The following is a 57,671-nucleotide window of genomic DNA, read 5'->3' as shown; positions in this document are numbered from 1 at the left end:
TACCTGCAACATGCGCATCTGGCACTGCTTTCAGATCTTCGGCATTTTTTGGAACCCATTGAATTGCTCCAGCTGGACTTTTAGTTTGTACCCAATCAAAGTTGAAGAGGTTGTCCAAATACTGTGTTGTCCATGCCGTCGGATTGAATGTCCAAGCACCTTCAAGACCACTTGTAACAGTGTCTTCGCTATGACCTTTACCGCATTTATTTTTCCAACCAAAGCCTTGCTCTTCAATTCCTGCAGCAGCTGGCTCTTTACCAACACATTCTTCAGGTTTGTGTGCGCCGTGCGCTTTACCAAATGTGTGACCTCCAGCAATTAACGCAACCGTTTCTTCATCATTCATTGCCATACGCGCAAACGTATCACGAATATCTTTAGCGGCTAATAGTGGGTCTGGATTGCCGTTTGGGCCTTCTGGATTAACGTAAATCAAACCCATTTGCACCGCAGCTAATGGCTTAGCAAGCTCTCTGTCGCCAGAATATCTTTTATCTGCTAAAAACTCTTTTTCTGGACCCCAATTGACAATTTCAGCTTCCCAGTCATCGACACGACCGCCAGCAAAACCAAAGGTCTTAAAGCCCATCGACTCAAGTGCTACGTTTCCAGTAAGCGTCATCAAGTCACCCCAAGACAAACTATCACCGTACTTTTGTTTTACAGGCCATAGTAATCTACGTGCTTTGTCTAAGTTTACGTTATCAGGCCAACTGTTAAGTGCCTCAAATCGCTGTTGACCACCTGCTGAACCACCACGACCATCGAATACGCGATACACACCAGCACTATGCCAAGCCATACGGATAAAGAATGGTGCATAAGTACCATAATCTGCAGGCCACCAGGCTTGTGATGTCTTCATGACTTTTTCAATGTCTTTTTTAACTTCTTTAATATCTAACTTTAAAAATGCTTCACTGTATTTAAAGTTATTATCTAAGGGATTGTTTTCAGCGCCATTTTGACGTAATGGGCGCAAATCAAGTTGCTCTGGCCACCAGAACTGATTATTAGCATCTTTCATCGCATACGCAGGTGTTGTCGTCAGTGACGAGGCCACTGCAATAGCAATTGTTGACATCAAGAATGTTTTTTTTAGTTTATTCATTTCTTCTCCTTTAACTTTGCCACTAAGGCATTTTAAATTTTAAACGCTGGTTAGATCTCTAAATTCATGACTAACTCTGAACTAAAAAAGACCACAAATTGGGATTAGCAACCTGTGGCCATATTTTGTATGCATTTATTTATATCGACATGAGTGGTGTCATCTAGTTATAGCTACTTGAAATCATGTATAAATACATGCTAAAAACACCACTCAAATATCATTAAATTGCTTAATGCCTAGTAAGCAGTAGGTGTTTTTTGTAAACTTGATTGAAGGTTTTTTGTTTGTTTACCTGCATATACATTTTGACTTGCAATGCTGTCGATAAAGCTGTTTTTAGCTACATTTGGATTAGAAGAACGATTTAAGTCAACTTCTGTTACACGTTCAAATTTGGCTAAAATTGTATTTGCACCAATCGCAAGTGATTTATCTACACTTAATGGCTCATTAGATTTAACTTCTGTTACACGCTCGAATTTAGCTAAGATGGTATTTGCGCCAATTGCTAAGTTGCTGTCAGCAGTAACTGGACCTGCAAATGCTGATGTTGATAAACCTGCTAATACTGCTGCTGCGATAATTGATTTCATTTTAAAGCTCCTGTTTGTTTGTTAAAAAATAGCTCTCTGCTATGGATGCTATTAAACAGGCGTGGCTTAACTGTGTGAAATTGCTAGTCTGAATGATCAGATAGATAAACTGAATAGAACTTTGAAAAGTAAAAATAACATTAGGAGTTTTTTTGATTTAGTGACAAGCATTTAGTTATGTTGCATTGCTATGTCCGCTTTGCGGATTTTGCAGTCGTTAACAAATAAAAATAGTGGCTTATGTAAAATAATTTTAGATGGCGCATTCGCGTTGTAATCTGTGGTGCATATCCTGCAATATTTGGTGGCACCTGTTAGCAAGAATACTCACTGTTAGGGCCGTACATAAATCCTTGATTTATATAAAAACGAGAATGCTGCTTTTGAGCTAGCCCACACATGATCTGACAGATAGCATATTTTTGGAGTGCTTGTCAGGTGAGCTGGTGACTTTTTATATGTCTGCGTTGAAGTTAAATTTTGGATTTATGGCCCAAAGACCTTCTTTGGTTGAATCTGGTGAGTGATGCCTTTCAATAACGCCATCTCGACATAAATTTTTTAATCTATTGCCAATACTGCCTCTAATTTGTGCATTGGAAATTTGTTCGGCATCATAATGAAAGTGCCTAGCTATTACGAAATCAACAATAGTTGATTTTGATACAGGCGATGTTTTTCCGTAAAGTCTGATACAAGTTAGTATGGATTTTGTGAGTTCACCATGTGGAATTTTTAGGCGGTAATAATTTGATGATATTGGCTTGATCAGACCAATATCAATCTGTATATCATGCAATTGTAGCGTGGTATCAATTGCGTTCAATTTGATTTCTAGATCTTTAAGTTCATCAATTAATGATTGAGCTTGTTTTAGGGATCGCCTAGTTTTTTCAACTTCTCCAGAAATGCGCGCACGTTTATCAATTAACCAATTAAGGGAGGGTGGAATTCTGTTTGACATAACAGTATTCCACCATATTAATTGGGTCTGCTAAAGTGCAACTGGGGAATCAAGGCGTAGTCAATAAAAAAGCCTTAGTGTTTCCACTAAGGCTTTTTTAGATTATATAGTTGATTGGACTTAAATTTAACTAGTCATTTAACAAGCTAAATATTAGCTATGTAATCCGCTGGAAAATTGCATTAAGCAAAGTTTGCTGATGCGAAATCCCAGTTAGCTAAAGAAGCTAGGAATACTTCTACGAATTTAGCGCGTGCGTTACGGTAGTCGATGTAGTATGCGTGTTCCCATACGTCAATCGTTAGCAATGCTGTGTCGCCTGTCGTCAATGGAGTGCCTGCAGCGCCCATGTTCACGATATCTACAGAGCCGTCTGCTTTTTTAACTAACCATGTCCAGCCAGAGCCGAAGTTGCCAACTGCAGAAGCTTGGAATGCTTTTTTGAATTCGTCGAATGAACCCCATTTTGCATTGATTGCATCAGCCAATGCACCAGCAGGAGCGCCGCCGCCATTTGGTTTCATGCCATTCCAGAAGAATGTATGGTTCCAGATTTGCGCTGAGTTGTTGTAAATGCCGCCTGAAGATTTTTTGATGATTTCTTCAAGGCTTAAGTTTTCAAACTCGGTACCTTTGATTAGGTTGTTCAAGTTTGTCACGTAAGTTTGGTGATGTTTGCCGTAGTGATATTCGATAGTTTCCACTGAGATATGTGGTACTAGCGCATCTTTTGCATATGGTAAAGCTGGTAGTTGATGTTCCATGATCGTCCCTTGTTCTTAAGTTATAGTCTAAACCGTTATTTTGCCATAATAACACTGTAAATTAGTAGGGTATTGTCGAAATTGACTATTTTTTCTTGGCTCTAGGGTGGGCGTTGTCGTAGATTTTAGCGAGGTGCTGAAAGTCTAAATGCGTGTATACCTGAGTAGTGCTAATGTTGGCGTGACCTAACATTTCCTGCACTGCGCGCAAATCTTGGCTTGATTGTAATACATGACTGGCGAAGCTATGGCGGAGTAGATGCGGGTGCATATTAGAGTTCACGCCTTGTTTAATCGCCCATGATTTGACTCTGTATTGTACGGCGCGGGGTGTTATTCGGCGGCCTTGTTGGGTGATAAATACTGCTTGTGCATCTTTTTCATCTATCGTGATCAGTGCACGTGATTGTAGCCACTTTTGCATGGATGCTGCGGCATGGCTCCCTAACGGAATGATGCGTGTTTTATTACCTTTGCCGGTGACCTCTATCGTCCCCTCGCTAAAGTCTAAGCTATTGATGTTTAGATTAACCAGTTCGGCAAGGCGTAATCCTGACGAGTAAAACAATTCCAGAATGGCGTGATCTCGAATATCTAAAACACTGTCGCCTTTAATATCAACAAATTTAACAGCTTGGTCCACAGATAGTGCTTGCGGTAAAGTTTTAGCGGCTTTGGGCGCACGTAACCCAACAACTGGGTTTTGTGTAAATCCATGGTGATGGATTAAATAATCATAAAACCCTCTCCACGCAGAGAGCGCACGCGCAATGCTTTTACTACTTAAGTCTCGTGCATGCATTTTGGCAATAAAGCGCCTGACTTGTGCATGATTAAGTTCGTTTAGACTGGTACCCTCAGCGAGAGATTCTAAAAGAAGAATGTCACGTGTGTAATTTTTACAGGTGAGCTGGCTGAGGCCGCGTTCAAAAGTGAGGTGCTGAATATATTGATCTAAGTGAAGCACGGTTGAATGCAGTTAACGCTTATAAGTTTAAGGCAAATAAGTGATTAAGCAGCGTGGCTGCGACAAGCTCACCAATGTGTTCTAGGTAAAGCGTTCCCATGCCAGCCTTGAAGCGATCTTTGTCTTCTGCACCTAGGATAAGTACACCAAACGGGCGCTGGTCGGCTGCTTTTTTGCCTAATGGGATAATGGCAAATGATTGCAATTTGCTATCAAGCAAGTCACCAAGTATTTCAGGTTTAGTGCCGCAGTAAGGTTGGGTTAAAGACATTACCCATTCGTTAAATGCTTCGCTAACATGAGTAAATGTCGGGTCCTGTACAATCGCACTGTTACTTGGCTTAACCCAGATGCGGATTAGTGATTCGGTCACGGCGAAATCAAGTTTTAAGGTTTCTGCAATGAGATGTTGCGATGCAGTGTAGCTTTGTTGATTCAGTAACTTGACACTAAACTGATGCACTTTTGCACTAGTAGCATCATTCTCTTCGGCATGCACAATCATCTGTGCCATCATCGCTTCAATCACACGAATTTTATCGCGCTGCGCTAATTGCTGGCGTTCTGTCAGCGAGATGACACCATTACCGTGAGGGTTTGGCAATGTAATCTCAGTGAGTAATGTGGCATTCTTTTCAAAAAAGTTTGGATGATTGCGCAGGTAATCTTTCACTTGTTCCGCAGAAGTTGTCTCATGTAGATTGCTTGTCATTGTCGGACTTTCTTTAAGTAGTATTAATTAGATAGCGTCTAAATCTATTTCGCCTGTAAATACAGTGACGGCAGGGCCGGTCATCATCACTGGTGCATCTGCACCTTGCCACGCAATGCTCAGCTCACCGCCACGGGCAGATACGCTAACGGGAGAGGTTAAGTGGCCCAGTTGCATACCCGCTACAGCAGCGGCACAAGCGCCCGTGCCACATGCGAGGGTTTCACCAGAGCCGCGCTCAAACACTCTTAATTTAATATGATGCTCATCAATGATTTGCATAAAACCCACATTGACACGTTCAGGGAAGCGCGGGTGGTGCTCAATCGTGCTTCCTAAAGGTAATACAGGTGCCGTTTCTACATCATCAACAACCAATACCGCGTGTGGATTGCCCATGGATACTGCAGAAATGTCTAGTGCCTGATTGTTCACTTCAAGTGTATAGCTATTTGCCACAGACTCTGCAACAAAAGGGATTGTATTCGGGTTAAATCTTGGCGCACCCATGTTCACAGTGACTAGGCCATGTTCTTCTAGTTTAGGGGTGATAATGCCACTGGCGGTTTCAACGCTTATTTCATGTTGATTGGTCAGGCCTTGATCAACCACAAATCGCACAAAGCAGCGAGCACCGTTTCCACATTGTGAAACTTCGCTGCCATCTGCGTTAAAAATACGGTATTTAAAATCCGCAATCATTGAAGACTCAACCAGCAAAAGCTGATCAAACCCAATACCAAATTGGCGGTGTGCTAGTTTTTTAATCATATCGGTAGCAAGCGCAACCGATTGTGTGACGCCATCGATGACCATGAAGTCATTGCCAGCGCCTTGCATTTTTGTAAATTTAATTATGTTAGCCATGTGTTTATTGTAATAAGAATGTATATCTAGAGGTGAAAAATTAGCAGTTTTTATTAAGTCTAGTCAGCATTGAGGTTTGATTTTGTATTAATTTAATTGATCAGATTTCTAGGTATTTTGAGTTGCTTTGGCTGTAATTCAGCATGTGAGTTAAGTTAGGAGCATCAAGTTTAATGAAGCAATTGTTTTTATAGGCGTCACCAACACATTGGTAATGTATTGATAATAAGTAATTTTTTTTCATGCGAATACTAATTCAGGTACAATTCACCTCCCTTAATACTTGCTTCAGCCTTTAGTAAGTATCTTATAAACCTTTTTCTTTCCAAGGCAGATGAATGAACGAATATCTTTTTACTTCAGAATCAGTATCTGAAGGCCATCCTGACAAAGTAGCAGACCAGATTTCCGATGCGATAGTCGATGCTATTTTAGCCCAAGACAACCACTCCCGTATTGCAGCAGAAACTTTATGCAATACTGGCCTAGTAGTGTTAGCCGGTGAAATCACCACCAATGCGAATGTTGATTACATTCAAGTAGCACGCGATACGATTAAACGTATTGGCTACGACAACACAGAGTACGGCATTGATTACAAAGGTTGTGCAGTATTAGTCGCGTATGACAAGCAAAGCCCAGATATTGCTCAAGGCGTGAATAAAGCCTACGACGACAGTCTAGATCAAGGTGCTGGTGACCAAGGTTTGATGTTTGGCTATGCGGTTGATGAAACGCCGCAATTGATGCCACTACCAATCTGGTTGTCACATCGCATTATGGAGCGCCAAGCACAATTGCGTAAAGATGGTCGTTTGCCATGGTTGCGTCCTGATGCTAAATCACAAGTAACTGTGCAATATGTAGATGGTAAGCCATACAAAATCGACACGGTATTAGTATCGACTCAGCATGCGCCAGAAATGTCACTGGAGTCTATCCGTGAAGCGGTGATTGAAGACATCATTAAGCCTATGCTGCCTCAAGAGCTCATCAAAGGCGAGATTAAGTTCTTAGTCAACCCAACAGGTCGCTTTGTTGTGGGTGGCCCGCAAGGCGATTGCGGTTTAACCGGTCGTAAAATCATTGTAGACACCTATGGTGGTGCTGCCCCTCACGGCGGCGGTGCATTCTCAGGTAAAGACCCTTCTAAAGTAGACCGTAGCGCTGCCTATGCAGGTCGCTATGTTGCTAAGAACATCGTTGCTGCCGGTTTGGCGTCACGTTGTCTAGTGCAAGTAAGTTATGCCATTGGTGTGGCGAAGCCAACCAGTGTTATGGTGGAGACTTATGGTACTGGTAAGGTATCCAACGAAGTGTTGACTCAGTTGGTGCTGGACCATTTTGACTTGCGTCCCAAAGGCATTGTGAAGATGCTTGATTTGTTGCGTCCGATCTACACGAAGACAGCCGCTTATGGCCATTTTGGCCGTGATGAGCCTGAGTTTACGTGGGAAGCGACAGACAAAGCCGCTGCATTGCGAGCTGCTGCTGGATTTTAACTGGCTGTTGGTTTTTTGAATCACTGAAAAAAGCCCTGTCATGCATCAAGCATGGTGGGGCTTTTATCTAGGTGATGACAGCCTCTTTACCTTTTGTTTAAAACTTAATCAGTGGCCGCTATCTTAAAGTACTTAATTTACTCTAGTGATGTGGCTTTACTATACGGCAGTCAAGCATGTTAAAAATCGTTTCTACAAAACAAGTGCGTTTGGGTATGTTTATTCATGAGCTTAAAGGGCCGTGGATAGACCATCCTTTTTGGAAAAGGGCATTTAAGTTAGAAGATTTCGCAGATTTGAAGAAGTTGCAAACTAGCGTTGTTAAAGAGGTTGTTATTGACACCTCTAAAGGTTTGGATGTCATTCAGATTGAAGATGATGTTCAGGATGTGGATCCTGTTGTTGCGTTGCCAGCGGATGATAAGCTACCTAAAGTTAAGCAAGTTACTTCAGCAGAAGAACGCAGTAAGGCCAAACAAGTCATTTCTGCTTCAAAAAAAGCCGTTACCTCCATGTTTAATGATGCTCGTATGGGTAAAGCAATTAAAGCTGAAGCCGCGATGCAGTTTGTCAATGATATTGCAGATTCGATAGCACGTAATCAAGGAGCACTCATCAGTCTAGCTAGGCTCAAGACAAAAGATGACTATACCTATATGCATTCAGTGGCCGTCTGTGCGCTGATGGTGGCGCTGGCTAAAGAATTGGGCATGTCGGAGCAGGAGGTTAAGCAAGCTGGATTGGCTGGCCTGCTACACGACATTGGTAAAGCGGCCATTCCTATGGATGTCCTGAATAAGCCAGGTGCGCTGACCGAGGATGAGTTTGCTTTAGTCAAGTTGCATCCTGAACGTGGGCATGAGTTATTAATGCAGGCACATATTACCGACTCTGTGGCATTGGATGTGTGTTTGCATCACCATGAAAAAGTGGATGGCATGGGCTATCCGCATCGCTTGCAAGGGGATGCGATTAGCTTGTTTGCGAAAATGGGTGCAGTATGTGACGTCTATGACGCGGTCACCTCCAATCGGCCTTATAAAGATGGCTGGGAGCCCGGTGTCTCGTTGCAGCGCATGTCGCAGTGGGCGGGACATTTTGATGACGTTGTGTTTAAAGCATTCGTTAAAAGCGTCGGTATTTATCCTATCGGGTCTATGGTCAAATTAAAGTCAGGGCGCTTGGCGGTGGTGGTTGATCAAAGTCCAAAGTCTTTATTAAAACCTATCGTCAAAGTGTTTTTTTCCACAAAATCTAACACAAGGCTCATGGTCGAAACTCTAGATTTATCTAGAGGCGGCGTAAACGACGAAATTGTTGGACATGAAGACCCTGTGCTTTGGGGTGTGCATGATGTCGATAAGTTGTGGGCAGAGTAAGTTGGTGATAGTAATTTAGATATAAAACAAAAGCTTGGCATGCTGTATTTGTGCTAAAGGCAATATCAAGTATAATAAACCCTACTTCTGAGGGGCGTTGCGAGGCGTGTTAATCATACAGGCTCCCAGGCTCAGAAAAATGCAGTAAACGACGCTCACCAATATTAACCGTGCCGGGCACGGGATATGGGTGAGATAGATGTATCTTCAATAAACACCCCTTCCCCCCGGTCACACATTCAAGGAAAACATATGAATACTGTGACTGAATTTAAAGATTACGTAATTGCCGATATTAATTTAGCGACTTTTGGTCGCAAAGAAATTGCGATTGCTGAAACAGAAATGCCAGGTTTGATGGCGATTCGTGAAGAGTTTGCTAAAGCACAACCACTTAAAGGTGCTCGTATTACGGGTAGCTTACACATGACGATTCAAACAGCGGTGCTGATTGAAACCTTAAAAGACCTAGGTGCGGATGTACGTTGGGCATCTTGTAATATTTACTCTACTCAAGATCACGCCGCAGCAGCGATTGCTGCAGGTGGCACACCAGTGTTTGCAATTAAAGGTGAAACGCTGACTGAGTATTGGGATTACACGCATCGTATTTTTGAGTGGACTGACGGCGGTTACAGCAACATGATTCTGGATGACGGCGGCGATGCAACGTTGCTGTTACATCTTGGTACGCGCGCAGAAAAAGATTTATCAGTGATTGCAAACCCTACGTCAGAAGAAGAAACGTGTTTGTTTGCTGCGATTAAAGATAAGCTGGCGACAGACCCAACATGGTACTCAACACGTTTAGCACAAATTAAAGGTGTGACTGAAGAAACAACTACTGGTGTACATCGTTTGTATCAAATGCATAAAGAGGGTAAGTTGGCTTTCCCTGCCATTAACGTGAACGACTCTGTGACTAAATCAAAATTTGATAACTTATATGGCTGTCGTGAGTCTTTGGTAGACGCAATCAAACGCGCTACGGATGTGATGATCGCTGGTAAGATTGCAATCGTTGCTGGTTATGGCGATGTGGGTAAGGGCTCTGCACAAGCATTGCGTGCGTTATCAGCCCAAGTTTGGGTAACTGAAATTGACCCAATTTGTGCATTGCAAGCAGCGATGGAAGGTTACCGCGTGGTAACGATGGATTACGCAGCAGAGCATGGCGACATTTTCGTGACGGCGACTGGTAACTATCATGTGATTACACATGACCACATGGCGAAAATGAAAGATCAAGCAATTGTTTGTAACATTGGTCACTTTGATAATGAAATTGATGTTGCTTCACTTGAAAAATACGAGTGGGATGAAATTAAGCCACAAGTTGACCATGTGATTTTCCCGGATGGTAAAAAGATCATTCTGTTGGCACAAGGCCGTTTGGTTAACTTGGGTTGTGGTACAGGTCACCCAAGCTATGTGATGAGCTCTTCATTTGCCAATCAAACGATTGCACAAATCGAGTTGTTTACGCAAACAAGTAAATACCCAGTAGGCGTATATACTTTACCTAAACATCTAGATGAAAAAGTAGCTGTATTACAATTGAAAAAGCTGAATGCACAATTGTCGACACTCACCGATGAGCAAGCGGCTTATATCGGTGTGCAAAAACAAGGTCCATTTAAGCCCGACACTTATCGTTATTAATAAAAACTGCTTAGTAGCTTAAGCATATATAAGGAGCTGCCACATGAAGCTGTTATTGGTTTGGATATTAAATGCATTAGCCTTATTAGCTGTCGCATATTTGTTGCCCAATATTCATGTGGCAAGTTTTTTGACTGCCTTGCTGGCGGCCTTCGTGATAGGGTTAGTCAATGTTCTGATTAGACCATTGCTCGTCATATTAACCTTGCCGATTACTGTCCTAACATTAGGGCTATTTATTTTAGTGATCAATGGGGTCTTGTTCTATCTTGTAGGACAATGGCTGCAAGGTTTTCATGTTGATACCTTAGGGGCAGGCATCTTAGGCGCTGTACTTTATAGTGTGCTGTCATGGCTACTGACTGCAATATTGATTGATGATAAATAATTACTAAAAAGAAATAGAAATGAAACCGACTGCTAAAAAGTTCGACCTTAGTTTTGAGTTTTTTCCACCTAAAACAACAGAGGGTATGGATAAACTGCGTGAAGCACGTGCCAAGTTAGCGAAATTTAATCCAGAATTTTTTTCCGTCACCTTTGGTGCTGGTGGTTCTACGCGAGATAGAACTATGGATACAGTGCTAGAAATTCAGCGTGAAGGATTTCAGTCCGCACCGCATATTTCCTGCATATCATCTAGCAAGTCAGAAATTCGTGATTTGTTGCTAGCTTATCAGGCACAAGGCATTAAGCGCTTAGTTGCTTTAAGGGGCGATATCCCATCGGGTGAAGTAAGTGCTGGTGATTTTAAATACGCTTCGGAGTTGGTCGCATTTATTCGCGAAGAAACTGGCGATCACTTTAGTATTGAAGTGGCGGCGTACCCAGAGTTTCATCCTGAGGCGCGTACACCAGCGGCTGACTTGTTAAATTTGAAGCGAAAAGTGGATGCGGGTGCTAACTCAGCGATTACGCAGTATTTCTATAATGCGGATGCTTATTTCCGCTTTGTTGATCAATGTGACGCATTAGGCATCAATGTACCTATCGTGCCTGGCATTATGCCGATATATAACATCACGCAGTTAGCGCGCTTCTCTAGTGTTTGCGGTGCTGAAATCCCACGTTGGCTAAAAATGCGCTTGGAAGAGTATGGAGATGATATGGTATCGTTGCGTGCTTTTGGTGTTGATGTGGTCAGTGAATTGTGTGAAACCTTGTTAGCTTGGGGAGTGCCGAGTTTGCATTTCTATACATTGAACCAATCAAATATCATTAGTAATATCATTGAGAATGTTCAAGACTAGAGCATCTTGCAAGACTAAAACAGCTTATTAGGTGGCCGAGCTTGATTAAAGATTGCACTCATCTTGTTATTTAAGATTGTCCATGATGAGTGCTTAATCTTTGAGTCTAAGTTAATGGTATTTGCGTTAATGTAATGTCGGTTTTTGCTCGCTGAGCAACACATCTTCAATAAACAAATATTCTTTTGTTTTATCTGGGCCAGATTTGCTAGCGCCCCATGTCGTCATCAGTACAATCCAGCGCATTTCTTCGATGCCAATCGTGGCTTGCGGTAGATTCATTGCGAGCTCTAATACTAGTTCTCGTTGTGATGTATTCAGTATCTTGGCTTGTACTAGAAATAAAATAAAGCCGATACTTTCACCTGAAATTTTCTTAAGTTCTATTTCCGTGAACACCCGGCTATTGGCTGCATCTGCCATTTGAAATAGCTCAGGCTTGCCGGTCATGGATTCTAGCTGATTGAACCAATCGCAAGCGCCATTAATGTCTTCTTCGTCAAAACCTGCAGCAAACAACTCTCTTGTTAAAGTGTTGTTGTCAGGTCTAAATTGCGTATCAATGTAGTTTTCGAACATGTAAACCAAGGCTTCAAACATAATTATTATCCTTTTTAAATGATTAACTTAAATGAAATGGTTTAACTGAAATTTGAAATTAAAAACTACATAATTTTTTGATATTGTCCTCCTGATAGACTGGTCACTTTCCCTTCAAGCTCTAGTAACATTAGCATGGATGAAACTTCGGCTACCGTCAAGCCTGTTAACGTAACTAGGCGCTCTAAAGGCGCTGGGTCAAAGCCCATAGTATCGAGTAATAATCGTTCTGATGAGTTTGTAGAGGCGTTATCAGTTTTCTGGTGTTCAGGCGTGTGGTCTGCTGGTGTGGCTGATAAAGAGGTGTTGATCTGAGTGTGGATTTTCAACTCTTCAGTAATGTCTTGTAAGCAATCCACTAGCTTTGCACCCTGTTTAATCAGCTGATGGCAGCCTTTAGACATAGGGGAATGAATCGAGCCTGGCATTGCAAAAATTTCTCTGCCTTGCTCTGCTGCCATGCGTGCGGTGATTTGAGAGCCGCTTTGAATGTTCGCCTCTACTACCAAGCAGCCTAGGCTTAGACCGCTAATAATGCGGTTTCTTTTTGGAAAATTCTGCGGTTTAGATGGCGTGCCTAATGCAAATTCAGACACAATCAAGCCGTGTTCAACAATTTCGTGTGCGAGTTCTCGATGTTTTGCTGGATATACGATATCTAGCCCAGTCCCTACTACCGCGATTGTTGCACCATTTGCTTTAAGTGCCCCTCGGTGTGCGGCACCGTCAATGCCTAATGCAAGTCCACTGACAATACAAAGGCCATGGTGGCATAAGTCATACGCAAATGCTTCTGCGTTCTTTTCACCTTGTACGGATGCATTGCGGCTACCAACGATGGCGATACTGGGTTGATTCAGTAGCGCTAAATTTCCTTTTGCGTATAAATAGGGCGGCGGATCACTGATTTCCAGTAAGGATTGCGGATACTCAATGTCCGCCAGTGTGACGAGATGATTGTTAGGAGATGATAGCCATTGTGCAAGATCGTCGAAACGCTCTTGGTCAAAGCCCTTATTAATCAGGCTGGCAATGTTTGCAGAAACAACTTCTTTTAGTTGTGAAAGGCTTGCAGCATAGACGTTAGCTGGGCTGCCAAAAGCTTTGAGCAAGTTACAGTAGGTCTGGGAGCCTACACCAGAAATGCTGCCCAGACTCACCCATAGCGATTTTTCCGCAATCTCTTCGCGATTAATCGTCATGCCTAACTATGGGTTATGTATAGAATCTAGTGTGTTAATCGGCTCATTTGCTTGCATGACTAATCCGTAAGAGATTCGGTCAAACACGCGGAAAACCATCATTAAGCCTACGCGCTCATCTGGCAGTTTAATGTAGCCTGGTTCGAGCGTTATTGCTGTGCTTTCTTTTTTCTCTTTTTCAAAGTTGACAATAGCTTTGCCATCTTCTCCGCTGGAGACATCAAAATTAAGCTCTTTTAGTTTTGGCTTGGCATTTGCTTCGGCTTTCGATACTTTTTCTTTATCTGCTTTTGTTGGCTCAGGGTCTTTGATGATTCGACCGTAGCGGCTGATTGCCAACACATGTCCAACCTCGACACCATCTTGTGAACCACGGTTAATGGAAACGATACTTTCTGGACCAGCCTCAGCTAGGCCGCCATAAATTTTAAGCAAACGGCCATTAATCTGTGTCTCTGGCGCACGAGGGGTAAAGTTGGTAATCACTTCGTCACCACTTGGTACCAGTCTGTCTTTTACGAAAATTTCTTCTTTAGCTTTCACTACCTCTGCTGTGGCAGGCTTACCAAACTTTTTAACTCTGAGGTCGCCTAAGTAAGTGGCTTCAACACCCAACACTTCTTTACTGTCCGGGTCGATTAATGAGTCTCCTGGGCGATAAATGAACCAATTGAGGTCAGAGTCCTCTTCAATCTCATTAATATAGATGCGTGTGCCTGTGCTTAACACGACACGATTGTCCGGTCCGGCAATGATTCTTGGCGACTCGGCCAGTTGGTCTTTTTCTATAATCAGAGGTTGGCTTAAAAACGGTGTGATGACGTTGAGCGGTATGGTTGAAATAGCCGCTTGATCAAGTGGCTCAACAACAACACCAGGCTCTAATGTGATGGTTTGGCGTAAAAGTTTGAGTTGCGGTTGCCCGCTACTTAAATCTAGTACGATGACATCGCCAGGGTAAATTAAATGGGGGTTTTTAATTTGGCTACGGTTTAATTGCCAAACTTTTGGCCACAACCATGGGTCTTTAAGAAAGCGGGCTGATATCCACCATAAGGTGTCACCTTTGACAACAACGTGGCGGTCCGGATGGCCTTCTTTTAGTGCAATTACCTGTGCATTTAGATTGAAGCTTAAGCAACAAAACATGAGCAGCGTTATAATATTGCGAAACATATGTTAATGACCTCGGTCAAAAGTGCATTTAAAGACATGCGATGGTGTGTAAAATGCGCTACGCATACCGTGAATTTACGTTAAATTTATCACGTAATTCATTAAAGAATCAAGCTTTTATAGAAAAAGCTCTGGATTTGAGTTTTTTCGAATTTTTGAATATGAATATTAAAGAGTTTTTATGGCAATTTTAGATATCCTGAATTATCCTGACCCTCGATTGCATACGGTGGCTAAGCCAGTGAAAGAGGTAAATGCGACTGTGCGCCGACTAATCGATGATATGGCTGAAACGATGTATGCCGCGCCTGGTATCGGGTTGGCTGCAACGCAGGTTAATCAGCATATTCAGTTGCTGCTAGTGGATACTAGTGAAACCAAAGACCAGCTACAAGTGTTTATTAATCCCAAAATACTGGAGCGTGATGGTGAGCAAGTATATGAAGAGGGGTGTTTGTCGGTGCCTGGCATCTATGAGAGTGTCACGCGTGCAGAAAAAATCTTAGTTGAAGCTTTGGATAAAGATGGCAAGAAATTTACTTTAGAAGCGCATGGTTTGTTAAGTGTGTGTATTCAACATGAGATGGACCATCTGCTTGGTAAGGTGTTTGTGGAGTACTTATCCCCACTTAAGCGCAACAGAATTAAAAATAAAATGCTCAAGCAACATCGCGGCAAATAGATCAATCAAAGGTTAATGCGTTGAAAATTATTTTTGCGGGGACTCCCGAATTTGCAGTGCCTGCTTTGGCCGCACTGATTGCGGCTGGGCATGAGATTGTCATGGTGTTAACACAGCCAGACCGTCCAGCGGGTCGTGGTATGAAGCTAAAAGCGAGCCCCGTTAAGGTGCTGGCAGAGCAGCATCAATTATTTGTGTTTCAGCCGCAAACATTAAAGGATGAAGCTGTTCAAGCGAGAATTGCGCAAACGAATGCGGATGTGATGATTGTTGCTGCGTATGGGTTAATTATCCCAACGGTTGTGTTGCGTATGCCAAAACATGGCTGTTATAACATTCATGCTTCATTGCTGCCGCGCTGGCGTGGCGCTGCACCTATACATCGTTCGATATTGGCTGGCGATGCCGAAACTGGCGTGACAATCATGGAGGTTGTGCCTGCGTTAGACGCTGGGGCCATGGTGAGCAAAGGGGTTGTGCCGATTACTGAAACGGATACTACGCAGGGCCTGCATGATGCATTGGCAGCTATTGGAGCGAGTTTGATGGTAGATGCGATGCATGTATTAACCCAAACCGGGCATTTAGCCAGTACGCCGCAAGATGAAGCTTTAGTGACCTATGCACATAAGTTAGAGAAAGCGGAATCTGCGATTGACTGGCGAAAAAGTGCGGTTGAGATATCAAGGCAAGTGCGTGCGTTTAATCCATTTCCGGTGGCACAGAGTGTTTTGCGCGGTGAGGTTTGTCGTATCTGGATGGCGACCACAGCCCCTGAAGTGATTAGTGCCGAGCGCTTGCTTAATGCGATCCCTGGTGAGGTGCTAGATGTGCATGATGGGGTTTTAGTCGCATGCGGCGAAGGTGTGCTACGCATTGCTGAGCTTCAGGCCCCTGGCGGTAAGCGTTTAAGTGCTCAAGTGTTTATACAAGGGCATGCATTAAAAGCGGGCGACCGATTTACAAGTGCCCTCGATTGACAAGTCCCTAAGGAGGGTTGAACTTTTGAGGGGTGTCACCACTTTATGTAACATGAGTGCATAAAATGAGGATGAAAACATGCTAGGAAATTGGTTAAAAACAGCGGTCTTAATGGCAGCTATTGTTGCCTTGTTCGGTATGGTTGGTGCGGCCATAGGCGGCGCTGGCGGTATGATGATTGCGTTGTTACTTGCCGGCGCGATGAATATCTATGCGTACTGGTTCTCAGATAAAGCCGTGCTGAAGATGTATGGTGCGCAGGAGGTGACTGCGGATAATCTGCAGTTTCGTCATTATTATCAAATGGTGCGGCAGTTAGCAGAAAATGCACAGCTGCCGATGCCTAAAGTCTATGTGATTAATGAGTCGCAGCCCAATGCTTTTGCTACTGGACGTAACCCAGAAAATGCTGCTGTGGCGGCGACGGCCGGTATTATGCAGATTTTGAGCGAAAGAGAGTTGCGTGGTGTGATGGCGCATGAGCTTGCGCATGTGAAGAACCGAGATACTTTAATTTCAACAATCTCAGCAACTGTAGCTGGTGCAATTGCTTCTATTGCCCAGTTTGGCATGCTATTAGGCGGAGGCCGCGATAACAGTGGAGAGCGTAGTGTGAATCCAGTGGTTGGAATATTGGTAATGCTACTAGCACCACTGGCTGCATCGTTGATTCAGATGGCTATTTCGCGCGCACGTGAGTTTGAGGCAGATAAAGCCGGTGCAGAGATTAGTGGTGACCCAAAAGCGTTGGCAAGTGCATTGGAGAAAATTCACCATTATGCACATCAGGTGACAAACCAAACGGCAGAGGCTCACCCTGAAACTGCGCAGATGATGATTATTAATCCATTGTCGGGTATATCGTTTGATCGTCTATTTAGTACGCACCCCAGAACTGAAGAGCGTGTGGCAAGGCTGATGGCAATGACAAGCCGTTACTAACGCTCACTTGGGCCATTTGATTGGCTAGTTATTTTGAGCGTGTCAGTAGGTTTAAGATTGTCAGCCATCGCAGGCTGACATTAAGTGCATTAATATTAACCGACATTTAACGGAAGCCGGAAACACGAGTTCTGACTTCCGTTAATCTCAATTAGTCTCTGTCTTTATCTTTACCCTTGCCTCTGCCGTGGCGATTGTCGTGCCTATGATCATGTCTGTCTCTGCCGCCTCTGTCGTAACCATAATCATCATAGTCGCCGTGTCCATGGCGGCGCTCACGATACCTCGGTGCGAAATCATCGCGATACCAGCGGTCTTGAACGAAGTAAACTTGGCGACCGCAGGCGTTGTATCGGTTGCAGTAACGTCTCCAATTTTTATAATGTCCTGGTGGAACGCGTAGATACATAGGCTCATACACATCTACGTGGCGATGCACAATGATGGGTTCTCTGTAGATTACTCGCGGTTGCGGATATGGGTAGTCACCAATATCAATCTGTCCGTAAAATCCAGGTTGACCTACGCTGATGGATACTCCAACATCAGCTGCAAAGGCGGTGCTTGCGGAGGCAAGCATGAATCCGGCAATCAGAAAGTGCTTTAAAATATTAGTTTTGTTCATGAATCGCTCCTTGTGTATCGAAAACATATAACGCACGAGCCACCCCGTGAGATGACAACATATTAATAGCTTAACCCTAATTGAGTGGATATCAAGTAAAATCAGTGTTTTAGCAATTATGAATAGAAACTAATTTTGTATATTTCTCAACAAATCGCTGCCGATGCTGTCCATCAAGTATTTTCTGGTCGTAATCTTACTACTGCATTACCTGCGGCGTTGGCTCTCTTCCCTAATGCTACGCCGCAACAAAAAGGTGCCGCGGCTGATTTAAGTTACGGTACCTTACGTTTCTATGGGGAAATCGATGCTTATTTGAGAGCGTTGCTGGAAAAGCCACTGGTTGATGAGCGTATCCATGCTTTATTGTTGGTAGCGATTTATCAGTTAACGCATGATAAAGCCGATGCCTTTACGGTGGTGAATCAAGCCGTGCATGCGGTTAGCCAGCTGAAGAGACCGCCAGTCAAAGCTTGGGCAAAAGGCTTGGTGAATGCAATTTTACGTAACTTTTTACGACAAAAAGAGCAGTTGGCGGCCAAGTTCAAGGCGAATGAAGTCGCGAATTACTCTTACCCGCAATGGTGGGTTAATAAATTGCGAACTCAGTATCCTGACGATTGGCAGGGGATGTTAACGGTAGGCAATCAGCATCCACCCATGAGTTTGCGTGTGAATGTGCAAAAGATTAGTGCTGTGGACTATTTACAATTATTAGCGCGCAGTGAAATTGATGCGGTGCAGGTTGGTGCGCAGGCGGTCGTGTTGACTAAGCCTATTGCTGTAGAAAAAATACCGGGTTTTACTGATGGCGTTGTCTCCGTGCAGGACTATGGTGCGCAATTAGCTGCGCATTTGATTGATGTTCAGGATGGAATGCGTGTGTTGGATGCGTGCTGTGCGCCAGGCGGAAAGACCGGACATATTTTAGAGTTGGCGAATGTGCAGATGACGGCTTTAGATAGCGATGAGGCTCGTTTGCAAAGGGTGCAGAGCAATTTGGCACGACTTGATTTAAAAGCGAATCTGCTAGTTGGCGATGCTGCCGCAACGGATTGGCATGACGGGTTGCCTTTTGATAGAATTCTTGCAGATGTGCCATGTACCGCCTCTGGTATCGTCAGGCGTCACGTTGACATCAAATGGCTAAGGCGAGAGGCTGACATTGCATCCTTTGCTGCTCAACAGGCTAAAATTTTGCCAACGTTATGGCAGATGTTGGCAAAGGGTGGTAAATTGCTTTACGTTACTTGCTCTGTTTTTAAAGAAGAAAATCAAGGTCAAATTGATCAGTTCTTGCAGAAAAATGCAGACGCGGTCCAATTGCCAATTGAACATATGCTTGATACTACGCACCAAAATGTTACACATATGCAAGGTCAGCTCCTTCCTTCTAACTCACATGATGGTTTCTTTTATGCATTGCTGCAAAAAAATTAAGGTCATTTTTTGCATCGTCGCGTTGGTGTTGTTTTCAGGTTCAGTGTTTGCTGAGGGCAGTAGTTTGCGTCTTAGAAGTGCAAATTTAACGGTTTATGAAGATGACTATTTACTGAATGCTGATACGGAAATCAACTTTGGTTCTGAAATAGAGAAGGCGATTCTTAAAGGATTCGTGTTTAATTTCTTGATTGAATTTCAGTTACTGACACCTAAAAAGTACTGGTTTGATGACGAGGTTGTCACGATTGTGCAGCAAGTCAGCTTGAGTTATCACGCACTTACTCGCCAATATATTGTGATGCGTAATGATCAGCAGCGCGCCTATGCTACTTTAGACGAGGCTGTTGAAGATTTGTCGATTATTCAGGATATGAAGGTTTTTCAAGAGTCTGATGTTGATCGGGGCGAGCGTTATAAAGCGGTTTTGTTAATGCGCTTAGATCAGAAAAAACTACCTAAAGCGTTGCAAATAGAAGGAATGACTTCAAGCGAATGGAAAATCAGTTCGCAACGTTTTGAGTGGACGCCTAATTTATTCAAATGAAATACATTGTATTTACTAGTGCATTATTAGGAGGCTTGCTACTGTACTTGCTGTCAAATGCAAGTGCTAATACGGCGGCCTCAGGCGAACACTATACGCTGTTAGTTGCGTTAAATATTGCCTTGGCGGTATTGCTGGTTGTATTGATTGGTGTTCAGCTGTTTAGTTTGTACCGTAATATCCGTCAGCGTGTGATGGGGAGTCGCTTTACGCTTAGGCTGTTAGGGTCGTTTGCACTAATGGCGATTATTCCTGGCCTGATTGTGTATCTGGTGTCTGTTAATTTTCTAACGCGATCGATAGAGTCATGGTTTAACGTCAAAGTGGAATCCGCACTAGAGGGTGGGCTGAACCTCGGGCAAACCGCGCTGGAAATTATGCTGGCTGATGTGAAGGAAAAGGGCGAAAGTATGGCGACTAGCCTAGCGTTCCAGCCTGCTAATACGCATTTTTCCATGCTTAACGATTTGCGCGAGAAGAGCGGGGTTCAGGACGCAGCATTGTTTACCCCGCAAGGCGGAATTCTGGCGGTATCAAGCGGCGACGCTAGCAGTTTCTTGCCTGATTTGCCGAGCGTGACACAACTAAGGCAGGCGCGCCAGCGTATCTACGGCAACATTGAGCCAATTAATGGTAAAGGTTTGTATCTGCGTGTGTTGATTCCAGTCAGTGTGCAGGATATTTCGGGTGAGATGCGTATTTTGCAGTTGTTGCAGCCAGTGCCGAAGTCCCTAGCAACAACGGCTGAGGCTGTGCAAGATGTGTATCAAGATTATCAACAGTTATCTTATAGTCGAACGGCGTTAAGAGAAGTGTTTGCACTGACGTTGACCTTAGTGATGATGCTGGCGATGTTCACCGCCGTGGCGATTGCCTTTGTGTTGAGTCGCCGATTATCTGCACCACTTACGGTGTTGGCAGAGGGCACTAAGGCAATTGCTAGTGGAGATTACAGCACCATGTTGCCCGCACATGGTAAAGATGAGCTAGGTGTGCTGGTGCAGTCATTTAATAGCATGACGCAGCAATTAGGTGATGCAACGAAAGCGGCTGATAGAAACCGCGCCCGCGTTGAGGCTGCTCGAGGTTATTTAGAAACGATTCTGGCACATTTGTCTTCGGGTGTTCTGGCGCTCAATGAGCGGAGTGAGTTACGTACGTTTAATGAAGCGACCGTCAATATACTGGGTGTTTCTCTCGAAAGCTATGTTGGGTTCACGCCAGAGAAAATCATAGAAAAGCAGCCCAACCTAGCAAACTTTTTCCAGACCATTGCGGATAGTATTCAGCAGGAAAACCCGCAGAAGAGCGCGCAAAAAGAAGAAGTGCAAGCACAGATAGAGTTAGCGACTGCGCACGGTAAAAAAATCATTACATTGCGAGGAACGCGTCTGCCAGATGGTGGCTATGTGGCTGTGTTTGATGATGCTACCGCAATGGTTCAAGCGCAACGCGATGCGGCATGGGGTGAAGTGGCGCGCCGATTAGCACACGAAATTAAGAACCCTCTTACGCCGATTCAGTTGTCTGCGGAGCGGATGGCACACAAGCTACACAATAAATTAGAAGAGGCAGATGCTGAGATTTTGCAGCGCTCTACTGAAACGATTGTGAACCAAGTGGATGCACTGAAGAAAATGGTGAATGAGTTTAGCGAGTATGCGCGCTCACCAACACCTCATCTGGAAAACCTAGACCTTAATGCATTAATTCGAGAGATTGTTTCTTTTTATGATGTGCCAAAAATAAATGTGAAGTTAGTGCTTACAAACAAAGCTGGCCTGATTAAGGGGGATAGCACGATGTTGCGACAAGTGCTACATAACCTCATGCAGAATGCGCAGGATGCGTTATCTGCTGCATCGACACCACTGATTCAGATTACAACCTCTGTGGATGACGGTATGTTGGTATTAACCGTGCAAGATAATGGCGGCGGCTTTCCGGCTGAGATGATGTTGCACGTGTTTGAACCTTACATGACCACCAAGCCGCACGGTACGGGCCTGGGCTTGGCGATTGTTAAAAAAATTATCGAGGAACATAAGGGAAATATTAAAATTGAAAATGTATTATCTGACGAAGCAAATAGCGCCGGTGCTATCATTACGATTAGCATCCCACTATTACTCAATTAAACAACACACTGATTAATTAAACGAATCGTATGGCATCAAAACATATTTTAGTGATTGACGATGAAATAGGGATACGCGAACTATTGCGTGATATTTTGCAAGATGAGGGATACCACGTACAGTTGGCGGAAAATGCCGCAGCCGCACGCGCTATGCGTTTGCATGAGCGCCCGGATGTGGTGCTGCTCGATATATGGATGCCTGACTGCGACGGCATAAGTTTGCTAAAAGAGTGGGCAAATGGCGGCCTGCTCACGATGCCTGTCGTGATGATGTCTGGGCACGGCACAATTGATACTGCGGTGGAGGCAACGCGTATTGGTGCATTTGATTTTTTAGAAAAGCCGATTGCGCTACAAAAACTACTTAAAACAGTAGCTACTGCATTAAAGCATAGTGAGCAGCTACCAAAGTCAGAAATGAATTTGATTAGTTTGGGCAAAAGCCCAATTGTTGTGGCTTTAAAAGAGCGCCTAGATAAAATTGCCGCGAGCTCGACTGATGCGCCTAGTCCGGTTTTGTTGATTGGCCCGGTTGGATGCGGTGCTGAGTTATGCGCACGATTTTTGCATAATGCAAATACGCCATGGCTAGAGCTGGTTGAATACAGCCAGCTTGTGACGGCGCCGCTAGATGTACTAGCTTCTGCCAATGATGGCGTGGTATATCTGCCTGAAATTGCAGAGCTCAATAAAACCGAACAAAAAGGCTTGTTGCTTTTGATTACAAAAGCTGAGAAATATAATGTGCGCGTCATTTGCGGCACTAGCCACAACTTACAGAAGTTACAGGCCGAAGGCCTGTTTGATCACAACCTGTTGCAAATTTTATCGGCTGTTTCCTTAAGGGTGCCTGCATTAGAAGAGCACAAGGAAGATATTCCTGATTTAGTGGTGACGATTGCCAATTTGCAGTTTGAGCTAGCCAATGTAGCTTACCGTGAGTTTGATATTGCTGCATTAAATGCCCTACGTAACGCCAATTGGCCTGGAGATATTGCACAATTGGATGCGGTTGTACGTAATCTGATTCAGACCAGCTTGGGCGATAAGATTACTTTAGACGATGTGAATCGAGTTATGCATCAGTTTGAGCTTGGGCAGCAACCTGATGCTAAGGTGTCGATGACGACTGCAGTGAATGGTGCAACACGCGCCCCCTCTGAATTAGAGGCTAATCTTAACCAGCCTTTACGTGAGGCCCGTGATGAGTTCGAGCGACTTTATTTTAATTATCACATTAAATCTGTTGCGGGAAATATGAATAAACTGGCTGAGGTTTCTGGGCTGGAGCGTACACATCTGTACCGGAAACTTAAGCAATTAGACGTTAAAATCAAGGGTTAAGCATTCCAAATTTTTAGCATTAAATGATGAGCAGGCCATGCCATGATGATGTTACCAAATCCGCTAGGATGTATGGTTCATTATTGTGATGGTAATTATGCTCACGATAGCGTTTATAAAATAATGGCAAAAGAAAACTCACAACACATCCGTCAGTTAGTTGCACAGCAGGCCGCGCGCATGATGGCAGAGGATGGCATTTCAGACTACGCCTATGCCAAAAAGAAAGCTGGGCGGCAATTAGGCGCATTAGATAGTGGCAGTTTGCCCTCTAACACTGAGGTTGAGGAGGAACTTAAACTTTATAACGCCTTGTTTTTAAGTGAAGAGCAGCCAGAAAACTTGCGTGACTTACGCAAGAATGCGCTATTTACAATGCAGATGCTTGAGAAATTTAACCCACAATTGACTGGTGTGGTATTAGATGGTACGGCAGGGTTACTGTCAGAAACCCATATTCATTTATTTGCAGACAGTATTAAAGAAGTGGAAATGTTTCTGCTTAACCAGCAAATTCCATTTGATGTAAATGAGAAATCTTATCGCATCATGAATGATGGTAAGCGTGATAAAAGAGGCGATGGTCGTAAAACCGTGCCTGTATTTACATTAGAAATGGATACTGGGCTGATTAAGCTCAGTGTGTTTGAGGTAGATGATATTCGTGTGCCGACCAAGCGTGCAACCGATGGCAGTAACGCTGAACGGATAGGCATCGACGGATTAAAGGCTTTGATTGCCGCAGATTAAGTAAGCGCTTACTATGTGGCGTTTACTTAACTCTGATGATTGAAGTTACTAGTTTTTTATCGTTGCTAGTTTTTAAGATGCTGGACATTCAAATTGCTAGCGTTTGAAATGGTAAGTTTTTAGGAAAGTTGCTAGTCCTTGAGCCAGCGAGCAACATCCATGGCAAAGTAAGTCAAAATGCCATCAGCGCCCGCACGTTTGAATGCGAGCAAACTTTCCAGCACGCATGCTTTCTCATCCAGCCAGCCATTCTGGGCTGCTGCTTTTAGCATTGCATACTCACCGCTAACTTGGTATGCAAATGTAGGTACGCCAAACTCATCTTTAACCCGGCGTACAATGTCTAAATACGGCATACCTGGCTTAACCATCACCATGTCTGCACCTTCTGAAATATCCAACGCAACTTCTTGCATCGCTTCATCGCTATTGGCAGGATCCATTTGGTAAGTGTATTTATTGCTTTTGCCTAAGTTGGCAGCAGAGCCAACTGCATCACGAAACGGCCCATAAAATGCAGAGGCGTATTTAGCAGAATAGGCTAAAATTTTTGTATGGATGTTTCGCGTGCTTTCTAATGCTTCGCGAATCTGGCCAATGCGACCATCCATCATGTCACTAGGGGCTACAACATCCGCACCTGCATTAGCATGTGAGATGGCTTGTTTGACTAAGACGTCAATCGTCTCGTCATTAAGCACATAGCCTGAGTCATCAATCAGACCATCTTGCCCATGCGTCGTGTATGGATCTAAAGCAACATCTGTAATCACCCCCAGTTCAGGGTAGGCTGCCTTCAGCGCAATCACGGTACGTTGTACCAAACCCTCTGGGTTATAGGCCTCTTCTGCATCCAGACTTTTAAATTGTGCATCAACCACCGGAAACAAGGCGATGGCGGGAATCCCCAATGCCACACACTCGCCAGCGGTCTTAAGCAATACATCAATACTTTGGCGCTTTACGCCTGGCATGGAGGTTACTTCTTCAATGCGGTTTTCACCATCTAACACAAACACTGGATAAATTAAGTCGTTGCTTGTCAGTATATTTTCACGCATCAAGCGGCGTGAAAATGCATCTTTACGCATGCGACGTGGACGAGAATAAGGGTAGCTCATGATTAAACCTCAGTGAAAAGTGACTTTGTCATCAGTGTTTGGCAGGTGTTCTTTGTTGACCCTGAATGCTGGGCTTAAGCAAACACTTTTGCAAGCTCAACACCAGGTTCTGGCTGGCGCATAAATGCTTCCCCAACCAAGAACGTGTGTACATGATTGTTACGCATCAGTGCAACGTCTTCCTGGGTGAAAATGCCAGACTCAGTGACGACGATTTTGCCTTCTGGGATTCGCGCTAGTAGGCCTAGAGTCGTATCTAACGTGACATCAAATGTACGCAGATTGCGGTTATTAATGCCAAGTAGTGGGGTGTCGAGTTGCAGCGCAAGGTCTAATTCCTCACCGTTGTGGACCTCTACTAAAACTGCCATGCCTAGGCTGTGAGCAATTGATTCTAGTTCACGCATTTTGGCTAAGTCGATTGCGGCAGCAATCAGCAGAATGCAGTCAGCTCCCATCGCACGCGCTTCGTAAACTTGGTATGGGTCTATCATAAAGTCTTTGCGTAGTACGGGTAACTGACACGCGGCACGTGCCTGTATTAAATAATCTGGTGAGCCTTGAAAATACTCTACGTCAGTAAGTACTGACAAACATGCCGCGCCGCCTTGTTCATAGCTTGTTGCAATCTCGGCTGGTTTAAAATCTGCACGTATCACGCCTTTAGATGGGCTAGCTTTTTTGATCTCAGCAATCACCGCAGCTTGGCGATTGGCAATTTTTGTCCGTATGCTACCGACAAAGTCCCTTACTGTAATTGCAGCTGCGGCTTCTGTCTGTAGGACATCTAATGGTTTTTTGATTTTTGCGGCGGCAACCTCTAGCGTTTTCGTTGCAATGATTTTATTTAGAATGTCTGACATATGTTTTCGCTATTACATTGATAAATGAATTCGCATAAGAGTAATCTTACTACGCGTCTTTATTGGTATTTCTGGTTGTTGTGCATCACCCATCCGGCTTCATGGTCAGCGCGTGGCGCGTGATGGGTCCAGTGTATCACCCCGCCCTTTGGATTATATACATACTCACCATTAAACGAAATTGTATCGCCCACTTGTACAGGTACTCTAGGTGCAATGTCTATATTGTGCGCAAATAGCAAAGTTTGTTTGGCGTTGATTTTAACCAGAAACTTTTGGTGTTTGGCGTCTTTGTTATCATCGGGCAACAGTTTTACAATCACGCCAGTACCAGTGACTTGTACATCGCTTAATTTTGCAGCAAACGCTTGTTCAATGCTGGCATTGCTGGCCGCAGTTGGGTCTGTATGTTCGGTAACCTGAAGCTGCTGGGTACTGCTGGCATTGGGCTGATTACAGGCACATAAAGTAAATGCTAGACCAAGTGCGACGAGCCAGTGTGTAGCATCAACTCTCATGTGTTTGTCGTGCTGATGAGAGCCTGTAGTTTTTGCATTGCTTTTCCGCTATCTAGCATGCTTGCTGCAGCTTTAATGCCATCTGCTAGCGTAGATGCGATGCCTGAAACATAAATAGCAGCTCCTGCATTCAGTAAAACAATATCTCTGGCTGGGCCAGTTTTACCCGCAAGTAAGTTCAGAATCATGTCCTTAGATTCTTGTGCGTCATTTACTTTGATGCTACTTAGGTCGTGTAAATCTAAACCAAATTGGGTTGGATTAACCGTGTATTCACGTACCTCGCCATTTTTAAGTTCAGCCACATGGCTGTCACCTGTAAACGAGATCTCATCCATGCCGTCCGCGCCGCACACCACCATGACATGCTCGCTACCTAGTTGTTTGAGCACATGTGCTAATTTAGCTGTTAGGTCTGCTGAGAACACCCCCATGACCTGACGCTTAGCGCTGGCCGGGTTGGTTAAAGGGCCGAGTAAATTGAACAGGGTGCGAATACCAAGCTCGCGACGCACTGGTGCCGCATGTTTCATTGCGCTATGGTGATTCGGCGCGAACATAAATCCTAGACCCACTTGATTAACTGAACTAGCCACTTGCTCGGGGCTTAGGTTGACGTTCACGCCTAGTGCCTCTAATACATCTGCGCTGCCGCAAGTGGAAGACACTGAGCGGCCACCATGTTTAGCGACTTTTGCCCCAGCTGCTGCCGCAACGAACGCACTGACGGTCGAAATGTTAAAGGTTTGTATGCCATCACCACCTGTACCACAGGTGTCCACTAGATGATTGGCATCTTGAATATTCACTTTGGTTGAAAGCGCACGCATCACGCTGGCAGCGGCGGCAATCTCATCTACCGTTTCGCCTTTAATGCGTAACGCGACTAATATACCAGCAATCTGTGCGGGGGTTAGTTCGCCAGCCATGACTTGATGCATTAAGCTTTGCATCGCCTCAAAGCTTAAGTGTTCGCCCTTGATTAACAGGTTCAGCGTTTGCGCATAACTCATTGGATTAAGCTTTCAAGAAGTTATTTAAAAGCGCGTGCCCATGTTCGGTAAGGATAGACTCAGGATGGAACTGTACACCTTCAACCGCAAGTGTTTTATGACGTACACCCATGATCTCGCCATCATCTGTCCATGCTGTGATTTCCAAGCAATCAGGCAATGTTTCTTTTTCAATGACTAAGGAGTGATAGCGGGTCGCAGTGTATGGGTTAGGGAGCCCTTTAAATACACCAATATCATGATGATTGATGAGCGAGGTTTTGCCATGCATTAATTGTTTGGCATGGATGATATTGCCACCGAACGCCTGACCAATACTTTGATGACCTAAGCAAACACCTAGTAAAGGTATTTTGCCAGCAAATTCCTTGATTAACGGTACGCTAATGCCAGCCTCGTTGGGTGTACATGGGCCTGGTGAAATCACAATATGGTCAGGCTTCAGCTCTCTCACTTTAGCTAAATCAATTTCATCATTACGGTAGACCAATACCTCTTGGCCAAGCTCACCTAAGTATTGCACCAGGTTGTAGGTGAATGAGTCATAGTTGTCGATCATTAGCAGCATGTTCTGTCCTAATTTACTTGCTGGCTTTTCATCCGTGAAAAGCCTTGTATTATCAGCACTATTTTACCAACGCTTAAAATTTACGTATAGGTAAATACGCCAAATTACTGAAAAGAAATCATATATATTTGTGAGTTGATCTTTGTATCACTGCATCATCAACAAGGCTTGGATAGTTTGTTTAATGCTAGTGGGCACATGCATAAGGTGTTGCGTCTATGCTTGGCTTTTCTTCTGACATAATTGCCGCGATTAACTTCGCACTAGCTGGCGCCATGGTAAGTCCGTATCTAAAATGGCCAGTGTTTAAAAACAGATTTTTGATAGTTGGATGAGCGCCTATGGTGGGAAGGTTCTCAGGGGTGCCTGGGCGTAAGCCGCTCCAGTGCTTAATAATGGGCTGACCTTTTAGTTCGGGCATAATGGTTTCGGCCTTCATTCGCAGCTCTTCGCGTACGTCTTCTGTTACCCCGCTATCAAAGCCAACATCTTCCAGTGTGCTGCCGGCTAATAGGTGGCCATCTAAGCGGGGAATCATATAGAAGCCTTCTCTATATACCATTTGCTCTAGATTGTTAGTCGGTTTGTAAAGCAGGATTTGCCCGCGCATTGGCTTGATGTTGAGTTTTGCACTGGTCTGTTTCAGCAAATCAAAACTCCATGCACCAGAGGTGACCACAAATTGATCGGCGCTGAGTTTTTCGCCGTTTGTGGTTTGCCACTCGTTTAGTTCTTGTGTTTCTTCTAGCGGCACAAGCTGTGTATGCTCGAGCATAGTCACGTTGTGTTGATCTAGCCATTTACGCAAACCTTGCATTAAGTAGGGTGGGCGTATTTGGCATACGGTAGGCAGCCATAGCGCATCTTCACCGCTTGGCGATTGCACGCCAAAAGCTGCCGCCTTCACAGGTTGAAAGCTGAGTTGATTCTGCGCGCACCATGTTTCTGCCGCGTTCAGGTCAAATTTCGGTAGCAGTAAAAAGCCAGTCTGTGCAAAGTCCGATGGAAAGCCTGTTTCACGCTCTAGTTGTTGAGATAACGAGCGGTAAAAATTAGCGCTGTTATGCGTTAAGGTGTTGACCGCTTCAGAATATAGCCATGGTAATAGTGGAAAAATAATGCCGCCGCCTGCCCATGATGATTCGCCCGAAGTTTGGCTGGCGATTTGGTTGCGCTCAACAATAGTGACGCGGTGACCGCGCTTAATCAGCTCCATTGCGGTCATGCAGCCTACAATGCCGCCGCCGATAATCATGGTATGTTGTTTAGACATTAAATCCTCTATCTTTAAACCTTTATTTATTCGCGACACGGCCCATTAATAATGCATTTTCGGCGTTGGTTAAGCCAGTCGGCTGGCCTAGTAGCACGACCACGTCGCCTTCAGCGAGCGAGCTTTCGTTAGACATGGGAGCACCTTTCGCGTTGGGGCGGCGAATGTTTTTAATGCTGACATCAAAGCTATCCAGTTGCATATCGTCAAGGCGCCTGCCGATAGCATAAGCCCCTGCGGTGATAATGACGGAGTGAAGCCTGGCTTCTTGGTTAGCAATACCTTCGTTTTCAGTATCTGAAATACCGTGAAAGTAGCCTTTAAACATGCTGTAGCGCTCTTCACGAAACATTCTAATGCGCTTAACGACGCGGTTTAGCGGTACCCCAAGCAGCATCAATGCATGAGAAGCTAGCATTAAGCTGCCCTCTAAAATCTCTGGCACGACCTCTGTTGCACCAGCCTCACGCAGAATTTCCATATTGGAGTCATCTACAGTGCGGACGATGACCGGTAGCTGTGGGTAGTTTTCTTGTGCAATATGCAAAATCTTCATCGCAGCGCGGTTGTCGGCGTAGCTGATGATGAGGGCTTTGGCTCTAGCTGCACCGGCAGCTTCTAGCACGACACGTCTGGCAGCGTCGCCAAACATCACGTTTTCACCAGCAGCAGCGGCGTCTAAAACCCTGGATGGGTCAATATCCAATGCCACATAAGGGATGTTTTCCTCTTTTAGAAAGCGTCCGAGGTATTGGCCGCTACGTCCGTATCCGCAAATCACTACATGGTTATGTAGGTGTTTGCTGCCCTCACCAATCTCTTCTATGATTTGGCCGCTGTTGCGGGTGTAGCTGCGAGCTAGGCGGCGGGCAATGCGGCCATTATATTGAATAAGAAATGGGGCAATTACCATTGAAAGCAGAGCCGCGGCTAAAGTTATTTGCAGTGCAGGGCCTTCAATCAGTTTTTGTTCTGCGCCTAAAGCCAGAATCACAAAGCCGAACTCCCCCGCCTGCGCCAGAATGATGCCGGTACGTATTGCTACGCCGATTTCGTATTTAACGAATCGAACCACTGCGGTCACAATCACAGCTTTGAATAAAATGAATCCAAACAGAGTGAGTAGTATTACGCCGATATGGTTAATAATTTCCGTAAGATTGAGCAGCATCCCTACGCTAATGAAAAATAGTCCTAACAATATGTCGCGGAATGGTCCGATATCAGATTCCACTTGGTAGCGATATTTGGTTTCGGAAATCAGCATGCCCGCGACAAACGCACCTAATGCGTAAGATAAGCCGGCTGTTTTGGTGGCGAATGCTACCAATAAAGTGACCATTAGCACGTTCATCACAAATAGTTCGCGAGAACGCTGGCTGGCAACCAGATTAAACAAGGGGTTGATCAGCCATTTACCTACGGTGAATAGGAATAGCAGCATGCCAATCGCTTTAAGCGTGGCTAGCCCAAGTACATCAAATAGATTGGCATTTGCCGCACCAAGTGCAGGGATTAACACTAAAACCGGTACAACGATAATGTCCTGAAACAGTAATACACCGATACTTAAGCGACCGTGTCTTGAATTTAGGTCAATACGCTCAGCTAGAATTTTTGAAACAATCGCAGTGGATGACATGGTGAGTGCAGCACCTATCACAAAAGCTGCTGGCCAGCTGACCCCGACTAATTTGGCGATGCACATGGTGAGTGCTAGGGTAATAAATACCTGCGCACCGCCTAGGCCTAGTACTTTTGTACGCATTGCGTATAGCTGAGGTAGGCTGAATTCTAAGCCGATACTAAACATGAGAAATACAATGCCGAATTCGGCAAACTCACGGCTCGCTTCGTCATCCGGCAGCACGCCAAAGGTGTGTGGCCCTAGTGCTAGGCCTACTAAGAAATAAGCCAGCATGGCGGGCAGCTGTAGCTTGCGGAAAAGCGCAACAGCAAGCACTGAGCTGATGAGCAGCATTAGAATTAAAGGAAGTGTGCCTGACATATTGTCTTTATAGGAAGCTGATTTTTATTATTGAATTGTTAGTTTATCTATTGTTTCATAAAGCACATCAAAACTAGAAATATCTTAGTCGATTTTACGTAATTTTTTGTAAATAATCTGGGCCGATAGCAAAAACTATGCCCGAGGTGAGTTTTTTTTAGTTATTTTTGGCAATATTCCCATATTCATCATGCTTTAGGCTTTATCACTCAAGCATTCCCTTTTATACTAGTTGCTTAATGCTTTAATTGTTAAAAAGTTATTTAATTGATGATTAAAGTGTAGATAAAATTTGAGTGTAAATAATTTATGGTGCAGACATCACAGATTAAAGCGTCACATGTGTCGCGTGGACCGCAATCGGTAGATCAAACACAAACGCTCGCACTGGCAAAAGAGATTCTGCAGCTGGAATCAAGCGAAATAGATGCGTTAGCACAGCGTTTGGACCATCGCTTTAGTGAAGCGGTGTCCTTGATTTTGCAGTGCAAAGGGCGTGTGGTCGTGAGCGGAATGGGTAAGTCTGGTCATATCGGCGGTAAAATTGCCTCTACACTGGCCAGCACTGGAACGCCTGCTTTCTTTATGCATCCAGCGGAAGCGAGCCATGGTGATTTGGGTATGATTACCGCAGGGGATGTCGTGATTGCGCTTTCTAACTCAGGTGAGAGCGATGAGATTCTAGCTATTCTTCCCCCGCTAAAGCGATTGGGTGCGAGCATTATTGCTATTACTGGAAATGATGCATCAAGCTTGGCCGCAGCCGCGGATATCCATTTAAGTGCGCATGTGAGTAAAGAGGCTTGCCCTCTAGGCTTGGCGCCAACTTCAAGTACTACCGTTGCGTTAGCGCTAGGCGATGCCTTGGCGCTTTGCGTGCTGGATTTACGTGACTTCACCGCTGAAGATTTTGCGCGGTCGCATCCTGGAGGTAGTTTAGGGCGTCGTCTATTGGTGAGAGTGAGTGACTTGATGCGCACGGGTGATGATGTGCCTCATGTGTCTGAGCAGGCTAGTTTAGCTGAGGCTTTGCTTGAGATGTCACGCAAAGGCTTAGGGCTAACAGCAGTTATCGATGCGGAACGGAAACCGATTGGTATCTTTACGGATGGGGATTTAAGGCGTGCTTTTGAGCAAAATATCAATGTGATGACCTCCAAGATTCTCGATGTGATGCATTCAAATCCAAGCACGATTCATCAGGATCAGCTTGCTATTGCTGGGGTTGAGGTGATGGAGCAGCGCAAAATCAATGGATTGTTAGTTGTGGATGATGGCGGTTATTTGGTCGGTGCATTGAATATGCATGATTTGTTATTGGCAAAGGTGGTTTAGGTGAGTGTGTCACAAAATAATATAGCCCTAACTGAGCGATTGAAGAATATTCGATTGTTGGTATTGGATGTGGATGGCGTAATGACTGATGGTGGCCTGACGATTGGGGATGATGGTCAAGAATATAAGACGTTTCATGCACATGATGGTTTGGGGATGAAGCTGTTGAAAGCAACCGGCGTTAATTTGGCAATTATTACCGGACGCACTTCAGAAGTCGTTAAGAAGCGCGCTGAAAGCACAGGCGTTGCCCATTTTTACCAAGGCGCAGAAGATAAACTGGCGGCGTTGCAGGACTTAATTAAGCTGAGCGGGCTGGAAGCTGCACAATGTGCCTTTATGGGGGATGATGTTGTAGACCTGCCGCCTATGTTGAATTGTGGCCTAGCGATTGCGGTGCCAGATTCGCCAGATTTATTACTGAAGCACGCGCATTATGTGACGCAAAAAAAAGGCGGCAGAGGCGCTGTGCGTGAAGTGTGCGAGTTGATTATGCAGGCGCAAGGTACATTTGACGGGCAAATGGCACGATTTTTAACGCAAGCTAGTATTTCCAACTAGGTAGAGAGTGCATCTGCATGAGTAAACAGTTAATGCAATCTAGCCTCAGCGGTGTGGGCGTTTAGGTATGCAACTCGGCACAAAATCCGCGATTGTTTTTCCTTTAGCTTTATTGCTATTGTTGGCTTTACTTACATTTTGGATTGATAAGTCGGTTCAGCCTCAGATGCCTAAATTGGATGGCAGTAGCCGTCATGATCCAGACTATGTCATGAGTAACTTTGAGACGACACAAACCGATGTGAATGGTGCGCTGCGTTACAAATTGGCGGCAAATGAGATGAAGCATTTTCCTGATGTAGATACCACGGATTTGATTAAGCCACGTTTTACACAGTTTGCAAAGGATAAGCCTTATACTAAGCTGGAAGGTGATACGGGTAATGTTTCCAGCGATGGTGAGCAAATTGAGGTGTTTGGTAAGGTGCTGGTGATGCGAGAAGCTTTCGGTGATAAGGGTGAACTGACGGTAGAGACGGATTACCTTAAAATTTTACCTAATGAAGAATATGCGACGACAGATCGCCCTGTGGTGATTAAACAGGCGCCAGGTACGGTCATTTACGCAACGGGGCTGATTTATGAGAAAAAGCAGCAAACAGTGACGTTGTTGCATAAAGTGCGTGCACATTATGAGCGTCCTGCCGCAAAAGCAAAAAAATCCATGACATCAAGTCACAAGACATCAAATCAAAAGAACAATCAGCAAGTAAAGGCAGCTAAGCCAACTGCCGATGCTCAACGAGATAAACCAGATAACAATGCGCGCATTCGGAGACGCTATGAATAGGCAGTTTTTCATGATTAAAGTAAATACATTATCGAATCTATTGTTATGTGGGGTTTTATTGTTAAGCCTGAATGGCCGGGTATGGGCAGAGGCAGCGGACCGCGACAAACCGATTGATCTAGAAGCCGATACAATGAAAGTGGATGATGCAAAGCAAATTAGTACATATGCGGGCAATGTGATTCTCACGCAGGGTACGCTGGAGATTCATGCAGATAAATTGATTGTGCGTGAAGATAAAGAGGGCTTTCAGCATAGCACTTCCTTAGGTAACCCGACGACGTTTAGACAAAAACTTGAGGGTAAAAATGAGTACATTCAAGGCAGTGCGCAGCGGATTGAATATGACGGACGCATGGATAAAGTGCAGTTGTATACAAAAGCGTGGGTGAAGCGTGGCGAAGACGTCGTGCATGGTGATTATATTATGTACGATGCCAATGCTGAGTATGCTGAGGTAATTGGCGGAGGTTCACAGAATGCGACTTCTGGTACGGGGCGTGTACGTGCTGTGATTCAACCTAAAAATAAAAAAGCGCCAGTCGAGATTAAACCTGAAGTTCCATCCACTAAAGCGAAGCCAGATGCTTCTAGCGGTAACGGCTCGATTCCTAGTGCTAAAGATGCAAGATTCAGCCGCACTTTGGAAGTTAGCAAAAGTGCAGCGGAAGTCAGTAAAAATACTAGCAATGCTCAATAATTTTCAAAATAATAACTGCATGATAAGTGGGCAATGATGAGCGAACTGATTGTAGAAAATTTACGTAAATCTTATAGTGCACGTACTGTGGTGCAAGACATTTCTTTAACGATTAAAAGTGGTGAAGTGGTCGGCTTGTTAGGGCCTAATGGTGCCGGTAAAACAACCAGTTTTTATATGATTGTTGGGTTGGTCGCCTTGGATGCAGGTAGAATTGCACTAGATGGTGCAGATTTGAGCCGTATGCCGATTCACATGCGCGCCAGAATGGGCTTGTCCTACTTGCCGCAGGAAGCTTCAATCTTTCGCAAGTTAACGGTCACCGAAAATATTTTAGCAATTTTGCAGTTACAGGATATCTCAGAAGAAGAAATGTCTGAGCGTTTGGAGTCTCTGCTAGAAGAATTGCATATTACGCATATACGTGACAGTGCCGCGGTGAGCTTGTCTGGCGGTGAGCGCCGTCGTGTAGAGATTGCTCGCTGTTTGGCATCTGATCCTAGCTTTATTTTGTTAGATGAACCATTTGCCGGTATTGATCCCATTGCTGTGATTGATATTCAGCAAATTATCCGCTTCTTAAGTTCTCGCAATATCGGTGTGTTGATTACTGATCATAATGTGCGTGAAACACTAGGTATTTGCGATCGCGCTTATATTGTGAATCAAGGGCATGTGTTCGCCTCAGGTGTTCCAAGTGAAATCGTTGCGAATGAAAGTGTAAGAGAAGTGTATTTAGGTAAAGATTTCCGCCTATGAAGCAAGGTTTACAGCTTAAGTTTTCACAGAATCTATCACTGACGCCACAGTTGCAGCAGGCGATTCGTCTGTTGCAGCTTTCAACATTGGAGTTAAATCAAGAAATTGATGTGTTGATGCAAACCAATCCTTTGCTGGAGCGGGGCGATGACACTGAAGATGAGTACGGCAATGAAGTTGAGTCAGTGGCTGATGGCGCAGATTTGAGTGCGCAAAGCGCTGAGGTTGTGACGGATGTAGATAAGCCTGAAGTGGATGGTTTTGATGCTGATTATTTAGATTCAGGCCATGAGTTTTCTGGCTTGGATTCTACTGTATCAAGCCCTGCTGAGCCGGTCGAGCCTTCTGAGTTTGAAGTGTCAAACTCAGAGTACGCGGATACTTTCTCGGCCGAGTTCGGTGATGAGTTCGATGAGTTTTCAAATGGTAGCCGTTGGGATGAAAACACCATGCCGGCGGACGATGACAGCGATTTTAAACCACAAGAAACCTTGCAGACGAGTTTGCGTGAGCATTTGCTCTCTCAATTAAAGCTAATGCCGCTGTCGGAGCGTGACCAGTCGCTTGCATTAATGTTGGTTGATAGCATCAATGATGATGGATATTTGGAGCAGTCATTAGAAGAAATCGCTGAACTGATGCCAGAAGAGCTGGAAATTGATGCGATGGAGCTGCAAACTGCATTGCGCCATGTGCAGCATTTAGACCCTGCAGGTGTCGGTGCGCGCAACCTAAGTGAGTGTTTACTTTTGCAGTTAGAAGTGCTGCCAAAATTTACGCCACATTTAGCCTTAGCTAATTTAGTGGCAAAGCATTATCTACCGGTGTTGGCCTCGCGTGATTTTGTAAAACTGCGTAAAGAGTTGGGCTGTGATGAAGCAACCTTAAAGCAGGTGCAGCAATTAATCACCAGTTTAAACCCGCGTCCTGGCAGTGCGTTTAGTCATATAGGCTCAGAACACTACATACAGCATGAAGTGATTGTCAAAAAAGTAAAAGGTATCTGGATCGCCAGTTTGAATGACAGCGTGATTCCTAAATTGAAAATCAACCAGCTGTATGCTGGCATCTTAAAGCGTAATCGTGATAGTTCTAGCCAGTATTTGCAAAGCCAGATGCAGGAAGCCAAGTGGATGATTAAAAATATCCAGCAACGGTTTTCTACCATTCTGCGAGTGTCACAAGCGATTGTGGATAGGCAGCGCAATTTCTTGGAGTACGGTGAAGTCGCTATGCGTCCGCTGGTGTTAAGGGAGATTGCCGACGAGCTTGATTTGCACGAGTCGACCATTTCACGTGTGACGACTAATAAATATATGCTGACACCTCGTGGTATTTTTGAGCTTAAGTACTTTTTCGGTAGTTCTGTTGCGACAGATAGCGGCGGTACTTGTTCGGCAACGGCTATTCGCGCATTGATTAAGCAGTTGGTTGACCAAGAAAACCCCAAGAAGCCTTACTCCGATAATCAGATTACAGATTTGCTGGCAAAGCAGGGCATTGTGGTCGCACGACGCACAATTGCTAAGTATCGTGAGTCAATGAATATAGCACCTGCGAGCTTAAGAAAATCGTTATAACTGAATTGTTTAAATCTACGTAAAAAATTGTTGAATTCCTTGCCACAGACCCAATGAAAAGTTGTAAACTGAAATTGTTCTGTAAGTCTTAATCACGAATCTCTGACAATTAATATTTGCGGAATATTTTCAAAAGGAGCAAGTCATGAATTTACAATTAACAGGTCATCATTTAGAAATTACGCCCGCTTTACGTGACTATGTCACTAGCAAATTAACTAAAATCAGTAATCACTTTGATCATGTGATCGATGTCAAGGTGACCATGAGTGTCGAAAAGCTGGCTCAAAAGGTTGAAGCTACACTGCATGTGCCTGGTAATGATTTACACGCAGAATGCCAAGATGAAAATATGTATAGTGCAATCGATATGTTGACCGACAAGCTGGACCGTCAAGTGGTGAAACATAAAGAGAAAAATACAAATCATCACAAAGCGAATGGTGCAGTTAAGCATCAAAACATTGACTGAGTTTTTTAGTATTTAATTCTTTTTGTTACCTTAAATATGGCTCAATTCAACGTCGCTGAGCTATTCAAACAAACCCGCCGTAAACTCAAATTAAGTTGGGTTGCAGGACTCAACGGCGGGTCAAATACTCTCACTAGCGAAACAGTTACTAAACCATCCTTGGCACTGATAGGCCATCTTAACTTTGTACATCCGAATCGAGTGCAGGTGTTAGGCTGTGCTGAGATGGACTATATTACCAATTTGCCCACTGCTGACGCAGAGCGTGCAATCAATAATCTATTTTCTACCGATTTAGCAGCCGTTATTGTTGCGAACGGTGAGAAAGTGCTTGATATACTGTTGGCTGCGGCCGATCAGCACAACGTTCCATTATTTACCTCTACCTTACGCAGCCCAGAGCTTATGGATATCCTGAGTCACTTCTTGGCGCAGGCGATGGCTGAGACTATTAGTGTGCATGGCGTGTTTATGGAAGTACAGGGTTTTGGCGTGTTACTTAAAGGCGAAGCCGCTATCGGTAAGAGTGAGCTTGCGTTAGAGCTGATTTCACGCGGACACCGACTGATTGCCGATGATATTGTAGATTTTTTCAGGATATCGCCTGAACGCATAGAGGGGCGCTGTCCCCCGTTATTAGAAGACTTTTTAGAAGTCCGCGGTTTGGGTATTTTAAATATACGCGCCTTATTTGGTGATAACGCGGTTAAACCTACTAAGCCGCTGGATTTAATTATTCAGTTAGAGAAGGCGGATCTGCAAACTTTGCAGATGTTAGACCGACTAAGTATTAAAACGCAGCATGAAGAAGTGCTTGGATTAAAAGTGACCAAGGTACATATTCCGATTGCTGCCGGGCGAAATATTGCTGTGTTGGTCGAGGTTGCCGTGCGTAACCATATGTTGCTGTTGCGTGGCGTGAATGCGACAAAGCAGTTGATGCAACGTCAGCAGCGCGCAATGAAGCAACACAAGTAACTTTTCTACTAGGGCTCATCGAATCCATGAAACAACTGATTATTGTCACCGGTCTTTCTGGATCAGGAAAGAGCATTGCATTACGTGCGCTTGAAGATAGCGGCTATTACTGTATCGACAACTTACCGGCTACCATGTTGGCCACGATTGCCGATCATTTAGATGCTGACCATAAGCGCATTGCCATTAGTATTGATAGCCGTAGTATTGCCATTGAAACCCTGCCGGTACATATTGACCAACTTAAATCAAAGAGCATTGATGTGCAGGTGTTGTTCTTGGAGTCAAATGTTGAAACTTTGGTCAAACGATTTAGCGAAACAAGACGTAAACATCCGCTCAGTAAGGCTTCTATTACTTTGGCTGAGAGTATTGCGCTTGAACGTGATTTACTGGGCGGCTTGGGTAGTCTTGGACATGTGATTGATACTAGCTATTTAAGTGCTAATACACTGCGTGGCTGGGTGAAAGAGGTCGTGTCGATAGAGCATACAGGATTAACGTTGTTGTTTACCTCGTTTGGTTTTAAGCATGGCATTCCATTAGATGCAGATTTTGTGTTCGATGTGCGCTGCTTACCTAATCCGCATTACGACCCTGCGCTACGTGACCTGACCGGGCGTGATGAAAAGGTACAGGACTTTTTAAAAGATCATGCAACCGTGAACGAGATGATGCATGATATTAGAAATTATGTTGAGAAATGGTTACCATGCTTTGTGTCGGATAACCGTAGTTACCTGACGGTGGCAATTGGCTGCACTGGGGGGCAACATCGTTCTGTGTATTTGGTAGAGCAGTTAAGCCAATACTTTCAAGATAAACAGAAAGTACTAACACGACATCGGGAATTAAAATAAAACTCGAGCATTAAAATAAATAGGATTGATTTTAAACAATGATAGGTATTTTGATTGTAACGCATGGCACATTAGGTGAGAGCTTAATCTCGTGTGCAAGCCATGTGTTAGGTGGTACGCCTGCACAAATTGCATCATTAGCGGTCGATGGAAAAGATGACCCCAATATTGTCTTGCCCAAAGCGCTCGGTATGGTAGCGCAGCTAAACAGTGGCGATGGTGTGCTGGTGCTGTCGGACATGTATGGTGCAACACCATGTAATATCGTTGTTAAGCTTTTACAGCAAGATGTGGTCGCTGGCGTCGCAGGGGTCAGCTTACCTATGCTGGTTAGGGCGATGACCTATCGGCATGAGCCACTAAGTATCGTCGTAGAAAAGGCCATCAGTGGTGGTCGTGAAGGTGTGGTGCAGTTTACTAGCCAAGAATGTAAACGGTATGAACAAGATTCTTCCAATTAATCACAATTACAAAAATAACCAATTAGAACAACAACTAGGCCCAATAGCATGATTAGTAAAGAGCTGGAAATCATTAATAAACTAGGTTTGCATGCACGTGCATCAACCAAACTGACGCAAGCAGCTGGTAAGTTTGCAAGTGAAGTATGGATTACACGCAATGGTCGTCGCGTAAATGCCAAAAGCATTATGGGCGTGATGATGCTAGCTGCCGCACAGGGTTCTATTGTGACATTGGAGGCGAGTGGAGCCGATGAGTCTAACGCAATCGATGCGCTGGTGGCGCTGATTAATAGCCGTTTCGGTGAGGATGAATGAGTAGTTTGACTATACCTAGCTTTAGCATCCATGGCGTCGCTGTTTCTAGCGGCATTGCCATTGGACAGGCGCATCTTGTTTCTAATGCGCTGTTAGAGGTTGTCCATTATCAGCTACCCAAACATTTAATTGAAACCGAAATTGATCGGTTTAGCGAAGCAATTGCCAGTGTTAAGGCCGAGTTAGAGCAAATCAATCATAGCTTGCGTAAAAATGCACCTGCAGAGTTAAGTGCGTTTGTGGGTACGCATTTAATGATGTTAGAAGATAAGTCTTTAACAGAAATACCTAAGGATATTATTCGAAACGAGCAGTGCAATGCCGAGTGGGCTATCAAACTGCAAATGGATGATATTGTCGAGCAGTTTGAGCAAATTGAAGATGTGTATTTTCGTGAGCGTAAACAGGACGTTGTACAAGTCGTTGAGCGTATTATTAAAGCGCTGTTGGGGCATCCGAGCCAGCTAAGTTCTGAGCAACAGTTGAGTGCCGTGAATCAGGAACGAAAGCTGATTTTAGTCGCACATGACATTTCACCAGCGGATGCTATCCAGTTTAAACAGCATCAGTTTGCTGCATTTGTCACTGATGTTGGTGGCGTTACTTCGCACACTGCTATTTTGGCGCGTAGTCTTAATATCCCATCCATTGTTGCGCTGCAGCGTGCGCATGATTTAATCAATGATGGTGAGCTGATTATTGTTGATGGCCACTTGGGCATTGTCATTGTCAGTCCGTCAAAAGAGATTTTGGCTGAGTACAAATTACGTCAAGATCAGTGGGAATTAGAGCAACAAAAGCTTAAGCGCATCAAGAGTACGAAGGCGGTCACTATCGACGGCGCTAGTATTGATTTGCTGGCGAATATTGAAGTACCAGAAGATGTGGCCGCAGTAAAGCTTGCGGGTGCTACTGGCATTGGCTTGTATCGAACAGAGTTTCTTTTCATGAATCGGCACGATACGCCCGATGAAGAGGAGCAGTTTGTTGCATATAAGGCAGTGGCTGAGGCGATGAAAGGTGCACCGGTCACCATTCGTACATTAGATCTGGGTGCAGATAAGCAGGCTAATTCTGACACGGTTGTGAACTGCGCAAACCCAGCCTTAGGTTTACGTGCAATTCGTTTATGCTTATCTGAGCCGCAAATCTTTCATACACAATTGAGAGCTTTGTTGCGTGCCTCACATTTTGGCAATATTAAGATTTTGATTCCTATGCTTTGTACGCTTTCAGAATTGCGACAAACTAAGCTATTGCTTGAGCGCGCGAAACAAAGCTTACGCAAAGAGAGTATTCCTTTCGATGAAAATATTGCGCTAGGCGGCATGATAGAGATTCCTGCTGCTGCCATTAATGCAGAAGCGTTTGCCAATGAGTTAGACTTTTTATCGATTGGTACTAATGATTTAATTCAATACACCTTGGCGATAGATCGGACAGATGATGCCGTTGCGCATTTATATAATCCTTTACACCCATCCATATTGAAGTTGATTTCAATGACGATAAAAGCGGGTGCAAAACTAGGAAAACCAGTATCCGTGTGCGGCGAAATGGCAGGTGACGCAAGGTTTACTAGGTTGCTTTTAGGGATGGGCTTGCAACAGTTATCTATGCACCCATCACATATCCTGAGTGTTAAGCAGCAGGTGCTGCATAGTCAGCTTGCTGAGTTAAAAACGCAAGCACGCAAAGTGTTGAGCTTAACTGACATAGAAAAAATTGAACTCATCCTCACCAAATTTAATCAGACTCATTAACGAGAGGGCATTTAAATGAGTAACGTGATATTAGTACCAAGTAATGATGATAAGAACATCGCAACGGTTACCCATCTGAGTGGTATTTTGTTTACGTTCATTCCCTCTTTGATTGTTTGGCTGCTAAAAAAGAACGACAACGAATATCTATCAGCACAAGCTAAAGAAGCGTTAAATTTCCAAATCACTATCCTGCTAGCACAGTTTGTGGCGGGCATTTTGGTTGCCATACTGGTTGGCTTTTTGCTGTTGGGAATTATTTGGCTGTTCAATCTTGTTTTATGCGTGGTTGCCGCCATCTCTACTAGTAATGGCGAAACCTATCGTTACCCATTGAGTCTACGTCTTATCAATTAATGCTGTACTAAATTAACGCTGTGCTAAGGATTGTTTGTGTCAAACCCATTATTACATTTTGCAGGATTACCTAAATTTAATGAAATCAAGCCTGAGCATGTCGGCCCTGCCGTAGATAGTCTGATTGCCGAAGGGCGTGCGTTAGTCGAGCAACTTGCAACCAGCCCAGAAGCCCCAACATGGCATAATTTTGCGGTTAAGCTAGAAGATCATAGTGAAAAACTAGGTCGTTCATGGAGCCAAGTTGGCCATATGAATGCAGTGGTCAACAGCCCGGAACTACGTGAAGCGTATAACGACAATTTGGCAAAACTCACCGATTTTTATAGTGACGTATCGCAAGATGAGCGTTTGTACGCAAAGTTTAAATCTATTCAAGCCAGTGCTGAGTTTGCCAACCTCTCACCTACACAGCAAAAAATTGTGAATAATGAAGTGCGAGATTTTAAATTAGGTGGGGCGGAGTTACCTGCCGAGCAAAAAGCACGCTTTAAAGAAATCAGTGAAGCCTTGTCTAAGCTGGGTAGTAAGTTTGAAGAAAATATCATGGACAACACCAATGACTTTAAACATGTCGTTGAAAATGTCGCTGATTTAGCTGGCCTGCCAGAAGATGCAATCGAAGCTGCCAAAGAGGCAGCAACGGCGGATGGGAAAGAGGGCTACCAATTTAGTTTGCACTTCCCATCTTATATGCCAGTGTTGCAGTACGCAGATAATCGCGCGTTACGCGAAACCATGTACCGAGCTTATGCCACACGCGCTTCCGAGTTAAGCAAGCCAGAATGGGATAACACGACCTTAATTAGCGACATTCTCAAGCTCAAACGAGAAGAAGCGCAAACGCTTGGCTTTAGCAACTATGCCGAACTATCGCTTGCTACCAAGATGGCCGATAGCCCTAAACAAGTGACTGAATTTTTAAATACGTTGGCAAAGCGCGCCAGGCCTTATGCACAAAAAGATATGCAAGAGCTGACAGCTTACGCCAGCAAGCTCGGCATTGTCGACATGCAAGCTTGGGATGTGGCCTATGTGAGTGAGAAGTTACGTGTTGAAAAATATGCGTTTTCAGATCAAGAGGTAAAACAGTATTTCCCAGAAAATAAAGTGCTGGCTGGTTTGTTTAAAGTCACCGAAATCATTTTTGGCGTACAAGTACGTAAAGTGGATGCCCCTGTATGGCATGCAGATGCAAGTTTTTATGAAATTACAGACCGTGCTAATCAGCCGGTTGCTTATTTCTACTTAGACCTTTATGCACGTAACCATAAACGCGGTGGTGCATGGATGGATGAATGCATCAGCCGTCGCCAGAAAGAAAATGGTGTCGAGCTACCTGTTGCCTATCTAACTTGTAACTTCTCAGCACCTGTTGGTGACAAGCCTGCATTGTTCACGCACGATGACGTCATCACCATGTTCCATGAGTTTGGTCATGGCTTGCACCATATGCTGACGCAAGTGGATGAATACGGCGTGTCTGGTATTAAAGGCGTGGAGTGGGATGCTGTAGAGTTGCCAAGTCAGTTTATGGAAAACTTCTGCTGGGAATGGGATGTCTTGCGCCATATGACAGCGCATGTGGAAACTAGTGTGCAATTGCCGCGTGAGTTGTTCGATAAAATGGTGGCCGCTAAAAACTTCCAAGCGGGTATGCAAACTGTTCGTCAAATCGAATTTTCACTGTTCGATATGCGCCTACATGGCGAGTTTGACCCTAATGGTAAGCTCACCGCGCTAGATTTGATTGAACAAGTACGTGATGAAGTCGCCGTGGTTAGGCCGCCAAAATGGAACCGATTTCCAAACAGCTTTAGCCATATCTTTGCAGGTGGCTACGCCGCTGGCTACTACAGCTACAAGTGGGCAGAAGTGCTGTCAGCCGATGCTTACAGCCTATTTGAGGAAATGGGTGTGCTTTCAGACGAGGCAGGTAAACGCTTTAAAAATGAAGTGCTAGCAAAAGGCGGTTCACGTCCTGCAATGGAGTCGTTTGTGGCATTTAGGGGTAGAGAGCCGAGCATGGATGCGTTGCTAAGGCATAATGGAATGAGTAGTTAAACTTAATGTCACATTGAACATAAAAAAGCCAAGATTCAATATCTTGGCTTTTTTATGTTCAATGTCCGAATAAATTATTGAATACAAATTACTCTAGAGGCCGCGTGAATGAAATTACAAATAAATAAACTTGTACTAGACACTATTTTCTGTAGTGAATTTAACCCATTGACTTCTAATAATATTATCGACTTCACTAATAAATCTATATGTGTTTTATATGGTCCTAATGGGACAGGTAAAACGAGCTTTACAAACGTAATGAACCAAGTCAAAAATTCGAAATACGAGGTGGAGTTTGATGCTAAGGTTCTCACAGAAGTAAACGAAAAAATAGTACATGTAATCAGTGACCAAAATGGAAGAAATGTCATCGTTGGCAGTACAGAAGACTTCATTCTCGGTGACAACATTAAAAAAGAATATGAATTAAAAAAACAACTAGAAGATAAGTTCATAATACTTTACACATCTATTATTGATGGACTAAAAAATTCGTTCTCAATAACTACAAAAAGCTCGCCAATTTCCCAATTAATAACAAACCCTGATTTGAAAAGTTATATTTCAGACTTGGCAAATAATAAATCTAAAGGGAAAGACATTGAAAGAGTTGCTTTTCTGAAGCAAGTTAGCGGAATTACAATTAAAGATATCCCAGAGCATGATGAAATAAAACTTAAATTTGTAATAAATGACTATGCAAAAAACTCACTTATTAGTCTTTTACGTAACATAAAGCTTGAGTTAGTTAAGGAAGAAAAACAAATTAGAAAAATTGATGAGAGCGATACTGCTATTAAGGTTTTAGAAAAGTTTCATTATATTGATGACTGTATTGTATGTGATACATCAATAAAAAGAGAAATTCTACTCCAGTCTAAAAAGGACTTATATCAAACAACGATTAATTCATTGAGCGACCAAACAAAATTAATAATTGAAAATATTATTAAGAAAATAAGTGGGGATGACCCTTTCAAAATTCAGGAAAATCTTCAAGCATCATTAATAAATGGGAACGCAAATTTAATTACGCAAATTTGTAATGAAATCAAAACTTATGAAGAAATTATTGACTCGAAACTAACAAACTTGTTCATAAACACTTTAGCCGATAGTGGCTTAATCTCAATTCAAAGTGAGTATGAGAAACTACTTATTGAAAAACCTGAATTTGAAGAAGAAGACGTACTTTATATTGAAACCTTTTTAAATGAATGTTTAGACAAAAAAATTACGTTAAAACGAGATGAAAATAATAATCTTAAATTGCTACTTGGTGACCAAGAGTTTCTTAATAAAGGTAGGCAAGACTTATCTTTAAGCAATGGCGAGCAAAATTTCTTATCTTTAGCATTTGAGTTGTTAAAAGCAAAAAAGGTTAGTCAAGAAATTATTGTACTTGACGACCCTATATCAAGCTTTGATTCAATCTATAAAAATAAAATTGCTTACGCAATTATCAAAATTCTTAACAATAAAAAATCTATTGTTTTAACCCACAACACTGACCTTATAAAGTTACTGGAGCATCAACATAAAAACTGTTTCAATCTATATTTCATAAATAACACTAGCGGTGAAGAAAATGGATTTATACCAGTCAATACAGATGAAGTGAAAATATTGCTTTATTTGTACGAATTACTTAACTTGTTAAGAAGTGGAATTGCTGCTGAGATTGTTGACGAGAAAGCCTTTGTAATTTCACTGGTGCCCTATATGAGAGGTTATTGTCAAATAACTAATGATATTGATTCAAAGAATAGTTTGACATCAATAATGCATGGCTATAAAACTGAGAAAGTTAATATTACAGACATTTACAACACGTTATTTCCGCCTGGAATTATTAATAATACTTATGAAATATCAGCGCAAGATATTATCGGCTTAGATATTGATAATTTAACAATCTTAAGAAATGACAGATTTCCATTGCTAAACAAAACGTTAAAACATAGTCTTAGCTATTTATACTTGCGTCTCTTAGTAGAAAAGAAGCTTGTAGGTAAATATGCGGTTAACACTGATAAGAAACAACTCCTGAGCGATATCATTATCGATTCTTTTAAGTCTGGCAGTAAAGATGACATACAAAATAAGGTTTTCTTTCTTTCAAGGAAAACTTTGTTAAATGAATTTAACCATTTCGAAATCGATATGAATATTTTTCAGCCAGCAATAGATATAACAAATAGTGCTTTAAAAAAAGAAAAGTCTGATATTTTATTGAAGTTAAATTCGATTTGACTTACGTGTATGAAACACGACTTCTGGCACCAAAAATGGCAGAAAAACGAGATTGGCTTCCATTTAAATGAAGCTAATCCGTTATTGGTAGCGCACCTCTCCAGCCTCAATTTAAAACTTGGTTCACGAATATTTTTACCTCTCTGTGGCAAGACGCTTGATATTGCTTGGCTATTGGCGCAAGGCTATCGAGTTGTAGGCGCGGAGCTGAGTTTAATTGCTGTTGAAGACCTATTTAAAAGCTTTGGATTAACGCCAGCAATTAGCAAGGTTGGTGAAATTGCACATTACAGCACGTCCAACCTCGACATGTTTGTTGGCGATATTTTTGAAGTATCACCAGATATGTTGGGGTGTGTGGATGCTGTGTATGACAGAGCCGCTTTGGTAGCGTTGCCTGAAGATATGCGTAAAAGTTATGCCGCACATGTAATAGCGCTTACGTATGCGGCTCCTCAATTGTTGATTTGTTTTGAGTACGACCAAGCTTTGCAGGTTGGCCCGCCATTTTCTGTCGGGGCGGATGAGGTCAAGCAGCATTATCAAACGAGCTATAATTTAACCTTGCTTGCCAGCGTGGATGTTGCCGGCGGGTTAAAGGGTAAATGTGCCGCTACGGAACATGCTTGGCATTTGCGGCCCTTAAATTTGATCTAAATAACTTAACAAGTTGCCGACTATTTGATGGCTATGTTTGGTGACAAAGTCACTTGGCTGTATTAAGTCTGGCACGACAACCACTTTTAATCCTGCGGCAATCGCAGCGCGCGCTCCAGCTTCACTATCTTCAAAAGCAATGCATTGTTCTGCTTTTAAGCCTAATCTTTCAATCGCTAGTAGGTAAATGTCTGGGTTGGGTTTGCCTCGCGCTACTTCTTGCCCGCTGGTGATGTGGCTAAAATAATCAATGACGCCAACTTGGCTTAAGCGGTGAGTAATGTGGTGCGTGGCGGATGACGAGGCAACGCTGCAAACAATATGATTAGCTTGGTAATGTTGGAGTAGCTTAAGGGCGCCTTGTTTGAGCGGGAAAGTATGGTTTAGCTTTGCCAGTTCTGCATCTAAGCCAACCATCACTTGATTAAATCGTTCAGTGCCGCCTAGTTGGGCAGTCATGACACGTGTGGAATCTGGCCCAGCAAGGCCAATCAGTTCTACATATTCAGCTTGTGTGTACGTGATGCCAACTTGTTGTGCGGCAGTTATACAAGCTTGCATGATGATACGTTCAGAATCAATCAGCAAGCCGTCCATATCAAATATTGCGGCTTTAATCATAGGCTCGTTTTTCTAAAAACCGGACTTTACCATACTCATGAAACTGAATAGTGGCGCTATACACTTTTTGATGGTTTAAAGATAAAACATTACATTTTTATCCGCATGGTTTTGAGTGAGTTTTGGTTTTTGACCCATGTGGTGATGCGTGTTAGAGTTGCGCACTGTCACATTCAATCACTCTCGTATTTTTAATATCATAAGCCTATGAAACTAGCTAGTTGGAACGTCAATTCTCTTAATGTGCGCTTGCCACACGTGGTGGACTGGTTAACGGCGAATCAACCAGACGTACTTTGCCTGCAAGAAACCAAGCAAGAGGATAGCAAGTTTCCTTATGAGGCATTGCGTGAGTTGGGCTACCATGCCGTGCATATTGGTCAAAAAACCTATAACGGCGTGGCGATTATTAGTCGTCATCCTATTCTTAACGTGCAGCATAATATTCCCAATTTCGATGATGATCAGCAGCGTGTGATTGCTGCTGACATTAATGGAGTTCGTGTTGTCTGCGCTTATATTCCTAATGGTCAGGCAGTGGATTCTGACAAGTATCAATATAAAATGCGTTGGTTAACTGCATTAAATGACTGGCTTAAAACGGAGCTGGCACAGCATCCAAAATTGGCTTTGCTAGGAGACTATAACATTGCACCAGAAGACCGTGATTGCCACGATCCTGCCGCTTGGGAAGGGCAGATATTAGTGTCGCCTTTAGAGCGGGAGGCGTTTAGTCGTTTAATTAATCTTGGTTTACATGACAGTTTCAGGTTGTTTGAACAGCCTGAAAAGAGCTTTAGCTGGTGGGATTATCGTATGATGGGCTTTAGGCGAAATCTAGGTATGCGCATCGATCATATACTGGTAAGCGACTCTCTTAAAGCGTCATGTAAAGCGGCCTACATAGATAAGGCGCCGCGTAAGCTGGAGCGCCCATCTGATCACACACCGGTAGTGCTTGAGCTTAATGCGGGTTAAATAGCTGCTGAACCTGATCGTGTGCTGCAACTGTATTGCTGGGTTCAGGTTTTTTAGCTTTTGTTTGCTCTGCAGATTTATTCGTCGCCAAATCTTTGTTGCTGGCAGCGTCAGCAGGTTTAATTGCTTTGGCTGCGCCAGGCTCTTTAAATCTTGATGGTTGCTCAGGTGCTTTAGGAATTAAGCTCTTTGGCTGCAAAATGATTTCAGGTTGTAACATTTGCTGAGGCTGGCTTAATGGTAGTGCTTCCTCTTCAAACATACCTGGCAATGGAATCTCCATTTCAGGTGGAGGATTTTCATGATAGAAGTATTCATAAATGCCATTTTCATCATTGTCCGCCCTTACCCCAGTCACTGGGTCTACGCGTAGCGCCATCACCCCATCGGGTACCGGCATTTCAGTTTCAGGCACATTTCTTAGTGCGGTTGCCATATATTTAATCCAAATTGGCAATGCTGTTGAGCCGCCAGTTTCGTTGCGGCCTAGGCGTTTAGGTTTATCAAACCCAACCCATGTCACGGCCACTTGCTTCGGGCTGTAACCTGTAAACCATGCGTCAAAATGGTCGTTTGTTGTCCCGGTTTTGCCTGCTAGATCGCTACGCCCAAGCTGTAAAGCCTTGGTTGCCGTGCCGTATCGCACCACATCTTGCATCATTGAGTTCATGATGAATGCATTGCGCGCATCGATGACACGTGGCGCATCATGCTTTGCTGTTACAAATTTACTTTTAGAAATTAGCTTGCCGTTATGGTCCACAATTTTAGAAATTAAGTATGGATTAACTCGGTAACCACCATTCGCAAACACCGCATAGGCGCTTGCCATTTGCATGGGGGTTGCAGAGCCTGCGCCAAGTGCCATTGTCATATAAGCAGGATGATTTTTGGCTGCAAACCCAAAGCGAGTAATGTAGTCTTGTGCATAGCCCTTGCCGATACTCTCTAACACACGAATCGCCACCATGTTTTTAGACTTTGCCAAAGCTTGTCTGAGTCGAATTGGACCATCGAATGTTGCATCGTAATTTTGAGGGGTCCATTCTGTATTGCCCGTTTCTTCAGATGAAAAGCTTAAAGGTTCATCTTCAACAATGGTTGCGGGTGTGTAGCCTTTTTCTAAAGCGGCAGAATAAATGAAAGGTTTAAAGCTCGACCCTGGTTGGCGCCATGCTTGGGTAACATGATTGAATTTATTGCGATTAAAATCAAAGCCGCCTACCAAAGCGCGAATTGCGCCAGTTTCAGGGTCTATGGAGATAAGTGCTGATTCAACTTGAGGTAGCTGAACCACTCGCCATTGACCTGATTGGGTAGATGGTGATGCGTTTAAAATACGAATCACTGAACCCACTTTTAATAAGCGCTTCTCGGGATTTTTTTCATTGAGAGTTCTATCAATCAACGCTAAGCCTTTACCGCTGATTTCAATGTCATCACCATATTTTGTATGTACGGTAATCGATTTTTCTGCAATTTTTGTAATGGCCGCAGGCATTAACCCGTTTGATATCTCAATATCACTGAGCGCTTCTGTGATGATCTCTTTGTCTGCATCAGTGGCTGGCTGGCTTAATTTAAGCAGCTTTTCTGGCCCACGATAACCTTGGCGTGCGTCGTAATCTAATATGCCATCTCTAAGCGCACTGTTTGCCGCCTCTTGGTTGGCTTTACGTACGGTGGTGTAAACCTTTAAACCGCTACTATAAATCTCATCTTGATAGGTTGCGTATAGGCTTTCTCTGACCATTTCAGCAACATAGTCTGCTGATAAGTCACGAGATTGTCTGGACGCCTTAAATCGAAGTGGTTGGTTCAGCGCTTTTTTGTAAACAGACTCTTCAATAAATCCATAGCGATACATATCGCGCAGTACTTCGTTTTGCCGTGCGATGGCACGCTTAGGATGTGTGTAAGGGTTGTAACCAGATGGTGCTTTAGGGAGGCCCGCCAGTAAGGCAGTCTCTGCCAGATTTAATTTTTCCAATGGTTTGCCAAAGTAAACTTGTGAAGCAGCAGCAAAGCCGTAAGAACGTTGGCCGAGATAAATTTGGTTGATATACAACTCAAGAATTTTATCTTTACTTAAATTGTTTTCGATTTTAATGGCGAGTAACGCTTCATTGATCTTAGTGCCTAGGGTGCGTTTGCCATTAGGCTTTGTGAAAAAATTCTTGGCCACCTGCATGGTGATGGTGCTTGCACCCTCATGGCTCACTCCAGTGAGGTTGTTTTTGATGGCGCGAAGAATGCCTTTGGTATCAATACCACCATGTTGATAAAAGCGACGGTCTTCAATCGCAAGTACGGCATCTTTCATGCTTTTGGGTACGTCACTGATTTTTACATAAGCACGTCGCTCTTCACCGAACTCCTCAATTAAATAGCCATCCTCAGAGTAAACTCGCAACGGTAGCTTGGGTCGATAGTCTGTGAGTGTTTCAAGCGATGGTAAGCTTGGGTAAACGACTGCAACAGCAATCCCTACAAAAGCAATGGCAGATAGGCCGCTAACAACGATTGTTAACAAAAGATAGTGCCACCATTTGTTTGGAGTCATGAGTGATTGATTTCTTTAAACTAAAAATGTAACGCTATTATAAATTGCTATGCAAGTTGACGCGAATAAACTGAGAGATAAAGTTAAATATTTGAATAAATGAAAAATTGCTTTACAGGGTTTAAAGTTGTTGCTAGGATTTAATGTAAATTATTAGAAATGTTCGTAACTAACGAAATCAGAAAAGGAATTTCAATTTGAAATTCAGCTTTTTTACAGAATCGGTACCCCCGCTAGTAGGAATAGATATAAGCTCAACCTCAGTTAAAATGGTTGAGCTTATTAGTGATGGGCGTGGTGGTTACAAACTTGAGAACTATTCAATCTCTCCTCTTGCAAAAGATGCTATTTCTGATGGCAACGTTGGCGACCTGGAAAAAGTTGCTGATGCTGTAAAGCTAGGCTGGAAGCTGCTTGGCTCGCGTGAGAAGCGCGTTGCCTTAGCATTGCCCTCCTCTGCTGTCATTGCTAAAAAAGTCGTCATGTCTGCTGATCTACGTGAAGAAGACATGGAAGTGCAAGTCGAAGCTGAGGCTAATCAATACATCCCCTTTTCACTCGAAGAGGTGAATCTAGACTTTCAAGTACTCGGCCCTGCGCCCAATAATCCTGATGAAGTTGAAGTGCTCATCGCTGCTGCACGTAAAGAAAAAATCGAAGATCGCGTTGCCGCTGCCGAAGGCGCTGGTTTAAAAGTCATCGTCATGGATGTAGAGTCATACGCGACCGAGGCTGCATATACGTTAGTTGCCGGTCAGCTTCCTAATGCCGGACGTGAGCAGACTGTGATGATCGTTGATATCGGTGCGACCATGATGCACATCAATGTGCTACACAACAACGCGCCAATCTACGCGCGTGAGCAAAGTTTTGGCGGTGCACAATTAACACAAGAGGTTCAGCGTCGTTTTGGGCTATCGCAAGAAGAGGCTGAAATCGCTAAGCGTAAGGGTGGCTTGCCAGAAAGTTATGAAAGCGAAGTCTTGCAACCTTTTGTTCAATTGCTAGCAATGGAAGTTGCCAGAGCGTTGCAGTTTTTCACCAGCTCTACCCAATACAACCGTGTTGATCATATTGTGTTGGCAGGCGGGTGCGCTTCCATTCCTGAGATTGATATAACGGTCCAAGATCGCACGCAGGTCAATACTATTGTTGCAAACCCCTTCCACAGCATGGCGGTTAGTGCGAAAGTTAGGCCACAGCAAGCAGCGACAGATGCACCTGCATTATTGATTGCTTGTGGACTTGCAATGCGAGGGTTCGCACTATGATACGTGTCAATCTACTACCACATCGCCAAATAAGGCGCGAAGCAAGGCAGCGAGAATTCGGTTTAATGGCCTTGTTCAGCGCTATTGCAGCATGTGCGATTCTGTTTATGGCTTATACCATTATCAACAGTAAGGTTCAGTCTCAGTTGGAGCGCAATCAGCGCCTTAATAACGCGATTACAAAGCTAGACAAGGAAATCGCTGATATTAAAGACTTGAAAGAGCAAATTAGTGCGATGCTTGAGCGTAAGCAAGTGGTTGAGAATTTGCAGACTAATCGAAGTCAGGCTGTGATTGTTTTTGATGAGATTAGCCGTCAATTGCCAGAAGGCATGTATATCAAAAGCTTTAAGCAGGAAGGCAAGGTCATCACCATAGAGGGGGTTGCCGATACCAACGCCAGAGTGGCGACATTGGTGCGCAATTTTAACCAATCTAATTGGTTGGAGTCTCCGATATTGATCGAAATTAAGGCAATCACAGTTGGTGTGCAGAAACAAAACCTATTTACGCTCAAGGTGAGTTTAAAAACGCCGATAACAGAGACAGATGATGCAGGTGCTAAAGCGACAGCTGGAAGTGCGAGAAAATCATGAAGTTAGAAGATTTTAATAACATCGACATCAATAATGCGGGTAATTTGCCTGCACCAGTTAAGGCCGTATTGTTAGGAGTGGTGTTCTTTGTGTTGCTTGCACTTGGCTATTATTTGGTGCTCAGCCCGACTTTAGACACACTAGATACAGAAAAAGCCAAAGAGGAAGAGCTTAGAAAAGTTTACTTTGATAAAAAAAGTCAGGCGATTAATCTAGAAGCATATCAAGCGCAAATGGTCGAAATTGAAAAGACTTTTGGGGCCTTGCTAAAACAACTGCCTGACCGCTCTCAAATTGATGGATTGTTGACCGATATTAATCAGGCAGGTCTAGCGCGTGGCTTAGAGTTTGAATTATTTAAGCCGGGTCAAGAAACGCAAGCAGAGTTTTATGCAGAGATGCCGATATCGATTAAAGTGACGGGCGCTTATCATGACCTAGGTGCTTTTGCGACAGATATATCAAAGCTATCGAGAATTGTGACCTTAGGCGACGTGTTTGTCGTGAATAAGGATGCGGCAAGTAAAAGTAAAGATGCCAAAGCAAAACCAAATGCTGGCGATAGCACCTTGGTGATGGAGGCTGTTGCTAAAACTTACCGGTACTTAGATGCTGCTGAGATTGCCGAAAAACGTAGAGCTGAGAGTGAAAAAGCGAAAGAGAAGTCCAAATCAAAGTCTAAGTCCAAGTCAAAATCTGATAAGAAAGGTAAATAGTGGCCGTGACTGATTTTATCAAACGAATATTTACCTTGCCTGTTGTCATGTCTATTTTGATTGGTGGCGTGCTAAGTGCTGGGCTGACCGGGTGTAGCTTCGAGGAGGGGGATGACCTTGATCAATACATGCGTGATGCTACCAAAGGCGTAAAGCCAAGAATTAAGCCCTTGCCAGAAGTTCAGCCATATATGGCTTTGCAATATAACGCTGATGGCACACTAGTTGATCCGTTCCGTGCACGCAAAGCGGTTAATAAATCGAGTGTTTTACAGCCCAATTTGAATCGCCCTAGAGAGCCGATGGAAGCATACCCACTTGAAAGTCTAAAGTATGTTGGTCTGCTGTCTAAAAGCAAGCTGACTTATGCTCTGATTAAAACACCTGATGAAACGGTACAGCAAGTTAAGTTGGGGAGTTATGTGGGACAGAACTTTGGCAAAATTACACAAATTACAGATGGTGAAGTGTTATTAACTGAGATTGTGCAAGATGACCTTACTGGTGATTGGGTGGAGCGTACTTCCAACTTGGTTTTGCAGGAGGAGTAACCTGTTGTCGCGTATGAGGTTAGCCAATATGGCGAGCCTAGGTGTTGATGGGGTTAGGGTTGGTAATTAGTGATGGTTAGTTTGAAGACGGTCAATTTTATTGTAATAGAGCATTAAGTCCTAGAAGTTCTTAATATTTTTAGGAAGTAAGATTTAAGGTGAAATAATGAAAATGAATAATTGGATGTCGAAACTTTTGCAAGCAACTATGTTGTTTGGGCTGATGCTTGTTACTGTAACGGCTGTTGCTGAAGATCAGTCGGCCTTGACTAATAAAATTGAGAGTGTCGATTATTCAACTTTACCAGGTGGTCGAGTCAGTATTCGTGTAAAGACTACGCAGCCATTAGCAAACCCACCTGCTGGTTTTACATTAACGAGCCCTGCTCGTATCGCATTAGATTTTCCTAAGGTTGGTAATGGATTGGCGAAAAATAATATTCCAGCGGATGCCGGTGCATTAAAAAGTGTGACTCTGGCGCAAGGTAAAGATCGTACCCGTATGGTGCTTAATTTAACAAAAAACGTTGGGTATAGTGCCTCTGCAAGCGGTAATGAAGTGACGATTTTGTTACAGGCGAATGAAATTACTAGTGCGGTCAATGTGGAAACTAAGTTTTCCGAACCTGTTCGTGGTGCAAATTCTGTTGCAATAAATAATGTAGATTTTGCCCGCGGTAAAAATGGTGAGGGGCGTATTATTGTTGATCTGTCAGATCCATCCGCTGGTATCAATATCAAACAAAAGGGTAAGGTGATTGAAGTCGACTTTATCAATACCGATGTCCCTGCTAATTTGCAGCGTCGATTGAACGTTACTAATTTTAATACGCCTGTGCTTTATGTGGATACGATGAAGCAAGGTAAAAATGGCCGTATGGTGATTGAGCCTAAAGGTAACTGGGAGCAGTCAGCGTATCAAGCCGATAAGAAATTCATTATTGATGTGCGTCAGGTGATAGAAGATCCAAACAAATTGGTACGAGGTACAAAACCAGGCTACGCTGGTGAGAAGCTTTCTCTAAATTTCCAAAATATTGAAGTACGTTCAGTGTTGCAAGTGATTGCAGACTTTACTGGGTTGAATATTATTAGTAGTGATACTGTCACAGGTAACCTTACATTGCGTCTAAAAGATGTGCCTTGGGATCAGGCACTTGAGATTATTATGCAAAGCAAGGGGCTGGATAAGCGTAAAAATGGCAATGTTATTTTAATTGCGCCAGCAGATGAACTTGCTGCAAAAGAAAAGGCTGAATTGACTGCTCAGCAAGAGAAAGAAAGCTTAGAGTCAATTAAGACAGAGTCATTTACCCTTAAGTATCAAAAAGCAGAAGACTTTAAAACTATACTGAACGGTGGCGTAAGTACCACTGGAGGTGGTGGGGCTGGAGGCGCGGGACGGATGCGCAATAGAATTTTATCTGAGCGCGGTAGTGTCAATCACGATGCCAGAACCAACACATTGTTTGTGCAAGATACAGCCAGAAAGCTAGAAGAGATTCAGGCGATAATTAATCGAGTGGATGTACCTGTTAAGCAGGTAATGATTGAGTCTAGATTGGTCATTGCTGATGATAAATACAGTAAGGCATTAGGTGCTAGGTTGGGTGTTACTCAAACGGGGCGGCCAGGTAGCAATACCAATGCGACCTTAAGTGGTTCAATCGGTAATAGGCCTACAGCAACAACCGCCACAACCCTAACCCAAGGTACGCATAATGGTTCAGTTCAAACCGCACTGACAGACGGCAGTGTGCTGACCAGTTCTGATGGCCTGCCTGATTTAATGTCAAACCTAGCCGTTGCAAATGCTGCAGGCTCTATCGCGTACAGCATTTATAACGTGGCTGCTGGGTTGCTGCTTAATTTAGAGTTGACTGCGATGGAGTCGGATCAGCGCGGTAAGATTGTCTCCAGTCCACGTGTCATTACGGCTAATCAACATAAAGCTAAGATTGCTGCAGGTACTGAGATTCCATACTTGCAGGCATCTAGTAGCGGAGCGACAAACGTTGCATTCAAGCCTGCAGTATTGAGTTTGGAAGTGACGCCACAAATTACGCCAGATGAAAAAATCATCATGGAGTTGGATATTAAGAAAGATAAAGTGGGTGAAATCTTTAATGGTGTGCCTTCAATTGATACGCAGAATATCAATACGCAAGTGCTCGTTGGTAATGGTGAAACTGCAGTGCTAGGTGGCATTTTCGAGCAAATTGAGCGTAACGATGTAGATAAAGTACCATTCTTTGGTGATTTGCCATTGTTTGGTAATCTGTTTAAGAGAACTACTCGTCAAAATGACAAAACTGAGTTGTTGATATTTATTACGCCAAGAATTGTAGATGAACGCTTAACGTTGCAATAGTGGGTTTAGTGCTGATGTAATAGTAGCTAAGCTGATTGTTTTGATAAAATGCCCATCCTAGAATAAGATGGGCATTTTACATTGGGGGCTTATCTGCAATGGCGCAGGTGCATAAACCTCTTACACTAAATAACAAAAATATTGCCAAGCAATAGGGGTGGTTTTTAATTGAATAATATCTATTTTATAGGCCTAATGGGTGCTGGTAAGACCACAATTGGTCGCATGCTATCCAAGCAGTTGGATAAAGAGTTTTATGATTCTGATGTTGAGATTGAACGTAAAACAGGCGTAAAAATCCCACTCATTTTTGAGTTGGAAGGGCAGGATGGGTTTCGTAAGCGCGAAAATTTGGTTATTGAAGAGCTATGCCAGTTGAATGATATTATTATGGCAACGGGTGGGGGCGCTGTCTTGATGCCGGAGAATCGGACTTTGTTAAAAAACAGCGGGAAGATTATATATCTGCGCGGCAAGGTAAATGATTTGTATCAACGTACGCGACATGACAAAACGCGGCCTT

56 protein-coding genes and 1 riboswitch (2 of these 57 cut by a window edge) are annotated in these 57,671 nt (G+C 43.7%); of the genes, 36 read left to right on the top strand and 20 right to left on the bottom strand.

Going from position 1 to position 57,671, the window contains the following annotated elements:
- The 7 genes from katG to dapF all read right to left on the bottom strand — a co-directional run.
- On the bottom strand, nucleotides 1–1,114 hold the 5' portion of the coding sequence (gene katG / locus FG24_RS03315; protein WP_036300976.1) for a catalase/peroxidase HPI. Its footprint begins 1,100 nt before the window's first position; the window shows 1,114 of its 2,214 coding nt (coding positions 1–1,114); the start codon lies at nucleotides 1,112–1,114; its stop codon lies off the left edge, out of view.
- Between the two features lie 239 nt (nucleotides 1,115–1,353).
- Entirely contained in the window at nucleotides 1,354–1,710 is a 357-nt protein-coding gene (locus FG24_RS03310) for a hypothetical protein (RefSeq protein ID WP_036300974.1), read from the bottom strand.
- Between the two features lie 454 nt (nucleotides 1,711–2,164).
- Entirely contained in the window at nucleotides 2,165–2,674 is a 510-nt protein-coding gene (locus tag FG24_RS03305; protein ID WP_036300971.1) for a hypothetical protein, read from the bottom strand.
- 182 nt (nucleotides 2,675–2,856) lie between these two features.
- Complete coding sequence (locus tag FG24_RS03300; protein WP_036300968.1) at nucleotides 2,857–3,438, bottom strand: Fe-Mn family superoxide dismutase; 582 nt, start codon at nucleotides 3,436–3,438, stop codon at nucleotides 2,857–2,859.
- 85 nt (nucleotides 3,439–3,523) lie between these two features.
- A complete protein-coding gene (gene xerC / locus FG24_RS03295) occupies nucleotides 3,524–4,405 on the bottom strand; it encodes a tyrosine recombinase XerC (RefSeq protein WP_036300966.1) in 882 nt (293 codons plus the stop codon).
- Nucleotides 4,406–4,424: 19 nt separating this feature from the next.
- Nucleotides 4,425–5,117, bottom strand: a complete 693-nt coding sequence (locus FG24_RS03290) for a DUF484 family protein (RefSeq protein WP_036300964.1) — start codon at nucleotides 5,115–5,117, stop codon at nucleotides 4,425–4,427.
- 27 nt (nucleotides 5,118–5,144) lie between these two features.
- Nucleotides 5,145–5,984 (bottom strand): diaminopimelate epimerase, encoded by an 840-nt coding sequence (gene dapF / locus FG24_RS03285; RefSeq protein ID WP_036300962.1) that lies wholly within the window; start codon nucleotides 5,982–5,984, stop codon nucleotides 5,145–5,147.
- Nucleotides 5,985–6,322: 338 nt separating this feature from the next.
- Here dapF and metK point away from each other — a divergent pair, with 338 nt between their 5' ends.
- The 5 genes from metK (at nucleotide 6,323) to metF (ending at nucleotide 11,777) form a co-directional block, all read left to right on the top strand.
- Nucleotides 6,323–7,486 carry a methionine adenosyltransferase gene (metK, locus tag FG24_RS03280; RefSeq protein WP_036300959.1) on the top strand — a complete coding sequence of 388 codons (1,164 nt, stop codon included), beginning with the start codon at nucleotides 6,323–6,325 and terminating at the stop codon, nucleotides 7,484–7,486.
- Nucleotides 7,487–7,662: 176 nt separating this feature from the next.
- Nucleotides 7,663–8,865 (top strand): HD-GYP domain-containing protein, encoded by a 1,203-nt coding sequence (locus FG24_RS03275; protein ID WP_036300948.1) that lies wholly within the window; start codon nucleotides 7,663–7,665, stop codon nucleotides 8,863–8,865.
- Nucleotides 8,866–8,948: 83 nt separating this feature from the next.
- Nucleotides 8,949–9,029, top strand: a riboswitch (S-adenosyl-L-homocysteine riboswitch).
- Nucleotides 9,030–9,117: 88 nt separating this feature from the next.
- A complete protein-coding gene (gene ahcY / locus FG24_RS03270) occupies nucleotides 9,118–10,527 on the top strand; it encodes an adenosylhomocysteinase (protein WP_036300945.1) in 1,410 nt (469 codons plus the stop codon).
- Nucleotides 10,528–10,570: 43 nt separating this feature from the next.
- Nucleotides 10,571–10,915: a phage holin family protein gene (locus tag FG24_RS03265; RefSeq protein ID WP_036300942.1), complete on the top strand. Its 345-nt coding sequence runs from the start codon at nucleotides 10,571–10,573 to the stop codon at nucleotides 10,913–10,915.
- A 19-nt stretch (nucleotides 10,916–10,934) separates the two neighbouring features.
- Complete coding sequence (gene metF / locus FG24_RS03260; protein WP_036300932.1) at nucleotides 10,935–11,777, top strand: methylenetetrahydrofolate reductase [NAD(P)H]; 843 nt, start codon at nucleotides 10,935–10,937, stop codon at nucleotides 11,775–11,777.
- Nucleotides 11,778–11,903: 126 nt separating this feature from the next.
- On the opposite strand, the gene FG24_RS03255 is transcribed toward metF, so the two are convergent.
- The 3 genes from FG24_RS03255 to FG24_RS03245 all read right to left on the bottom strand — a co-directional run bounded on the left by FG24_RS03255 (nucleotide 11,904) and on the right by FG24_RS03245 (nucleotide 14,755).
- Entirely contained in the window at nucleotides 11,904–12,377 is a 474-nt protein-coding gene (locus tag FG24_RS03255) for a DUF494 domain-containing protein (RefSeq protein ID WP_036300930.1), read from the bottom strand.
- A 65-nt stretch (nucleotides 12,378–12,442) separates the two neighbouring features.
- Entirely contained in the window at nucleotides 12,443–13,579 is a 1,137-nt protein-coding gene (gene dprA, locus FG24_RS03250; protein WP_036300929.1) for a DNA-processing protein DprA, read from the bottom strand.
- 6 nt (nucleotides 13,580–13,585) lie between these two features.
- Entirely contained in the window at nucleotides 13,586–14,755 is a 1,170-nt protein-coding gene (locus tag FG24_RS03245) for a LysM peptidoglycan-binding domain-containing protein (RefSeq protein ID WP_036300928.1), read from the bottom strand.
- Between the two features lie 181 nt (nucleotides 14,756–14,936).
- Here FG24_RS03245 and def point away from each other — a divergent pair, with 181 nt between their 5' ends.
- From def to htpX, 3 genes are all read left to right on the top strand, one after another.
- Nucleotides 14,937–15,437, top strand: a complete 501-nt coding sequence (gene def, locus FG24_RS03240; RefSeq protein WP_019896944.1) for a peptide deformylase — start codon at nucleotides 14,937–14,939, stop codon at nucleotides 15,435–15,437.
- A gap of 20 nt (nucleotides 15,438–15,457) precedes the next feature.
- Nucleotides 15,458–16,417: a methionyl-tRNA formyltransferase gene (gene fmt, locus FG24_RS03235; RefSeq protein WP_036300926.1), complete on the top strand. Its 960-nt coding sequence runs from the start codon at nucleotides 15,458–15,460 to the stop codon at nucleotides 16,415–16,417.
- Nucleotides 16,418–16,496: 79 nt separating this feature from the next.
- Nucleotides 16,497–17,360, top strand: coding sequence for a zinc metalloprotease HtpX (htpX, locus tag FG24_RS03230; protein ID WP_036300925.1), 864 nt, complete (start codon nucleotides 16,497–16,499; stop codon nucleotides 17,358–17,360).
- Between the two features lie 151 nt (nucleotides 17,361–17,511).
- Here htpX and FG24_RS12485 read toward each other — a convergent pair whose 3' ends face one another.
- Nucleotides 17,512–17,985: a hypothetical protein gene (locus tag FG24_RS12485; RefSeq protein ID WP_081880927.1), complete on the bottom strand. Its 474-nt coding sequence runs from the start codon at nucleotides 17,983–17,985 to the stop codon at nucleotides 17,512–17,514.
- A gap of 135 nt (nucleotides 17,986–18,120) precedes the next feature.
- Between FG24_RS12485 and rsmB the strand changes: the two genes are divergently transcribed.
- The 5 genes from rsmB (at nucleotide 18,121) to FG24_RS03200 (ending at nucleotide 24,206) form a co-directional block, all read left to right on the top strand.
- Complete coding sequence (rsmB, locus tag FG24_RS03220) at nucleotides 18,121–19,425, top strand: 16S rRNA (cytosine(967)-C(5))-methyltransferase RsmB (protein ID WP_036300921.1); 1,305 nt, start codon at nucleotides 18,121–18,123, stop codon at nucleotides 19,423–19,425.
- A complete protein-coding gene (locus FG24_RS03215) occupies nucleotides 19,403–19,972 on the top strand; it encodes a DUF4390 domain-containing protein (protein WP_036300920.1) in 570 nt (189 codons plus the stop codon). The genes rsmB and FG24_RS03215 overlap by 23 nt, the downstream gene beginning before the upstream one ends.
- Nucleotides 19,969–22,110: a sensor histidine kinase gene (locus FG24_RS03210; protein ID WP_036300918.1), complete on the top strand. Its 2,142-nt coding sequence runs from the start codon at nucleotides 19,969–19,971 to the stop codon at nucleotides 22,108–22,110. The genes FG24_RS03215 and FG24_RS03210 overlap by 4 nt, the downstream gene beginning before the upstream one ends.
- A 29-nt stretch (nucleotides 22,111–22,139) precedes the next feature.
- Entirely contained in the window at nucleotides 22,140–23,456 is a 1,317-nt protein-coding gene (locus tag FG24_RS03205; protein WP_036300917.1) for a sigma-54-dependent transcriptional regulator, read from the top strand.
- A gap of 123 nt (nucleotides 23,457–23,579) precedes the next feature.
- Complete coding sequence (locus FG24_RS03200) at nucleotides 23,580–24,206, top strand: hypothetical protein (protein WP_036303903.1); 627 nt, start codon at nucleotides 23,580–23,582, stop codon at nucleotides 24,204–24,206.
- Between the two features lie 131 nt (nucleotides 24,207–24,337).
- On the opposite strand, the gene hemB is transcribed toward FG24_RS03200, so the two are convergent.
- The 7 genes from hemB to FG24_RS03165 form a co-directional block, all read right to left on the bottom strand.
- Nucleotides 24,338–25,327, bottom strand: coding sequence for a porphobilinogen synthase (gene hemB / locus FG24_RS03195; protein ID WP_036300915.1), 990 nt, complete (start codon nucleotides 25,325–25,327; stop codon nucleotides 24,338–24,340).
- Between the two features lie 74 nt (nucleotides 25,328–25,401).
- Nucleotides 25,402–26,190: an indole-3-glycerol phosphate synthase TrpC gene (gene trpC, locus FG24_RS03190; RefSeq protein ID WP_036300913.1), complete on the bottom strand. Its 789-nt coding sequence runs from the start codon at nucleotides 26,188–26,190 to the stop codon at nucleotides 25,402–25,404.
- A gap of 59 nt (nucleotides 26,191–26,249) precedes the next feature.
- Nucleotides 26,250–26,708: a DUF3465 domain-containing protein gene (locus FG24_RS03185; RefSeq protein ID WP_036300911.1), complete on the bottom strand. Its 459-nt coding sequence runs from the start codon at nucleotides 26,706–26,708 to the stop codon at nucleotides 26,250–26,252.
- A complete protein-coding gene (trpD, locus tag FG24_RS03180; RefSeq protein ID WP_036300909.1) occupies nucleotides 26,705–27,721 on the bottom strand; it encodes an anthranilate phosphoribosyltransferase in 1,017 nt (338 codons plus the stop codon). Before trpD ends, FG24_RS03185 begins: the two co-directional genes overlap by 4 nt.
- Nucleotides 27,722–27,725: 4 nt before the next feature.
- Nucleotides 27,726–28,289: an anthranilate synthase component II gene (locus FG24_RS03175; RefSeq protein ID WP_036300907.1), complete on the bottom strand. Its 564-nt coding sequence runs from the start codon at nucleotides 28,287–28,289 to the stop codon at nucleotides 27,726–27,728.
- 187 nt (nucleotides 28,290–28,476) lie between these two features.
- Entirely contained in the window at nucleotides 28,477–29,574 is a 1,098-nt protein-coding gene (locus tag FG24_RS03170; protein ID WP_369797040.1) for an NAD(P)/FAD-dependent oxidoreductase, read from the bottom strand.
- A gap of 10 nt (nucleotides 29,575–29,584) precedes the next feature.
- Nucleotides 29,585–31,570: a cation:proton antiporter gene (locus FG24_RS03165; RefSeq protein WP_036300903.1), complete on the bottom strand. Its 1,986-nt coding sequence runs from the start codon at nucleotides 31,568–31,570 to the stop codon at nucleotides 29,585–29,587.
- A 309-nt stretch (nucleotides 31,571–31,879) separates the two neighbouring features.
- Between FG24_RS03165 and FG24_RS03160 the strand changes: the two genes are divergently transcribed.
- From FG24_RS03160 to tmpT, 16 genes are all read left to right on the top strand, one after another.
- Nucleotides 31,880–32,905 (top strand): KpsF/GutQ family sugar-phosphate isomerase, encoded by a 1,026-nt coding sequence (locus tag FG24_RS03160; protein ID WP_051901409.1) that lies wholly within the window; start codon nucleotides 31,880–31,882, stop codon nucleotides 32,903–32,905.
- Nucleotides 32,906–33,466 (top strand): KdsC family phosphatase, encoded by a 561-nt coding sequence (locus tag FG24_RS03155; RefSeq protein WP_081880926.1) that lies wholly within the window; start codon nucleotides 32,906–32,908, stop codon nucleotides 33,464–33,466.
- Between the two features lie 67 nt (nucleotides 33,467–33,533).
- Nucleotides 33,534–34,256 carry an LPS export ABC transporter periplasmic protein LptC gene (gene lptC / locus FG24_RS03150; protein WP_036300900.1) on the top strand — a complete coding sequence of 241 codons (723 nt, stop codon included), beginning with the start codon at nucleotides 33,534–33,536 and terminating at the stop codon, nucleotides 34,254–34,256.
- A gap of 10 nt (nucleotides 34,257–34,266) precedes the next feature.
- A complete protein-coding gene (lptA, locus tag FG24_RS03145) occupies nucleotides 34,267–34,956 on the top strand; it encodes a lipopolysaccharide transport periplasmic protein LptA (protein ID WP_081880996.1) in 690 nt (229 codons plus the stop codon).
- A 36-nt stretch (nucleotides 34,957–34,992) separates the two neighbouring features.
- Nucleotides 34,993–35,715, top strand: coding sequence for an LPS export ABC transporter ATP-binding protein (lptB, locus tag FG24_RS03140; protein ID WP_036300898.1), 723 nt, complete (start codon nucleotides 34,993–34,995; stop codon nucleotides 35,713–35,715).
- A complete protein-coding gene (locus tag FG24_RS03135) occupies nucleotides 35,712–37,295 on the top strand; it encodes an RNA polymerase factor sigma-54 (RefSeq protein WP_036300896.1) in 1,584 nt (527 codons plus the stop codon). Before lptB ends, FG24_RS03135 begins: the two co-directional genes overlap by 4 nt.
- A gap of 145 nt (nucleotides 37,296–37,440) precedes the next feature.
- Nucleotides 37,441–37,767 carry a ribosome hibernation-promoting factor, HPF/YfiA family gene (gene hpf, locus FG24_RS03130; RefSeq protein WP_015833100.1) on the top strand — a complete coding sequence of 109 codons (327 nt, stop codon included), beginning with the start codon at nucleotides 37,441–37,443 and terminating at the stop codon, nucleotides 37,765–37,767.
- Between the two features lie 36 nt (nucleotides 37,768–37,803).
- Nucleotides 37,804–38,745: an HPr(Ser) kinase/phosphatase gene (gene hprK, locus FG24_RS03125; RefSeq protein WP_036300894.1), complete on the top strand. Its 942-nt coding sequence runs from the start codon at nucleotides 37,804–37,806 to the stop codon at nucleotides 38,743–38,745.
- Between the two features lie 26 nt (nucleotides 38,746–38,771).
- Nucleotides 38,772–39,605: an RNase adapter RapZ gene (gene rapZ, locus FG24_RS03120; RefSeq protein ID WP_036300892.1), complete on the top strand. Its 834-nt coding sequence runs from the start codon at nucleotides 38,772–38,774 to the stop codon at nucleotides 39,603–39,605.
- A 38-nt stretch (nucleotides 39,606–39,643) separates the two neighbouring features.
- Complete coding sequence (locus FG24_RS03115) at nucleotides 39,644–40,066, top strand: PTS sugar transporter subunit IIA (protein WP_036300890.1); 423 nt, start codon at nucleotides 39,644–39,646, stop codon at nucleotides 40,064–40,066.
- A 48-nt stretch (nucleotides 40,067–40,114) separates the two neighbouring features.
- Nucleotides 40,115–40,384 carry an HPr family phosphocarrier protein gene (locus FG24_RS03110; protein WP_036300888.1) on the top strand — a complete coding sequence of 90 codons (270 nt, stop codon included), beginning with the start codon at nucleotides 40,115–40,117 and terminating at the stop codon, nucleotides 40,382–40,384.
- On the top strand, nucleotides 40,381–42,147 hold the full coding sequence (gene ptsP / locus FG24_RS03105; RefSeq protein WP_036300886.1) for a phosphoenolpyruvate--protein phosphotransferase: 1,767 nt from the start codon (nucleotides 40,381–40,383) through the stop codon (nucleotides 42,145–42,147). The genes FG24_RS03110 and ptsP overlap by 4 nt, the downstream gene beginning before the upstream one ends.
- Nucleotides 42,148–42,162: 15 nt before the next feature.
- Nucleotides 42,163–42,504, top strand: coding sequence for a DUF4870 domain-containing protein (locus tag FG24_RS03100; RefSeq protein ID WP_036300883.1), 342 nt, complete (start codon nucleotides 42,163–42,165; stop codon nucleotides 42,502–42,504).
- A gap of 36 nt (nucleotides 42,505–42,540) precedes the next feature.
- Nucleotides 42,541–44,568, top strand: a complete 2,028-nt coding sequence (locus FG24_RS03095; protein WP_036300881.1) for a M3 family metallopeptidase — start codon at nucleotides 42,541–42,543, stop codon at nucleotides 44,566–44,568.
- A gap of 108 nt (nucleotides 44,569–44,676) precedes the next feature.
- Nucleotides 44,677–46,824, top strand: coding sequence for an AAA family ATPase (locus FG24_RS03090; RefSeq protein WP_036300878.1), 2,148 nt, complete (start codon nucleotides 44,677–44,679; stop codon nucleotides 46,822–46,824).
- A gap of 9 nt (nucleotides 46,825–46,833) precedes the next feature.
- The gene (gene tmpT, locus FG24_RS03085; protein ID WP_036300876.1) at nucleotides 46,834–47,481 is read left to right on the top strand and encodes a thiopurine S-methyltransferase; all 648 of its coding nucleotides are present in this window, start codon (nucleotides 46,834–46,836) and stop codon (nucleotides 47,479–47,481) included.
- Here tmpT and FG24_RS03080 read toward each other — a convergent pair.
- On the bottom strand, nucleotides 47,467–48,102 hold the full coding sequence (locus tag FG24_RS03080) for an HAD family hydrolase (protein ID WP_036300873.1): 636 nt from the start codon (nucleotides 48,100–48,102) through the stop codon (nucleotides 47,467–47,469). The genes tmpT and FG24_RS03080 overlap by 15 nt on opposite strands.
- A gap of 207 nt (nucleotides 48,103–48,309) precedes the next feature.
- Between FG24_RS03080 and xth the strand changes: the two genes are divergently transcribed.
- Nucleotides 48,310–49,080 (top strand): exodeoxyribonuclease III, encoded by a 771-nt coding sequence (gene xth / locus FG24_RS03075; RefSeq protein WP_036300871.1) that lies wholly within the window; start codon nucleotides 48,310–48,312, stop codon nucleotides 49,078–49,080.
- Here the strand turns inward: xth and FG24_RS03070 are convergent.
- Entirely contained in the window at nucleotides 49,067–51,643 is a 2,577-nt protein-coding gene (locus tag FG24_RS03070; protein ID WP_036300868.1) for a penicillin-binding protein 1A, read from the bottom strand. The two genes, xth and FG24_RS03070, sit on opposite strands and share 14 nt — an antisense overlap.
- A gap of 197 nt (nucleotides 51,644–51,840) precedes the next feature.
- On the opposite strand from FG24_RS03070, the gene FG24_RS03065 reads away from it, so the two are divergent.
- From FG24_RS03065 to FG24_RS03040, 6 genes are all read left to right on the top strand, one after another.
- Nucleotides 51,841–52,914: a pilus assembly protein PilM gene (locus FG24_RS03065; RefSeq protein ID WP_036300867.1), complete on the top strand. Its 1,074-nt coding sequence runs from the start codon at nucleotides 51,841–51,843 to the stop codon at nucleotides 52,912–52,914.
- Nucleotides 52,911–53,510: a PilN domain-containing protein gene (locus FG24_RS03060; RefSeq protein WP_036300865.1), complete on the top strand. Its 600-nt coding sequence runs from the start codon at nucleotides 52,911–52,913 to the stop codon at nucleotides 53,508–53,510. The genes FG24_RS03065 and FG24_RS03060 overlap by 4 nt, the downstream gene beginning before the upstream one ends.
- On the top strand, nucleotides 53,507–54,226 hold the full coding sequence (locus FG24_RS03055; RefSeq protein ID WP_051901407.1) for a type 4a pilus biogenesis protein PilO: 720 nt from the start codon (nucleotides 53,507–53,509) through the stop codon (nucleotides 54,224–54,226). The genes FG24_RS03060 and FG24_RS03055 overlap by 4 nt, the downstream gene beginning before the upstream one ends.
- Before the next feature lie 47 nt (nucleotides 54,227–54,273).
- Nucleotides 54,274–54,777, top strand: coding sequence for a pilus assembly protein PilP (locus tag FG24_RS03050; protein ID WP_051901567.1), 504 nt, complete (start codon nucleotides 54,274–54,276; stop codon nucleotides 54,775–54,777).
- A 166-nt stretch (nucleotides 54,778–54,943) separates the two neighbouring features.
- Nucleotides 54,944–57,148, top strand: coding sequence for a type IV pilus secretin PilQ (gene pilQ / locus FG24_RS03045; protein ID WP_036300862.1), 2,205 nt, complete (start codon nucleotides 54,944–54,946; stop codon nucleotides 57,146–57,148).
- Nucleotides 57,149–57,343: 195 nt separating this feature from the next.
- Nucleotides 57,344–57,671: the 5' portion of a shikimate kinase gene (locus FG24_RS03040; RefSeq protein WP_051901406.1), read on the top strand. 152 nt of this gene lie beyond the right edge of the window; the window shows 328 of its 480 coding nt (coding positions 1–328); the start codon lies at nucleotides 57,344–57,346; its stop codon lies beyond the right edge, outside the window.

Origin of the sequence: Methylotenera sp. L2L1, from assembly GCF_000744605.1 — a bacterium.
Taxonomy (GTDB): domain Bacteria; phylum Pseudomonadota; class Gammaproteobacteria; order Burkholderiales; family Methylophilaceae; genus Methylotenera.
This window is presented reverse-complemented; position numbering and strand designations above follow the sequence as displayed.

Coding starts and splice junctions, on each gene's coding strand:
- FG24_RS03310 (WP_036300974.1), bottom strand. CDS start 1,710: ATGAAATCAATTATCGCAGCAGCAGTATTAGCAGGTTTATCAACATCA.
- FG24_RS03305 (WP_036300971.1), bottom strand. CDS start 2,674: ATGTCAAACAGAATTCCACCCTCCCTTAATTGGTTAATTGATAAACGT.
- FG24_RS03300 (WP_036300968.1), bottom strand. CDS start 3,438: ATGGAACATCAACTACCAGCTTTACCATATGCAAAAGATGCGCTAGTA.
- FG24_RS03290 (WP_036300964.1), bottom strand. CDS start 5,117: ATGACAAGCAATCTACATGAGACAACTTCTGCGGAACAAGTGAAAGAT.
- dapF (WP_036300962.1), bottom strand. CDS start 5,984: ATGGCTAACATAATTAAATTTACAAAAATGCAAGGCGCTGGCAATGAC.
- metK (WP_036300959.1), top strand. CDS start 6,323: ATGAACGAATATCTTTTTACTTCAGAATCAGTATCTGAAGGCCATCCT.
- FG24_RS03275 (WP_036300948.1), top strand. CDS start 7,663: ATGTTAAAAATCGTTTCTACAAAACAAGTGCGTTTGGGTATGTTTATT.
- ahcY (WP_036300945.1), top strand. CDS start 9,118: ATGAATACTGTGACTGAATTTAAAGATTACGTAATTGCCGATATTAAT.
- FG24_RS03265 (WP_036300942.1), top strand. CDS start 10,571: ATGAAGCTGTTATTGGTTTGGATATTAAATGCATTAGCCTTATTAGCT.
- metF (WP_036300932.1), top strand. CDS start 10,935: ATGAAACCGACTGCTAAAAAGTTCGACCTTAGTTTTGAGTTTTTTCCA.
- FG24_RS03255 (WP_036300930.1), bottom strand. CDS start 12,377: ATGTTTGAAGCCTTGGTTTACATGTTCGAAAACTACATTGATACGCAA.
- dprA (WP_036300929.1), bottom strand. CDS start 13,579: ATGACGATTAATCGCGAAGAGATTGCGGAAAAATCGCTATGGGTGAGT.
- FG24_RS03245 (WP_036300928.1), bottom strand. CDS start 14,755: ATGTTTCGCAATATTATAACGCTGCTCATGTTTTGTTGCTTAAGCTTC.
- def (WP_019896944.1), top strand. CDS start 14,937: ATGGCAATTTTAGATATCCTGAATTATCCTGACCCTCGATTGCATACG.
- htpX (WP_036300925.1), top strand. CDS start 16,497: ATGCTAGGAAATTGGTTAAAAACAGCGGTCTTAATGGCAGCTATTGTT.
- FG24_RS12485 (WP_081880927.1), bottom strand. CDS start 17,985: ATGAACAAAACTAATATTTTAAAGCACTTTCTGATTGCCGGATTCATG.
- FG24_RS03215 (WP_036300920.1), top strand. CDS start 19,403: ATGCATTGCTGCAAAAAAATTAAGGTCATTTTTTGCATCGTCGCGTTG.
- FG24_RS03210 (WP_036300918.1), top strand. CDS start 19,969: ATGAAATACATTGTATTTACTAGTGCATTATTAGGAGGCTTGCTACTG.
- FG24_RS03205 (WP_036300917.1), top strand. CDS start 22,140: ATGGCATCAAAACATATTTTAGTGATTGACGATGAAATAGGGATACGC.
- FG24_RS03200 (WP_036303903.1), top strand. CDS start 23,580: ATGGCAAAAGAAAACTCACAACACATCCGTCAGTTAGTTGCACAGCAG.
- hemB (WP_036300915.1), bottom strand. CDS start 25,327: ATGAGCTACCCTTATTCTCGTCCACGTCGCATGCGTAAAGATGCATTT.
- trpC (WP_036300913.1), bottom strand. CDS start 26,190: ATGTCAGACATTCTAAATAAAATCATTGCAACGAAAACGCTAGAGGTT.
- FG24_RS03185 (WP_036300911.1), bottom strand. CDS start 26,708: ATGAGAGTTGATGCTACACACTGGCTCGTCGCACTTGGTCTAGCATTT.
- trpD (WP_036300909.1), bottom strand. CDS start 27,721: ATGAGTTATGCGCAAACGCTGAACCTGTTAATCAAGGGCGAACACTTA.
- FG24_RS03175 (WP_036300907.1), bottom strand. CDS start 28,289: ATGCTGCTAATGATCGACAACTATGACTCATTCACCTACAACCTGGTG.
- FG24_RS03165 (WP_036300903.1), bottom strand. CDS start 31,570: ATGTCAGGCACACTTCCTTTAATTCTAATGCTGCTCATCAGCTCAGTG.
- FG24_RS03160 (WP_051901409.1), top strand. CDS start 31,880: ATGGTGCAGACATCACAGATTAAAGCGTCACATGTGTCGCGTGGACCG.
- lptC (WP_036300900.1), top strand. CDS start 33,534: ATGCAACTCGGCACAAAATCCGCGATTGTTTTTCCTTTAGCTTTATTG.
- lptA (WP_081880996.1), top strand. CDS start 34,267: ATGATTAAAGTAAATACATTATCGAATCTATTGTTATGTGGGGTTTTA.
- lptB (WP_036300898.1), top strand. CDS start 34,993: ATGAGCGAACTGATTGTAGAAAATTTACGTAAATCTTATAGTGCACGT.
- FG24_RS03135 (WP_036300896.1), top strand. CDS start 35,712: ATGAAGCAAGGTTTACAGCTTAAGTTTTCACAGAATCTATCACTGACG.
- hpf (WP_015833100.1), top strand. CDS start 37,441: ATGAATTTACAATTAACAGGTCATCATTTAGAAATTACGCCCGCTTTA.
- hprK (WP_036300894.1), top strand. CDS start 37,804: ATGGCTCAATTCAACGTCGCTGAGCTATTCAAACAAACCCGCCGTAAA.
- rapZ (WP_036300892.1), top strand. CDS start 38,772: ATGAAACAACTGATTATTGTCACCGGTCTTTCTGGATCAGGAAAGAGC.
- FG24_RS03115 (WP_036300890.1), top strand. CDS start 39,644: ATGATAGGTATTTTGATTGTAACGCATGGCACATTAGGTGAGAGCTTA.
- FG24_RS03110 (WP_036300888.1), top strand. CDS start 40,115: ATGATTAGTAAAGAGCTGGAAATCATTAATAAACTAGGTTTGCATGCA.
- ptsP (WP_036300886.1), top strand. CDS start 40,381: ATGAGTAGTTTGACTATACCTAGCTTTAGCATCCATGGCGTCGCTGTT.
- FG24_RS03100 (WP_036300883.1), top strand. CDS start 42,163: ATGAGTAACGTGATATTAGTACCAAGTAATGATGATAAGAACATCGCA.
- FG24_RS03090 (WP_036300878.1), top strand. CDS start 44,677: ATGAAATTACAAATAAATAAACTTGTACTAGACACTATTTTCTGTAGT.
- tmpT (WP_036300876.1), top strand. CDS start 46,834: ATGAAACACGACTTCTGGCACCAAAAATGGCAGAAAAACGAGATTGGC.
- FG24_RS03080 (WP_036300873.1), bottom strand. CDS start 48,102: ATGATTAAAGCCGCAATATTTGATATGGACGGCTTGCTGATTGATTCT.
- xth (WP_036300871.1), top strand. CDS start 48,310: ATGAAACTAGCTAGTTGGAACGTCAATTCTCTTAATGTGCGCTTGCCA.
- FG24_RS03070 (WP_036300868.1), bottom strand. CDS start 51,643: ATGACTCCAAACAAATGGTGGCACTATCTTTTGTTAACAATCGTTGTT.
- FG24_RS03060 (WP_036300865.1), top strand. CDS start 52,911: ATGATACGTGTCAATCTACTACCACATCGCCAAATAAGGCGCGAAGCA.
- FG24_RS03055 (WP_051901407.1), top strand. CDS start 53,507: ATGAAGTTAGAAGATTTTAATAACATCGACATCAATAATGCGGGTAAT.
- FG24_RS03050 (WP_051901567.1), top strand. CDS start 54,274: ATGTCTATTTTGATTGGTGGCGTGCTAAGTGCTGGGCTGACCGGGTGT.
- pilQ (WP_036300862.1), top strand. CDS start 54,944: ATGAAAATGAATAATTGGATGTCGAAACTTTTGCAAGCAACTATGTTG.